We start from the raw sequence: 50,456 nt of genomic DNA, 5'->3' as shown, positions 1-50,456 counted from the left end.
GCCAGACCCGCCGAGCCATTGGCCTCCAGCGCCGAGCCCGCATTGAACCCGAACCAGCCGACCCACAGCAGGCCGGTGCCGACCCCGGTCAGCGTCAGCGAGTGCGGCGGCATCGGCGTGGTCGGATAGCCCATGCGCTTGCCCAGGATCAGGGCGGCGACCAGCGCCGAGACACCGGCGTTGATGTGCACCACGGTGCCGCCCGCAAAGTCGAGCGCGCCCGCCTTGAAGAACAGGCCCGACGACGCCCAGACCATGTGCGCGATCGGCAGATAGACGATGGTCAGCCAGACGGCGACGAACGCCATCACGGCCGAGAACTTCATCCGCTCGACGACCGAGCCCAGCACCAGCGCGGCGGTGATCGCGGCGAAGGTCATCTGGAAGCAGATGAAGACATATTCGGGGATTTCGACGCCCGCGGTGAAGGTCGCCGCCTGGCTGGCGGGCGTGACGCCCTTCAGGAACGCCTTGCCCAGCCCCGAGACGAAGTTGGAGGCGAAGCCGGGCACATCGGGGCCGAAGGCGACGCTATAGCCGTACATCACCCAGATCAGCATCGCGAGGCAGGCCGCCGCGCCGATCTGGGTCATGGTCGACAGCATGTTCTTGGCGCGGGTGAGGCCGCCATAGAACAGCGCCAGGCCCGGCAGGATCATCATCATGACCAGCACGGTCGAGGTGAGCATCCAGGCGGTGTCGCCCTTGTTCACGGTCGCGGCCGGGGCAGCGGTGGCCGGCGACTGGAGCGCGGCGGCATCCTGCGCCCAGGCGGGCAGCGCGACGAACAGCGACAGGCCCAGGCCCGCTGCGCCGGTCGCCAATTTGGTGACATGCTTCATCGAAATCCCCCTCTCAGAGCGCTGCGTCGTCGGTTTCGCCGGTGCGGATACGCACGGCCTGGCCGACATCGAGCATGAAGATCTTGCCGTCGCCGATCGCGCCCGTGTTGGCGGCGGCCTGGATCGATTCGACGACACGGTCGGCGATCTCGGACGCGCAGACGACCTCGATCTTGATCTTGGGCACCATGTTGGTGCTGTATTCGGCACCGCGATAGATTTCGGTCTGGCCCTTCTGCCGTCCGAACCCCTTCACTTCGGTCACCGTCATGCCCGCCACGCCCAAAGTGGTGAGCGCCTCGCGCACCTCGTCGAGCTTGAACGGCTTGATGATAGCAATGATCAGCTTCACCTACGCCCCCTTTGCATTACCCGAGGACAGGCATCGCAAGGGGTGTGCCAGTTTACGTTTTTGTGACTTTTCCAAGCGTAGGATGGTGCGGTGCAGTGCGAGTCACGCGGCACCGCGCATCAATTTTAGGCATTGAGCCCGATATGCCCGATTTTCGGGCAGCCCTCTTTCCTCCCCTGCAAGGGGAGGTGGCAGCACGCAGTGCTGACGGAGGGGTGTCACGGCCAGCGGGGACACCCCTCCACCAGCTTCGCTGGTCCCCCTCCCCTTACAGGGGAGGAATTTTTGGGATTACGCCGCCAGCGCCGTCCCGCCGACGGTCAGCCCTTCGACCAGCAGCGTCGGCTGACCCACACCGGCGGGCACGCTCTGCCCGCCCTTGCCGCAGACCCCGACGCCCTCGTCCAGCGCGAAGTCGTTGCCGATGCCCGTCACCTTGGTCAGCACGCTGGGCCCATCGCCGATCAGCGTCGCGCCCTTGATCGGCGCGCCCAGCTTGCCGTTCTCGATCCGGTACGCCTCGGTGCAGGAGAAGACGAACTTGCCCGACACGATATCGACCTGGCCGCCGCCGAACGACTTGGCGAAGATGCCGTTCTTCACCCGCGACAGCAGCTCGGCCGGATCGTCCTGCCCGCCCTTCATGAAGGTATTGGTCATGCGCCGATGCCCATCAGCCGCGCGTTGAGCCGGTCCTGCATATAGCCCTTCAGGATACCGTCCTCGATCAGCACCGTCTCGCGCGTCGGCGTGCCCTCGTCGTCGATCGAGAGCGAACCGCGGCGATCGTGGAGCGAGCCGTCGTCGACCACGGTCACGCCGGGCGCCGCGACGCGCTCGCCGATCCGGCCGGAAAAGGCGCTGGTGCCCTTGCGGTTGAAGTCGCCCTCCAGGCCATGCCCCACCGCCTCGTGGAGCAGCACGCCGGGCCAGCCGGGGCCGCACAGCACGGTCATGTCGCCGGCCGGCGCGGCGACCGCATCGAGATTGACCAGCGCCTGGGCGAGTGCCTCGTCGATCGCGCGGTTCCAGGTTTCGGGCTGGAACAGCCGGTCATAGACCACGCGCCCGCCGGTGCCGAAGCTGCCGGTCTCGCGGCGGCCGTTCTGCTCGACCACCACCGAGACGTTGAGCCGCACCAGCGGCCGCACATCGGTGGCGACGAAGCCATCGGCGCGCACCACCTCGACCACGCTCCACTGGCCGGTGAGGCTGACCGACACCTGCTTCACCCGCGGATCGCGGGCGCGGGCGGCCGCGTCGATCGTCTGGCACAGATTCACCTTGTCGGCGAAGGGTATCAGGTCGAGTGGATCGGCGTCGGTGTAGAGGTGGCGGTTGTTGCCCTGGGGCGGGGGCGCCTTGCCCTGCTTGGCCGGATCGATCAGCGCCATCGTCTCGGCGGCGCGGCGGATCGCGGCGGCGCTGATCTCGTTGGCATGGGCGAAGGCGGTCGTCTCGCCCGAGACCGCGCGCAGGCCGAAGCCCGACTGGGTGTCATAGGCGGCAGTCTTCAGACGGCCATCGTCGAAGCCGAACGCCTCGGACTTGCGATATTGCAGATAGAGCTCGCCATCCTCGGCCTGTCCCAGCGCATCGGCGGTCAGGCGAACGGCAGCGTCGGGATCGAGCCCGTCGCGATAGAGGAAGGCGCGGGGATCGGAAGGAATGGTCATCCAGGCGATATAGGAGGCGCGTGCGCAGAGTCACGCGCTCCCGCGACGATCAGATGCTGGCGCCTGCCGGGTGATCGGGCAGCTGGCTCTGGTCGGCGCCGTCGGCGGGGCCGCCGATCAGCACGAAGCGGCGGTCGCAATAGCCGCAATCGACATAACCGGTCTCGTCGATCTGGAGATACACGCGCGGATGGCCGAGCGCGGCGGGCAGACCTTCGCCGGTGCCGTCGCAGGCAACGCGGGCATGGGCGGTACGGATGACTTCGGGCGGGGCGATCATGCCCCGCGCCTTAGCAAAGCGCGCGGGGGCTCGCAATCGGATGCGCAGGGTCTTAAAGCTGCCGGCCATGACCCAGGCAGCGATCGCGATCGACACTCTTTGCAAGACCTATGCGGGCGGCAAGCGCGCGCTGGATGGGGTGAGCTTCGAGGTGCCGCGCGGGCAGATCTTCGGGCTGCTCGGCCCCAACGGCGCCGGCAAGTCGACGCTGATCAACATCCTCGCGGGGCTGGTCAACAAGACCGACGGCACGGTTTCGATCTGGGGCTTCGACATCGACGCTTCCCCGCGCAACGCCAAGGCGAGCATCGGCATCGTCAACCAGGAGATCCTGTTCGATCCCTTCTTCACGCCGAAGGAGACGCTGGAAATCCAGGCCGGGCTGTACGGCGTGGCGAAGGGCAAGTTCGATGCGATGGCGCTGCTCCGCGCGGTGCATCTGGAGGACAAGGCCAACGCCTATTCGCGCACGCTGTCGGGCGGCATGAAGCGGCGGCTGATGGTCGCCAAGGCGATGGTCCATTCGCCGCCGATCATCGTGCTCGACGAGCCGACCGCCGGCGTCGACGTGGAACTGCGCCAGCAGCTCTGGGCCTATGTGAAGCAGCTCAACCAGCGCGGCGTGACGGTGGTGCTGACGACGCACTATCTCGAAGAGGCCGAGGAGCTGTGCGACCGCATCGCGATCATCAACCACGGCCAGCTGATCGCCAACAAGCCCACGCGCGAGCTGGTCGGCATGGCGCAGGAAAAGGTGGTCGAGGTGACGGTGGACCGCGACATCGCCGCCGCACCGGACAATGCCTGCTTCCAGAAGGTGGAACTGAAGGGCGAGCGGGTGCTGGTGATCACCTACCGCAAGGACCAGGCCAATGCCGGCGAAGTGCTGGGCGCGGTGCAGGCGGCGGGTCTGGGGATCGTCGACGTGTCGACCCGCGAGGCGGACCTGGAGGATGTGTTCCTGAATTTGACGCGGGCGGCGTAGGCAAAGGCGGTACGCGCGCCTAGCGGATCAGCGTGTCGGAAAGCGCGCGGAGGCGGACGGCAGGGACCCGGAAGCAGAGCGGCGGCCCTTCGGCGCCAAGCGACCGCAACCATGGTCCCGCCTCGATGTGCGTTGCCTGCAGAGGTTCCACCGTTCGCAGGTCGATCGGCAGATCGATCCGGGAATGCGCTAATGCCGCTTCATCGGGGATTTGCGCGATCGCGGCATCCTGCAGTGCCAAGGACCGTACGGCCTCGTCCCAGGAGTCGAAGAGTGCCGCGAAGGCCTTGGGGAGAATGCGCGCTTCTTCGACGCGCGCTGCGAGGTGAAGGCCCAGCGTGCCTTCTGTATCGACGATCGTGGTTTCACAGTCGTTCGCCGAACAAGCATGCGTGAACGCGCGCGCCGTCTGAGAAGGCAGGACATCGCTCAACACCCGCGTCACGAGCGCATATAGCAGGCTGTCGAAAACGTTGCGGATGAACAGGACCAGGGACGAACGTCGTTGGCCGTCCACCGCATCGATATACAGTCGCCAGTTGCTCTGGAGCGGCGACGGAAACAGCGCCCGCAAGGGGCCCAGCAGGGCGGGGCCGAAATGGGTGTGCCGATAGGTGAGCACCGTGAGCACGGTCGTGCCGTCTCGCTCGACCAGCTGGATTCGGTCGGGCACAACCTGCCGTACCTTGCTGACGGGAACGACCCAATTTGCATAGACCACGTCCCGGACATCGCTGGTCAGCGTGACGAACGGCAGGCGCGACAACAGGCTCCGACGCAACCGGCGCAGGAGCGTGTTGTTCGCAAGCCATTCCTCCAGCCGTCCGCGCAAGCCGTGGTTCGGCGAATGAAATGCATTCTGCATGAAACGCGCCCCGCCCCGACGACCCTTTGCCTAGGTGTCGGCTATCTGCTCCCCTTCGACCTGTCCATGCGGATTGCGTCGCGCCGCCGATGTCGCGCAAAGAACGCCCACATCGCCTCGTTATCCGCCACCCAGACATGGCCGGCGCCATGCTTCACCCGACCGGCCACGTCTGCCCTGCCCGAGCAGCGGCTGAAGCGCTCCTCCTTCACCTCGGCCGAGACCTCGCGCTCCACCGGCCCCACCCGACACCCGTTCAGGTCCGCCCAGCGGACCAGCGCAGTGTGCATGGTGTACTGCCAATAGCCCGCGCCGCCGCCCTGGATCGGGTTGGTGGTGTCGGCATCGCCGGCGAAGGCAAGGACGGGCATCGGTCGCGATGGCGTGCAGGTCGCCGGATCGGGGACGCGGGGCGTTTCCTTCAACGGATTGCCCGCGCGCAGGCCCACCACCGGGGCGATCGCGGCGAAGCGGTCCGCCGCGACGCAGCCGAGCCACGAGGTCATCCGCCCGCCGCCCGAATAGCCGGTGGCGTAGACGCGCGACCGGTCCACGCAGCCCTTGGCCGCCAGCTGGTCGATCGCGCTCTGCACGAAGGCGACGTCGCCGGCATCCTCCGGGCCGGGGATCTTGCCGGTTACCGTCGGCACGCCGGGGATGTTCCACACAAAGCCCTTTTCCGCCGGAATGCCGCCATCGGGCGCGGCGAGCAGGAAGCCGTGGCGGTCCGCGGTCGCCTCCAGCTTGGACTGGGCGAGGATGTCGCGGCCCTTGCCGGTGCTGCCGTGGAACACGAACACCAAAGGCAGCCGCGCGGCGCTGCGACCGGCCGGCACATGCACCAGCATCGAGCGTCCGGTGCCTTCGATCGCCACCGGCACCGTCGTTCCCGCTGGCCCGAGCCGGCACGCCGCCGCCTGCGCCGAGCCGCTGCCGAACAGCGCCGCCACTCCGATCCACCAGCCCAGCCGCATGCATCTCTCCTCTTCGCTAACCCCTTATGCCCACGAGTAGGGATTGCGGAACCCCGCCCATGCGCGCTTTAAGCGCCGCAAAGGAGTGCCTCTTTGTCCGACACCAATCACCAAAGCGATGTCCTGGTCCTCGGTTCCGGCGCGGCGGGGCTCACCACCGCGCTCCATCTGGCCGACCGGTTCAAGGTGACGGTGCTGGCCAAGGGCGGCTTTGCCGAGGGCTCGACCGCCTGGGCGCAGGGCGGCATCGCCGCGGTGCTGGAAGACGGCGACACCTTCGAAAGCCATATCGAGGACACGATGGTCGCCGGCGCCGGCCTCAACGATCGCGCGACCGTGGAGATGGTGGTCGAAAACGCGCCCGCAGCGATCGAGCGGCTGGTCCAGCTCGGCGTGCCGTTCAATACCGAGGGCAATGCCCTGCACCTTACCCGTGAGGGCGGCCACAGCCACCGGCGCATCGCGCATGTCGACGACGCCACGGGCCTCGCCGTGCAGACCGCGCTGCTCCGCGCCGCGCAGGCGCATCCGAACATCACGCTGGTGCCCGACATGGTGGTGATCGACCTTGCCACCAGCCGGCACGAACTCCGCTATTCGGGCGCGGGCAATGTCTGGGGCGTCTATGCCTTCAACCGCGCGACCAACCGCGTCGAGCTGTTCACCGCCCGCGCCACCGTGCTCGCGACGGGCGGGGCGGGGCGCACCTATCTCTTCTCCACCGCCCCGCGCGGCGCGACCGGGGACGGCATCGCGATGGCGTGGCGCGCGGGCTGCCGCATCTCCAACATGGAGATGATGCAGTTCCACCCGACCTGCCTCTACAATCTCGACGTCAAGAACTTCCTGATCACCGAGGCGGTGCGCGGCGAGGGCGGGCATCTGCTGCTGCCCCCCGACGCCGGCGACGAGGCGGGCCACCGCTTCATGCCCGATTTCGATTCCCGGCTGGAGCTGGCGCCGCGCGACATCGTGGCGCGGGCGATCGACCACGAGATCAAGCGGCTCGGCCTCGACTATGTCCACCTGGACATCAGTCACATGGGGCCGGAGTTCGTCCAGCACCATTTCCCGACCATCTACCACCGGCTGCTCGATCTCGACATCGACATGACCAAGGCGCCGATCCCGGTGGTCCCCGCCCAGCATTATACCTGCGGCGGCGTGGTGATCGATCGCGACGGGCGTACCGACCTGCCGGGCCTCTATGCCGCAGGCGAGGTGAGCCAGTCGGGGCTGCATGGGGCCAATCGCCTCGCGTCCAACTCCCTGCTCGAATGCTTCGTGTTCGGCGAGGCGGTGGCGAATCACATCACGGCGCATTGGGGCGAACTCGCCCCGCCGCCGGCGATCCGGCCGTGGGACGAGAGCCGGGTGACCGATTCCGACGAGGAAGTCGTCATCAAGCAGAACTGGACCGAGATCCGCCGCTTCATGTGGAACTATGTCGGCATCGTCCGCACCACCAAGCGGCTGGAGCGCGCCGCGCACCGCATCAAGCTGCTGCGCGAGGAAGTCGCCGACTATTACGGCCATTTCCGCGTCACGCCCGACCTGATCGAGCTGCGCAACCTGCTGGAAAGCGCCGACCTGATCGTCCGCTCGGCGCTCCACCGCAAGGAGAGCCGGGGCCTGCACTACACGCTCGATTATCCGGAAACGTTGCCCGACGCAGTGGACACTATCCTGGTACCCTGATCCCGCGTCCCGGCGTTCAGGGCCGCGCCGGGCTCGCCCGCTCGGCGATCATGCGTTCGCCGTCGATGGTGATCGGGCTGGCGAGGCCGGGCAGCCCCTCGCGTACGATCGCCATCCCGCGCGCGATCACCTGCGGATCGGCGAACACTTCGTCGACGCGGTTGATCGGCCCGGCCGGCACGCCCTGCGCCTCCAGCGCCTCATACAAGTCCGCCTTGGCCCAATCGAGGATCGCGCGGGCGAGCTGCGGGATCAGCGCATCGCGATGGGTGACGCGCGCCGGGTTGGTGGCGAAGCGCGGATCGCCTGCCAGACCCAGCCCCAGGATTCCGCACAGCTTCGCGAACTGCGAATCATTGCCCACCGCGACGATCAGCTCGCCGTCGCGACAGGCAAAGGCCTGGTATGGCACCAGATTCGCATGTCCATTACCCATGCGGTGCGGCACCGTGCCGCTCGCCATCCAGTTGAGCGCCTGATTGGCGAGCACCGCCACCTGGGTGTCGAGCAGCGCCATGTCGATATGCGCGCCGATGCCTTCCACGTCGCGCCGGCGGAGCGCGGCGAGGATCGCGACCGCCGAATAGACGCCGGTGAAGATGTCGGCATAGGCGACCCCCGCTTTCTGGGGCGCGCCATCGGGCTCGCCGGTGAGGCTCATCGCCCCGCCCATGCCCTGGATGATGAAGTCATAGCCGGCACGCGGCGCATAGGGGCCGGTCTGGCCGAAGCCGGTGATCGAGCAGACGATCAGCCGCGGGTTCGCCGCCCGCAGGCTGGCGGCATCGAGCCCGTATTTCACCAGCCCGCCGACCTTGTAATTCTCGATCACGACGTCCGCCTCGGCGATCAGCGCCCTGGCGGCGGCCTGCCCCTCGGGCGTGGCGATGTCGATGCCGATGCTGGTCTTGCCGCGATTGCAGGCGTGGAAATAGGCGGCGTCGCGGTTCGCCCCTTCCGCATCGTGGAGGAAGGGCGGACCCCAGTGCCGGGTATCGTCGCCGGCGCCGGGGCGCTCCACCTTCACCACGTCGGCCCCCAGATCGGCGAGCAGCTGCCCGCACCAGGGCCCGGCGAGGATGCGGGCGAGCTCGACGACCTTGATGCCGGCCAGCGGCTTCACGGACGGCGGATCGCGTAGACGACGTGCGGCTTTACCTCGCCTGCCATCATGCGCGGCAGTGTGCCGGGGCGGAGCACGCCGCCGATCTTCTCCATCGCGCGGCGCGAACGGACATTATCCGCGCCGACCATGAAGGTCACCGTCGCGACCTCTCGGTGGATATGGGCGAGCATCAGCGTCTTGATCTCGCGATTGTAACGCCCGCCCCAATAGGCACGCGCGATATAGGTCCAGCCGATCTCGATCTCGTCGGCCTCGGGCACCCAATTGTCGTAGCGCGAGCCGCCGATCACCGCGCCGCTCGCACGATCGAGGATGGTCAGCCGGCCGCCGCTTGCCAGGCAGGCGTCGAAAAAGGCATCGAACACCGGCCGCTGCCAGCGATCATGCGCCGGGTGGACCTCCCAGACCAGCGGATCGCTTGCAACCGCGTAGAGCGGCTCCCGATCGGCCGCCGTCATCGGCCGGATGCGGACCAGCTCGCCTTCCAGTACCGGCTGCCGATCGGGCGCCATCAGAACGCCGCGATCCCGGTGATCGCCCGGCCGAGAATCAGCCCGTGGACATCGTGCGTGCCTTCGTACGTATTCACCGTCTCGAGGTTGATCGCATGGCGGATCACGTGGAATTCGGCCGAGATGCCGTTGCCGCCGTGCATGTCGCGCGCGACGCGGGCGATCTCCAGCGCCTTGCCGCAATTGTTGCGCTTGATGATGCTGATCGCCTCCGGGCTGAGCGTACCCACGTCGAACATCCGCCCGCAGCGCAGCGCCGCCTGCAGCCCCAGCGCAATCTCGGTCTCCATATTGGCGAGCTTGAGCTGCACCAGCTGGGTCGCGGCCAGCGGCCGGCCGAACTGGTGGCGGTCCAGCGTGTACTGGCGCGCGGCATGGAAGCAGGCCTCGGCCGCGCCCATCGTGCCCCAGGCGATGCCATAGCGCGCGCGGTTGAGGCAGCCGAACGGCCCCTTCAGCCCCTGGACGTTGGGAAGCAGCGCGTCTTCGCCCACTTCCACCCCGTCCATCACGATCTCGCCGGTCACCGAGGCGCGCAAGCTCAGCTTGCCCTCGATCTTCGGGCTGGTGAGCCCCTTCATGCCGCGTTCCAGCACGAAGCCGCGGATCGCCCCGTCATGCGCATCGCTCTTCGCCCAGACGACGAACACGTCGGCGATCGGGGAATTGGTGATCCACATCTTGGCGCCGGTGATCCGGTAGCCGCCGTCGATCTTCTCGGCCCGCGTGCGCATGCCGGCGGGATCGGAGCCGGCGTCGGGCTCGGTCAGGCCGAAACAGCCGACCCATTCGCCGCTCGCCAGCTTGGGCAGATACTTTCGCCGCTGCTCCTCGCTGCCATAGGCATGGATCGGGTGCATGACGAGCGAGCTCTGCACGCTCATTGCCGAACGGTAGCCCGAATCGACCCGCTCCACCTCGCGCGCGACCAGGCCATAGGCGACATAGCCGAGGCCGGCGCCGCCATAGGTTTCGGGGATCGTGGGCCCGAGCAGGCCCAGCGCGCCCATCTCGGACATGATCTCGCGGTCGAACCGCTCTTCCAGATAGGCGGAGGTGACGCGGGGGAGCAGCTCGCCCTGCGCATAGTCGCGCGCGGCATCGCGCACCATTCGCTCTTCGTCGGTCAGCTCGCCGTCGAGCCCGAACGGATCCTGCCAGTCAAACCGGCCCATTTCTGCCATTTCAGTCGTTCCTCGGTGTCTCCGGTGCCGGGGCGGGGGCGGGTGCCGGCGCCACGACCGGTGGTTTGGGCGGCGTTGCAGCGGCCGCCTTCTCTATCTCGTCCAGGGCCTTGCGGGCGCTGACATAGCGCGACGCGGCGCTGGTCCAGCCCTCCGCCACGGAGGCGCCGGGCATGTGTGCGACTTCGGCGATCGCGGTCTCGACATTGCCGGCGGCAAGCGCGCTGCGGGCGCGGCGCAGGCGCTCGGCGGGGCGCGGGCTCGGCATGCCGGCCTGGTGCAGCACGAACAGGTCGCCCACGAAGCTGCGGAAGCGCACCCAGAGGCTGTCGTCCGGCCCGGTGCCGAGCCGCGGAGCGATGGTATCCAGCGCGATGCGCAGATCCTCGAGCGTGAGCGGATCGGCGGCGGCCGCGACGATCGCTCCCACCGCCTGTGGATGGCGCTCGCCGAAGCGGGCGCGGAGCTGCTGCTCCAGGCTGCCGAGCGGCTGGCCGCGCTCGATCGCGCGGCGCACCGCGGCGGCGACCATCAGCCGTTCGGCCTGGGTAGAATATTGGGCGGCGTTGCGCGCGCTTTCATCGGCCTGGCGCAACTGCAGCTCCAGCGCATCGAGCCGGGCGGCGAGCGCGCTTTCCCGGGCATCCAGCGTCGCCACATCGGTGGCAGGCGCGAGCACCGGCGGCGGCATTTTCAGCGGCTGGGCGGCGGGTGAGGGCGCGGCGCTGGGGGCGGTCGTGCCGGCAGGGGCCGTGCCGAAATGCTGGCCGGCAAGCTGGATCGCACCTGCGGTCAAGGCAGTGCCGGCAAGGAAACCAAGCCCGGCGGGAATCATTCGGGGTCGGCGCGGACCAAGGGTTCGGACCGGCTCGGGCGCCAGGGGCTCGTCGCTCATGGCCGCCCTTTTCGCCGCGCGGGGGCCGCGGGTCAATCGGCGAGCGTGATGGCGAGGTCGATCAGGGCTTCGGTTTCCGGGTGCGCGGCAATGGCGGTGGCGCGCCAGCCCCTGCCGGCGCCGGCTGCCGCCGCGTCGCTGACCGCCACGAGGACGATGGTGCTGCGGTCGGGCGCGATCTCCGCCAGCCGCGCACCGGCTCGGGCCGACTGGACCAGCGCGACGCTGCCGGCCAGTGCGGCGGCGGCTTCGGGGGCGATCGGCAGTGCTTCGCTTGCATATACCGGCAATACCGCCGCGACGATGTCGCCTGCCTCCAATGTCCGTTCCTGGCCCGCGAGATGCAGGGCGCGGCGTACGCCCATTGCCCGAGCCTGCTCGACCAGTGCGGCGGCGCCCTTCTGCCCGACCGAAACGACGTCGAACCCGACCCGGCGGGCGGCCGATGCGGTCGCCTCGCCCACCGCATGTACCGGCAGGCCGCGCAGGGTCTCCAGCCCGTCGCCGGCCAGTCGCACGGCATTGGCGCTGGTGAGGATCAGGGCGTCGAACGCGGCCGCGTCGGGCACCGACCAGGCGAGCGGGCGCGTCGCGAACAGCGGCAGGCGGATCGCGGTGCGGCCGCGCCCTTCGATGGCGGCGGCGGTGATGCGGTTGCCGGGGTCCGGCCGCAGGACCGCGATCGGCCGGCTCATCCGGCGAACAGCGCGCGCACCGTATCGGGCGCGCGATCGAGCAGGTCGCGGGCGAGCGCGGCGGGCAGCATCGCGTCCTCCGGCGCGCCTTCGATCATGCCATGGACATGGGCGCTGCCGTCCCCGGCGAACAGCTCCGCCTCGATCGTCAGGATCGCGCCTTCGATCGTCGCCAAGGCCGCCACCGGCGAATGGCAGTCCGCCATCAGCGCGGCGAGCAGCGCGCGTTCGGCGAGCACGCAGGCGCGGGTCTTGGGGTGATCGATCGCCGCTAGCAGCGCAAGCGTGCGGCTATCGTCGGCGCGCGCTTCGATTCCTACCGCGCCCTGCGCCGGCGCCGGCAGCATCACGCTCGTGGGAATGACGTGGCCGACGTCGTGGCGGCCCAGCCGCTCGAGCCCCGCCGAGGCGAGCAGCGTCGCATCCGCCTCGCCTGCCGCCAGCTTGGCGAGACGCGTGTCGACATTGCCGCGGAACAGCACGGTGGAGATGTCCGGGCGGTGGCGCTTCACCTGCGCGGCGCGGCGCGGCGAGGCGGTGCCGATCACCGCCGCCGGCTTCAGCGCCGCGAGCGATTCCGCGCCCACCAGCCGGTCGCGCACATCGGCGCGCGGCAGCATCGCGGCGATGGCGATCGCTTCCGGGCGGATCGTCTCGACATCCTTCATCGAATGCACCGCGCAGTCGATGTCGCCTTCGAGCAGCGCGCGGTCCAGTTCCTTGGTCCACAGCGCCTTGCCGCCGATCTCGGCGAGCGGGCGGTCCTGCACCCTGTCGCCGGTGGTGCGGACGACGACGATCTCGCCCGCGATGCCGTGCGCCGCCTGCAGCGCGTCACGCACCATATGGGCCTGGGTAAGGGCGAGCGGCGAGCCGCGCGTGCCGATGCGAAATCCAGTCATGGCGCTGGTGCTAGGGTTGCGGTGAAGCGAGGGCAATGGGGGTCTTCGCGGATCCAAACGCCCTCCGCCTCTGGACCCTGCCGCCAAGCGGCTTAGATGGGAGCAATGGCACTGATCCTCGGACTTGAATCGAGCTGCGACGAAACGGCGGCGGCCCTGGTGACCAGCGATGGCACGATCCGCGCGCACAAGCTGGCGCGGCAGGAAGAGGCGCACCGGCCCTATGGCGGTGTCGTGCCCGAGATTGCGGCGCGCGCGCATGTCGAGATGCTGGGGCCGCTCGTCGAAGCGGCGCTCGAGGAGGCAGGGGTCACGCTCGACCAGGTCGACGCGATCGCCGCCACGGCGGGGCCCGGCCTGATCGGCGGCGTGATGGTGGGCCTCGTCACCGGCAAGGCACTGGCGCTGGCGGCGAACAAGCCGCTGGTGGCCGTGAATCATCTCGAGGGCCATGCGCTCTCGCCGCGACTCGGCGACCGGAGCCTGGAATTTCCGTACCTGCTGTTGCTCGTCTCGGGCGGGCATTGCCAGTTGCTGCTGGTCGAGGGCGTCAGCCGCTATCGCCGGCTCGCCACCACGATCGACGACGCGGCAGGCGAGGCGTTCGACAAGACGGCGAAGCTGCTCGGCCTCGGCTTTCCCGGCGGCCCGGCGGTGGAAAAGGCCGCCGAGCGCGGCAATCCCAGGGCGATGCCGCTGCCGCGCCCGCTGGTCGGATCGGGCGAGCCGCATTTCTCGTTCGCGGGGCTGAAGAGCGCGGTCGCACGCGCGGTGAACGACTATAGCGCCGAGGATCTCGCCGCCTCGTTCCAGCAGGCGGTGGTCGACTGCCTGGTCGATCGCACCCGTCGGGCGCTGGCGAGCGTGCAGCCGACGGCGCTTGTGGTCGCGGGCGGTGTCGCCGCCAACAGGGCGGTGCGCGGGGCGCTGGAAGCCTTGGCCGCGGACCACGGCCTGCGCTTCGTCGCGCCGCCGCTCTGGCTGTGCACCGATAACGCCGCGATGATCGCCTGGGCGGGCGCCGAGCGCTTCGCGCAAGGGCTTACCGATCCGCTCGAAACCCCGGCACGGGCGCGCTGGCCGCTCGATCCCGATGCGGAAAAGGTGCGCGGCGCAGGAGTGAAGGCATGAAGATCGGGGTGATCGGCGGCGGCGCCTGGGGCACCGCGCTCGCACAGGTCGCGGCGCGTGGGCATGACCCCGTCCTGCTCTGGGCGCGCGAGCCCGAGGTTGTGGAGAGCATCAACACCGCGCACGAGAATCGCCAGTTCCTCGCCGGGGTGCCGCTGTCCCCCAGCATCCGCGCGACCGGCAGTCTTGGCGACCTTGCCGGCTGCGACGCGCTGCTGGTGGTGGCGCCAGCGCAACATGTCCGCGCAGTCTTGGCGGAGACGGCGGTCGGCACCACCCCGCTCGTGCTCTGCGCCAAGGGGATCGAGGCGGGCACTCGGCTGCTCGTGGGCGAAGTGGCGCGCAGCGTCGCGCCCGATGCGCCGATCGCGGTGCTGTCCGGCCCCACCTTCGCGCACGAAGTGGCAGCGGGGAAGCCGACCGCGGTGACGCTTGCCTGCGAGGACGCCGCGCTGCGCACCCGCCTGACGGAACGACTCGGCGCGCCGGCCTTCCGCCCCTATGCCTCGGCCGACGTGATCGGCGCCGAAATCGGCGGCGCGGTGAAGAATGTGCTCGCCATCGCCTGCGGCGTGGTGGAAGGCGCCGGGCTCGGGCTCAACGCCCGCGCGGCGCTGATCGCGCGCGGCTTTGCCGAGATGACCCGCTTCGGCCTCGCCCGCGGTGCGCAGGCGGAGACGCTCACCGGCCTGTCTGGTTTGGGTGACCTGGTCCTCACCTGCTCGTCGACCAATTCCCGCAATTTCTCGCTGGGCGTCGGGCTGGGGCAAGGGCGCAGCGCCGCCGCATTGCTCTCGGATCGCAAAACCGTGGCCGAGGGCGCCTTCACCGCGCCGGTGCTCCGCGAGGCTGCCGCAGAGGCAGGCGTGGAGATGCCGGTGACGCTGGCCGTCAACGCGCTGCTCGAAGGCGCGCCGGTGGCCGAGGTGATCGATGCGCTGCTCAGCCGCCCGCTCAAGCCCGAGGCCGTTTAGCGAACGAGCAACGAAAAAGGGCCGGCGTTTCCGCCAGCCCTTTTGCAGTTCCAGTGCGGTAGAGAGTGATCAGCCCTCGTAATCGCCACCCAGATTCTGGTTGCGGGGCGGGGCCGCCGCGGTGAGGCGCAGTGCCTCGGCCTGGGCCTGGATCGAACCGACTTCATCCGGCGCATCCTCGTCGTCGATGCGGACGCGCTGCAGGCTCGACACCACGGCTTCCTGCAGGTGATCGGGACGCACGGTTTCTTCGGCGATCTCGCGCAGGGCGACGACCGGATTCTTGTCGCGATCGCGATCCAGGGTCAGATCGGCACCACCGGAGATCTGCCGCGCGCGCTGGGCGGCGAACAACACCAGGTCGAACCGGTTGGGAACCTTGTCGACGCAATCCTCGACTGTGACGCGCGCCATATACGCTTCCTTGGGATAGGGGTGTCCGGGAAAGACCGGCCAGTTAGAGGCCGGCTGCCGAAAAGTCAAGGAAAGCGGCCGGAGGGTGCGGGCGAACCCAATGCCCGCGTGCGCGTTGTCTGCGCAACCGAGCAGGAGAATCGATTCCCGATGGCGCCCTATGCCGATGCCGAGCCGCTTGCCGCAGGCGCCGATGTGCCCGATGACGCGGCCATGCCGCCGCTCGCCCAGCCCCGCTTTACCGTCGACGGCAATCGCCTGACGCTGCTGCCCGACGGACCCGAGCGGCTGCGCGCGCTGCTGGCGCTGATCGCGGGTGCGACACGGACGCTGCGGGTGCTCTACTATATCTATCTCGACGACGAGGCGGGCGCAGCGGTGCGCCAGGCGCTGCTCGACGCGGCGGCGCGGGGCGTCCGCGTATACCTCATCGTCGACGGGCTGGGCAGCGAGCATGCCCAGGGCAATGATTTCTTCGCGCCGCTCCATGCGGCGGGCGTCGAGGTCTGCCGCTTCGTGCCCCGCTGGGGGCGGCGCTATCTGCTGCGCAACCACCAGAAGCTGGCGCTGGCCGACGAGGCGCGGGTGATCGTCGGCGGGTTCAATATCGAATCGAGCTATTTCGGCACCGCCGCCGAGCAGGCGTGGCGCGACATGGGGCTGCTGGTCGAAGGGCCGGCGGCCGAGCGGTTGACCGGCTATTTCGACGCGCTCGCCGGCTGGGCGAAGCGTCCGCGCGCGACGCTGCGCTCGCTGGCGCGCACGCTCAAGACCTGGAGCGAGCCGGAGGGAAACACCCGCTGGCTGTTCGGCGGGCCGATGCGGCGCCTGTCCCCCTGGGCGCGGGTGGTGAAGCACGACATGGAGCGGGCGACCCGGCTCGACCTGATCGCCGCCTATTTCGCCCCGAGTCCGGCGATGCTGCGGCGGCTCGACAAGGCGGGGCGGCGGGGGCGGGTGCGGCTGGTGCTCCCCTCGAAGCTCGACCACGCCGCCGCGATCTGGGCGGCGCGGTTCACTTATGCCGGGCTGCTTCGCAAGGACGTGCAGATCTACGAATATCAGCCGACCAAGCTGCACACCAAGCTCTACGTGATCGACGACGTGGTGCACATCGGATCGGCCAATTTCGACATTCGCAGCATGTTCCTGAACCTGGAGCTGATGCTGCGCGTGGCGGACCCGGCCTTCGCCGCGCATGTCCGCAGCTATGTCGACGGCGAGGTGGCGCAGTCCGAGCGGATCACGCCGGAACTCTACAAGGCGCGCACCGGCTGGTGGACCCGGGTGAAGCAGTTCGGCGCCTATTTCGTGATGGCGGTGCTCGACTATAACGTCACGCGCCGGCTGAACTTCGGCAACAAGGGGCCGGTGGAATCATAAGCCGTACTCCACACATGGCGTAGGGCCGGGGCGGATGGAGGTGGGTCATGAGTCGGGTCCTTGATTTCCGCGGGCGGGTGGCGAACGCCGACACGATGATCCTTGATGTCGCTACGGCTGCCAGGTCATTCTTGCTCCCCCATTGGTCGCGATGGCATCAGCAATGGGGACCACCCGCGCCGTCCGTTGCGTCCCAGTGGACCTGTGTGCGATCGAGCATGTTTCTCGTGAGAGCATTTTGCCGTTGCGGCATCGACGCGAGACTGCAGAGCGGCCAGCCGCCGCGCGAAATGTCGGGTACCGTCGACGAGGAGTGTGGCGTGTTCAATGCCTATGGCTGGATGGGGCATGCCTGGGCCGAAGCGAACGGCTTCGTGATCGACATAACAGCAGACCAGTTCGGGCATGCGCCGGTGATCGTTCTACCGGCGACCAGCCCCGCCTATCGGCCGGCACGGGACGAAGCGTACACGCTCAAGGTTACCAAGAACGGCATGGCGGCGATCGATGAACTCTGGCCCTCATGGTGCCGTCACGTGGACCGAGAGGGTATGCTTGCGGAAGGAGACGCAGCTCTCTCCTAGGTGTCGAGTCGGTCGGGCGCCGACATAGTGTGGTCCGTGTTCAGGACAGGTGCGCCAAGGAGCGGCTCGACATCGACCGACACCTGCATGGCCTGCGCGCCGGAGCCGAGGACGACGCCGTCGATGGGCGCGATATCGGCATAGTCGCGGCCGATCGCCATGACGATGTGATCCTCGGCCATCCAGATGCCGTTGGTGGGATCGACCCCCACCCAGCCGAGATCCGGCCCGCACCAGAGCAGCACCCAGGCATGGGTCGCGTCGGCGCCGACCAGGCGGGGCTGGCCCGGTGGCGGCAGGGTACGGAGATAGCCCGAGACATAGGCGGCTGGCAGCCCCGCCGCGCGCAGGCCCGAGAGCATGATCTGCGCGAAATCCTGGCAGACGCCGCCCCGCTTCGCGAAGGCTTCATGCGGCGGTGTGTCGACCAGCGTGGCGGTGGGATCGAAGGCGAACTCGCGCTGGATGCGCCGGGCGAGCGCGATTCCGGCGTCGAGGATGCCGCGATCCTGCTGGAGCTCCTCGGCGCACCAGGCGGCGATGTCGCGGTCGAGCGGGATCAGCGGCGAGGGGAAGAGATAGGCCGCCGGACCGGCCGGGCTGGGATCGCGGCTCGCGCGTGCCCAGGCGGCGATCTGGGCGATCGTCGGATCGCCGGGCGCGGGAATCGGAATTTGCCGGTCGACGCGGACCTGCGCGGTGCTTTCGATCGTCAGGCTGTTCGATGCATGCTCCACCACCAGCCGCACGACATTGGCGAGGCCCGCCTCGGCGCGGGCGGGATAGGTGCGGCCGCCGGGCTGCACGCTCAGCGCATATTCCTCGATTTTCTGGCCGGACCACAGGATCGGCTTCAGCCGCAGGTTGCAACGCGCGAAGGCGACCGGCTGGGCATAGTCGAACCGCGTCACATGGCGGATGCGGTAGAGCATCATGCCAGCACGAGCCCCGCGGCGCGCAGCGGCTCGGCACCGTGCAGGAAATAGCGGCGGGCCACCGACTCGGAGAGGGTCCACAGCCGCGATTGGAGATCGGCGAGCCAGGCATCGTCGATCGCCGTCGCGCGGGCGGTGACCAGCGCGGCGGCAAGACCACGCGCCTGCTCCTGTTGCGGCTCGGCCAGCCCGTCGTCGGAGAGGACGGGGAGCGCGTTGAGATGCGCGGAGATCGCCGCCGCCTGGAAGGCGATGCCGCGCGGATTGCCGGGGTCGAGCGCGAGCAGGTCGAGCACCGGCACCCGGGCGATGCCGGTCAGGTAGCGCTGGCGATAGCTGATCTGGCTGTCGGCAAGGTCGAGCAGCGTCGAGAGATCGTCGGCAGTCGCCTGCGGGCCGCCCAAGGCGCGCAGGAAGCCGATCGTCGCCAGCGCGCGTTCGATGCGGCGGCCGAGGTCGTGGAAGCGCCACGCATCGGTGCGGCCCATATGCTCGCCCGCCTGTCCCGCCAGCGCCGAATAGCGCCGCTGCAGCGAGCCGGCGCGATCAAGCAGCACTCCGCGTTCGGGAAAGGGCGCGTCGAGCAGGCGGATCATGTCGGCCGATAGCCGATCGCGCGAGACCGCGCCGATCGAGCGCGCCTGCCGGTTGATCGCGCGGACGCTGGTGAAGCCCTCGGTCGATTCGAGTGCGGTGCGGGCGAGCTGGGTCAGGTCCTGGCGCTTCAGGCCGCGTGGGGCAGGCGCGGCGCCGCCTGCGACCACCAGCTGGGCGAGCCGGTCGACCGTCTCGGCCGAAAGGGCGGCACCGGTATCCGCGCTGATCGAATGGCCGAGGAGGACGCGCAGCACCGAGAGCAGCGCCTCGCCGCGCTCCAGATAGCGGCCGAGCCAGAACATGTTGTCGGCAACGCGGCTGGGCAGCGTGCCGGGATTGCGGCGCAGCTGGGTCGAGTCGCCCGAGGGCAGCAGCGACACCGGCGCGACCGGATCGGGCCCGTGGATGCAGACATCGGCCGACCAGCTGCCTTCGCCCATCACGGCCGCGCGGGCATCGGCATGCTCGCCGATCCGCGCGAAGCCGCCGGGGAGCACCGTCCAGGCGCCGGCCGCATCGCGCGCGGCGAAGACACGGAGGGTGAAGGGGCGGGGCGCGAGGCGATCTTCCGCCACGAACGGCATGGTCGACAGGCAGACGACTTCCTGCCCGACATAGTCCTGCGGCCGGCGGGTGAGGTCGTCGCGGAGGGCCGCACGGGCGGTCTCGTCCAGATGCGCGCCGAGCACCGCCTTGCCCTCCGGCAACCCCAGTGGCGGGGTGCCGAAGGCGGGGGCGACCAGCATGTGGTCGAGATTCGCCGTGACATGCGCGGCTTCCGCAGGCTGACCGCACCACCAGGTGGCGATGTTAGGCAGGCGCAGCGGCTCGCCGAGCAGGATCTCGCTGAGGCGCGGCAGGAAGGCGGCGAAGGCGGGTGCCTCCAGCAGCCCCGCGCCCGGCGCGTTGGCGATCACGACATTGCCGGCCACCGTCGCGTCGATCAGCCCGGCGACGCCGATCGTCGAATGCGAATCGAGCGCGAGCGGATCGAGATAGCGCGGGTCGAACCGGTGCCACAGCGCATCCACCCGCTTCAGCCCGGCGATGGTGCGCACATAGACGCGGTCGTCGAGCACGGCGAGATCGGCACCTTCGACCAGCAGGAATCCGAGATAGCGGGCGAGATGGGCCTGCTCGGCATAGCTGGCGTTGAACCGGCCGGGGGTGAGCAGTGCCATGCGCGGCTCGGCGCGGCGGCAGGCGGCGGCGATGCCGTCGCGGAAGGCGGCGAAGAAGGGGGCGTGGCGCTCGATGTTGAGCCGGCCCTGCAGGCCACCCAGCGTACGCGCCATCGCCAGCCGGTTTTCCAGCGCATAGCCGGCGCCGGCAGGCGCGCGCAGGTGATCGGCCAGCACCCGCCAATGGCCGTCCGGGCTGCGGCACAGATCGAAGGCGACGAAGTGGAGGTGGTGCTCGCCCGGCGGAGTCAGGTGGGTGAGGGGGCGAAGGAAGAAGGGGCTGCCGGTCAGCAGTGCGGCGGGGAGATGGCCGTCGGCGACCAGCCGGGCAGGGCCGTAGCAATCGCGGAGCAGCCGCTCCATCAGCTCGGCGCGCTGGGCGATCCCGGCCGCGATGCCGTGCCATTCCTGCTGGTCGATCAGCAACGGCACGGGGGAAAGCGGCCAGGGTCGCTCGTCGCCCTCCTCGCCGATCCGGTAGCCGGTGCCGATATCCTCGGCGTGGCGATGGGCGCGTTCGCGGGCGATGGTCAGCCCGTCACCGGAGAGGCCCGCAACCTCCTCGAACAGCGCCGACCAGGCCTCGCAGGCCCGCGCGCACAGCACGTCGCCGGCGGGCGCCTGGCCGCAATAGTCGGTGATCCACCGGTCGGCGATGGTGCCGGCGTCGAACAATCCCGCCTCGGCAAGGCTGGCCACAGCTGCGTCCCTTTCTCGGCCGTGGTGATGGGCGAAACCATGGTGCCATGCAACACGGGAGATGTGCGGGACCGTCAGCCGAGCCGGGCGAGCGCCTCCTCCAGGGTACACAACCCCGCCACGCCGCGCGCGTTGCATCCCGGCACGGGAAGAATGCGATCATAGGGCTGGCCGGCACCGAGCGGCGCTGCGCTGCGGAGCTGGAGCAGCGACTGCGCCCGATAGCGCAGGCGAACATAGCGCTTGCCGGCACGGTCGTGCAGCCGCTCCAGGATCAGCGCACCGCCGGGCACGGGGTCGTCCGCAGCGAAGCCGGGGGCTTGCCAGTGGATGTCGAACAATCCGCCGAGATTGGCGATATTGGTGTCGTGCCCCGAGATCATCGTCACGCGCGGTCCGCTGTCTGCCAGCCCGGCTTGGACGATCCCGGCCAGCCCGGCGAAGTTGGCCGCGGCGATTGCGCGCGGGCGGGCGAGGATGCGGAATTCGAGCGCGTGGAATTCGCCCAGGGCGGTGACGTCTGCCAGTGTCGCGCGACCCCAGCCGATCTGCGCCATCGGCATGCCCTCGGCCGCCTCCAGCAGCAGGATCTGCGCCGCGGTGGAGGCGCGGTCGAGCGCGCCGGTCAGCTTGGGCCGCTTGTCGGCGCGGGCGGGTGCGAGGCCGGTTGCCGTGCCGGAGACGCCGCAGCCGGCGCGCGGGTTGCCGCACAGGATCGCATCGATCCGCGCGAGCAGCGGGGCATAGCGCGCATCGAGCGCGGCGAATCCGCCGGGGCCGACTTCGGCCAGCACCGCCGCATCGGCCTTGGCCGGATCTAGCGCAGCCTTGCCCGATTCGATCGCGTTGAAGCGGGGATCGGATTCGTCCTGCGGGCGATGGTCGATCGCGATCCGGCAGCCCGGGGCAAGCGTCGCGACCCAGGTCTTGGCGGTTTCGATCGTGCGCTGGTCGCTGTCGGCGACGATGCGAATCGCCGCCGCGGTGGGGCAGCCCTTGGCAGGCAGCAAGCCGTAGCCGCGCCATGCCCGCGCATCGACGGGCCCGAGCCGCGACACGGCGAGCGCGCCGTGCGCGGTGAGCCAGCCCGGCTGGGTTGGCCAGTCGGGCCAGCGCTCCGGCGTCACCTGGGGGGGCATGGCTGGGGCCTTGGTGGGCGGCCGCACGCCGTGGCGCATCAGCATCACGACGCGGTCTACCACCAGCGGATCGGCCGGGCGCGTCCCCGCCAGCGCGGGCGTTGCGAGGGTGAGGGCCAGTCCCAGACCGATCCGAAGCTTCATTCGTTGTCCTTCCTCAGAAATGAATCTGCACGCCGCCGCGCAGCTGCGCGCCGTAGCGCTCGCGCTCGACGAGCTGGGCGCGGGTGCCGATATAGCGGCGCCAGGGGGCGTCGGTAACGTTGATCGCGTCGCCGAACAGCGTGAACTGCGGCGTCACCTGATAGCTCAGGTGCACGTCGAGCTGGCCGTTGCCATCGGTATATTGATCGGTCGCCGCACTGCCGCCGATCGTGTCCAGATAGGACGAGCGATAGTTGAACGCGACGCGCGCGCTGAGGCCGTATTTCTCGAAGAAGATCTGCGCGTTGCCGACATTCTTCGACTGAAAGGCGAGCGGCACGTCGCCCGCGCGGATGACGCTGGCACTGGCGTGGCCCCAGACATGGGTGAAGTTGGCCGAGACGCCGAAGCCGCTCAGCAGACCCGGCAGGAAGGTGAACTGCACCTGCACATTGCCCTCGACGCCGGTGACCGTTTCCGAATCGGCGTTGAGCAGCTGGGTGACGTTGGCCGCGGCATAGCTTACGCCCGCAGCGGTGAAGTTGGTCTGGCGGTTGGTGTTGCTGTAGATCGGGTTGTCGATCTGCTTGTGGAACGCGCCCGCCGAGAGGATCGCGCCGGGGGCCGGATAATATTCCAGCGCCGCGTCATAGTTTACCGCGCGATAGGGCTTGAGGTTGGCATTGCCGAGCGAGATCGCGGCGGTCGCGGGGTCGCTGGTGTCGACCACCACGAAGGGCGCAAGATTGGCGTAGTTGGGCCGCCCGATCGACGTCGTCACCGCGCCACGCAGCAGCAGGTTGCGGGCGAACTCGAACTTGGCGTTCACGCCGGGGAAGACGTCGGTATAGCTGGTCTTGCCGGAGCTGTTATAGCCATCGGTCAGCGTCGAGGCGGCGTTGACTACCTTCGCCTTCACCTCGTCCTCGGTATGCTCGACGCGGACGCCCGGCACCAGGGTGAGGCCGCCGAACTTCAGCGTCGCCATCACATAGCCGGCGGCGATCTTCTCCTGCACGTCGGAATCGTTGGCGAGCGTGTCGCTGAGCGTACCTGCCTTGTCGATCGCTGCGACGCCCGGGTTGGCGTCGAAATAGGCCTTAGCCGCGGCATAGTTGATGCGGTTCCCGAAGGCGAACATGCCGTCGTAGAAATCGGTCACGCCGGGAAATCCGACCGGATTGGCCAGCGTCCATGCGGTCTTGGTCGACTTGTAGTTGGTCTTGTTCTGATCGTTGAACTTGTCGCGGCTCAGATATTTGCCACCGAGCTTGAAGGTGGAGCCGTCGCCGAGGCCGATGTCGTGGGTATAGTCGATCCGGCCCTGCCACAGTTCCTCATAGGTGCTGCGCTGGTCGAAATTGACCTTGCTGAAGGTGAACAGCGACGGCGTATTGAACGCGGCCGTGGTCGGCGTCAGCGTGTAGGGATAGGTCGAGGGATCGTAGTTCAGCGTCACCGCACCCTTGGCGGTGGTGAAGGTGAACTCGCTGCGCAGCGGGTCCTTCTTCTCGGCGCGAGTCCAGTTGCCTGAAAGCTCGAGCGTACCGCCGGCGACCTCGCCGAACTCGCCGCCCAGCGTCACCGACTTGGTGTTGTCGTCCTCGTTGCGATTGCGCACCAGGATCGTCGCGGTCGCCTTGGGGGTGGCACCCGGCGTGGTGATGGCGAGGCGGTTCTGGTCCCGGGTTTCGTGATCCTGGAACTTCGAATAGCTGGTGCGCAGGTAGAGCTTGGCGGTTTCGCTCGCATGCCAGTCGAAATTGCCGACCACGCCGAGCCGGGTGCGGGTGAGGTTATAGTCGCGCAGGCCGTTGCCGTCCGGCACGCCGTTCACCCAGTTGGTCGAGCCCTGGTAATTCTGACTCTCGATCGGGCGCTCGGAATAATTGACCGAGACGACCGCGCCGAACTGCTGCTGCGCGCCGAAGCGGCCGCCCACCGTGCCGTCCAGCTCGTAGGGTACCTTGTGGTTGAGCGAATACCAGCCCTGCGCGGCGCGGGCGTCGAGGAAGAAGGGCTTCACGCTGTCGAAGCCGGTACGGGTGCGGATCGCCACTTCGCCGGCGATGGCGTTGGCGTCCTGGCTCGCCAGCACCGACTTGGTGACCGCGACCGACTGGATCATCGCCGAGGGCAGATCGTCGAGCTTCACCTGGCGGCTGCCCGGCTCGGGCGCGGGCAGCGTCTGGCCGTTGAGCGTGACGTTGAGCAGCGCCGGATCGATCCCGCGGACGATCGCATAGCGGCCCTCGCCCTGGTCGTTGGCGACCGACAGGCCGGGGAGGCGCTTGATCGCCTCGGCGACATTCTGGTCGGGCAGCTTGCCCACGTCGTTGGCGTGGAGCGTCTCGATCACGTTATCGGCGGCGCGCTTCTCGGCGACCGCTTCGCGCTGCGAGGCGCGGAAGCCGGTGACGACGATGTCGCCGGGAACCTCGACAACGGCCGGTTCGGCCTGGCTCGTCTGGCTAGGCCGCTCCTCGGCGACGATCACATAGCGGTTGGGGCCGGTGGCGCGCGCGGCGAGGCCGGTGCGCGCGAGCATCTGCTGGAGCGCCTCCGCAACCGGCAGCTTGCCGGAGACGGCGTTGGTGCGGTGGCCGGCGCCGACGCTGCCCGCGACGATGATCTGCACGCCGCCCTGGCGCGCGAACAGGCGCACCGCGCCGGTCACGTCCTGCGCCGGAATGTTGAAGCTCTGCACCTGCGCCAGCGCGGGCTGGGCGAGCGTGCTCATCGCCACGACCGCCGTCGCGCCGAGCCAGCGATTCTTCGAAATCATGGTTCCACCCCCCGGAGCCGGAATGGCTCGGTTCTCGGTTGCCCGACGATCGCGGCGACGATTTCCTTAACCGACCCGCTACTTTTTTTCGGGCGTGCCGATCAGGATCACATCCGGTCCGATGCGCGCGCGGGTACCAAGACCGATCGCCGCGCTCTGCGCGAAGCCGGCGGGATCGTCGATTCGGAAGGCGCCGTACAGCTTCTCGCCGGCCAGGGCGGGGCTGGCGAGGCGGATCTGCAGCGGGTTGTGGCGGTTGAGCTCGGCTACCGCCTCGCCGAGCGTTTCGCCGTCGAGATCGAGCCGGCCGCTGGTCCAGCCGAGCGCGCGTTCGATCCCGGCGGCGTCGACCCGCTCCACCGTTGCAACGGGAGCGGCCCCGCGGATTACAAACCGTGCGCGCTGGCCGGCGACGAGACGCACCGACTGCCCAGAGGAGGCCACCTGTACTTCGCCTTCGCTCACCAGCACCTCCACCATGCCGGTGTCGCGATCGGCCTCGACCTGGAAGACCGTGCCGATGTCGGTGATCGTCACCTTGCCTACCTGCACGCGGAATGGGGAATGGGCATCATGGCGCACCCGGAACAGTGCCTTGCCGTCTGCGAGGGTCACCAGACGCGCGGCGCCGGCGATGTGCGTGACGAGCTCGCTGCCGGCATCCACTGCGAGCGACGAGCCGTCGTTCAGCGCTACCGTGCGGACCTCGCCGATGCCGGTGCGGATCTGCTCGCCGCGGGCGGGCAGCAGCAGCAGCGCCGCGGTGATCGATGCGGCGAGCGCCGCACTGGCGCCGCCCAGCCACCAGATACGGCGGCCGCCGCCTGGCCGTTCGGCCACCAAAGTTTCGGGCACCGCGCCGCCCAGCAGCACCAAGGTCGCCTGCGCGCGGAGCAGCGCACCGGCATGCGCGGGATCGGCGCGCAGCCAGCGGTTCAGGCCGGCGGGCGCTGCGTCTGGAGATGCGTCGATGCGGGCCGCCCAATGGGCAGCCTCGTCTTCAAGCCGGGATGCGGTATCGCCGCGGTTCGCCAACGCCCCAATCTTCCTTCTCGAACCGCTCGGTCCGTATCGCGCGCTGGATGCTCCGCAGCGCCTTCTGCACATCGTTCTCGACGATGCTTTCACTTACCCCGAGCCGCCGCGCAATCTCTCTTTGCGGCAGCCCCTCGATCCGCTTCAGCGTGAAGATGGTGCGGCACCGCTCGGGCAGGTCGGCGAGCAGCCGCTCCACCATCCGCACCTGCTCGCGCGCCGCCACCGCCGCTTCCACGCCCAGTTCCTCTGCCTCGACGAGCCACTGGGCGATTTCCGTAACTTCCTCGAAGCGCACCACGCGGGCGCGGCGCAGCTGGTCGCGCCAGAGGTTCTTCACCATCTGCATGAAATAGCCGCCGGGGCGGTCGACATGGGCGATGCTGTCCATCGCGGCGAAGCGGCAATAGGCTTCCTGGATCAGGTCGTCGATATCCGTCTCGGCAACGCCGGCACGGCGCAGCGCACCGCGTACCTGCGGTTCTTGCGGCACCACATGCAATGCCACCCAGCGAATGATCTCGGACGAAGCTGCGCGCACGGACCTGCCTTCCCGTGCGCCGCGCTAGAGCCGATGTGCGAAACCCTCGTGACACTCGCGTTACAGATCGGGGAGCACCTGATCGGCGGTCCCCCAGCCGCGCAGCGCCCGGCTGGCGGCGCGTTCGAGCAGCGTCGGGGCGTCCGCGATCGTGAAGGCGTGCGCGCTGTCGATGTCGCGCAGCTCGGTCCAGGTGACGGGCGCGGCGACCGGCGCGTTTGCCCGCGCACGGGCGACATAGGGGAGCACCGCGGTCGCGCCGCGCTGGTTGCGCAGATAGTCGATGAAGATGCGGCCGACACGGTTCGCTTTCTTGAGATTGGCGGTAAAGCGCTCCGGCTCTGCCTGGGCAAGCGCGCGGGCGAAGCGTTCGCAGAAGCTCTTGGCGGCCGGCCATTCGGCCTGCGGGACCAGCGGCACCACCACGTGCACGCCCTTGCCGCCGGAGAGCATCGGCCAGCTGGTGAGGCCGATTTCGGCCAGCTGCGCCTTCAGATGCTCGGCGGCCTTCTTGACGACCTCGAAATCGAGCCCCTCGTCGGGGTCCAGGTCGAACACCAGCCTGTCCGGCTTCTCGACATCGGCGACGCGCGATCCCCAGCCATGGAACTCGATCGTGCCCATCTGGACGCAGGCGAGCATGCCGTCGGCATCCGAGACATAGAGATAGGGCTGGGTCGATCCGTCCTTCTCGCGAATGTCGACATGGTGGACCTGCTCGCCGAAGCTGCCGGCGTCGTGCTTCTGGAAAAAGCATTGCTTGGCGCGTCCCTGCGGGCAGCGGACCAGGCTGATCGGGCGCTCGGCCAGCCAGGGCAGCGCGATGGGGGCGACGGCGGCATAATAATCGGCGAGATCGCCCTTGGTGCGCTTCGATTCGGGGAAGATCACCCGGTCGCGGCTGCTGATCTTGATCGAGGACGGCGCGGTTTCAGGAAGCGCAGCCGGCTCCTCGGCGATGACCGTATCGGCCGCCTTGTCCTCGCGCAGGCCGAGAAAGCTGGCGTGGCGGACCACCTTCTCGGCGGTGAATTCCGCAAAGGCGATCTCAGCGACCAGCTCCGGCTTCACCCAATGCGCCCCGCGTGCTTCTGGGCGGGGCACCTTGGCCGCAGGGGTGTCGGTCGCCAGCGCGTCCAGTCGCTCGCGCACCGACAGCAGCGTCTCGGTGTTGAACCCGGTGCCGACCTTGCCGGCATAGACGAGCCCCTCCGGCCCGTTTACGCCGAGCAGCAGCGACTTGAAGCCGCGCCCCCGCGCGGTGGAGGCGATCCAGCCGAGGATCACGAACTCCTGGCGCTGCGTGCACTTGATCTTCAGCCACGCCTTGCTGCGCGTGCCGCGATAGGGCGCGTCGGCGCGCTTCGAGACGACGCCTTCGAAGCCCTCGCGGCACATGCTCGCAAACAGCTTTTCGCCCTGGCCGACGATATGTTCGGAGAAGCGGATGCGATCGTCGGCGCCGACGATCAGCGCGCGCAGCCGTTCCTTGCGGTCGATCTGGGGGAGGGCGGTCAGGTCATCGCCGGCTTCGACGAGCAGGTCGAAGGCGAAAAGCAGCAGCCCCCCGCCGCCGGCGGAGATCGCCTCCTGCAAGGCGGAGAAATCGGGCTTGCCGTCTTTCATCGCGACGATCTCGCCGTCGATGAGCGCGCCGGGCGGGAGCGTGGCGGCGGCTTCGGCGATGCCGGGGAACTTCGCGGTCCAGTCGAGGCCTGAGCGGGTGTAGATCTTCGGCCCCCCGGCGCCGGTGGCGATCAGCGTGCGATAGCCGTCATATTTGATCTCGTGGAGCCACTGGTTGCCGGTGGGCACGGTGTCGACCAGCGTGGCGAGCTGGGGCTGCTGGAAGGCGGGGGACTTCGACCGGGCAGCGCCCTTTCTGGAACGGCTTCCCTTGCCGCGCTCCCCCTCCACCAAGCCGCTTTGCGGCTTGGTCCCCCTCCCCGTTCTGGGGAGGATCTTGGGGCTCGCGCCCTCGGCGATCTCCTGCATGGTGCGGCCGGTGGTGACGCTGGTCAGCCCCGTCTCGACCAATTCGTCCGTCGCGCCCGCGAACGCATCGTCGATCTTGCGCAGCAGCCAGTTCTGGGCCTTTTCCTTGGCCCTCGGCTTGAGCCGGATCAGCAGCCACTCGCCGTTCATCCGCTCGCCGTGAAGCACGAAATGGAGATGGCCCTTCTCCAGATCCTTGGCGCTCTTGCCCGGCACCGGCGCCCAAGTGCCGCTGTCCCACAGCATCACCGTGCCGCCGCCATATTGGCCCTTGGGGATCGTGCCCTCGAAGTCCGCATAGGACAGCGGGTGGTCCTCGGTGCGCACCGCCAGCCGTTTCTCGTCGGGATCGAGGCTGGGGCCGCGCGTCACCGCCCAGCTCTTGAGCACGCCGCCCACCTCCAGCCGGAAGTCCCAGTGGAGCCGGGTCGCGTCGTGCTTCTGGACGAGGAAGCGGTTGCCGCCGGTCTTGGCGACCTTGCCGGCGGGCTCTGCTGTCTTGGCGAAGTCGCGCTTGGCGTTGTAGCGGGCGAGGCTGTCGGCGTCAGGCACGCTTTTTCGCCGCCGGCTTCTTGGCCGGTGCCTTCTTCGCGGGCGCCTTGGCTTTGGGGGCGGGCTTGGCATCGCCGGTATTGAGCGACTTCTTCAGCGCCGCCATCAGGTCCACGACATTCGATCCACGCTCGTCCGGCTTGTCCGGATCCTCCAGGATCTTGGCGCCCTTGGCCTTTTTCTTCTTCTCGATCAGCTCGCGGAGCGCATCGACATAGCGGTCGTGGAAGTCCTTGGGATCGAAGCTGCCCGATTTCTTCTCGATCAGCGTCTGGGCGAGATCGAGCAGCTCGGGATCGGGCTCGCTGTCGGGGATCTCGCGGAAATAGCCCTGCGCCTTCTGCACTTCGTCGGCATACCGCAGCGTTTCCAGGATCATGCCGCGCCCGCAGGGCTTGAGGCTCACCACATATTCCCGCCCGCGCATTGCGAGCTGGCCCAGGCCCACCTTGCGCGCCCGCCGCAGCGCCTCCCGCAGCACGATGAACGCTTCCTCGGCAAGGTCGTCCGCGGGCACGACGAAATAGGGGCGTTCGTAATAGAGCACGTCGATCTCGTCGGCGTCGACGAACTGGGTCAGCTCCAGCGTCTTGCGCGATTCGAGCTTCACCGCGTCGATCTCGTCCTGTTCGAGCAGGACATATTCGCCCTTCTCGACCTCATATCCTTTCACGATCTCGTCGGGCTCGACCGCGCCGATGCCGGGGGCGACCTTCTGGTACTGGATCCGCTGGCCGCTCGGCTCGTGGATCTGGTGGAACGCGATCTGCGCCCCGGATTTGGTGGCGGTGTAGATCTCGACGGGAATCGAAACGAGGGCCAGCCGTATCTGTCCCTGCCAATAGGCGCGCGCGGCCATGCGGAAGTCTCCTCGTTGCCGGGCCGATTCAATTCCCCAAAGGACGTCATGTTCCGCCCATCGCAACGGCGGCGTTTAGGCTGTAGAGGCAGACCCCATGAGCACCGACCCCTTCGCGCTTTTCCACAGCTGGTACACCGAGGCGCGTACCACCGAGATCAACGATTCCAACGCGATGGCGCTGGCGACCGCGGACGCGCAGGGCCGCCCCTCGGTCCGCATGGTGCTGCTCAAGGGCTATGACGAACGCGGCTTCGTCTTCTACACCAACCGCGAGAGCCGCAAGGCCGGCGACCTCGCCGCCAACCCGCATGTCGCTTTGCTCTTCCACTGGAAATCGCTGCGTCGCCAGATCCGCATCGAGGGGCCGATCGGCTTCGCCAGCGATGAAGAGTCCGACGCCTATTTCGCCAGCCGCAGCCGCGATTCGCAGCTCGGCGCCTGGGCCTCGGACCAGTCGCGACCGCTCGACGCCCGTGCGACCTTCGAGGCGCGCTTCGCCGATGTCCAGGCGCGCTTCGAGGGGCAGCCGGTGCCGCGCCCGCCGCATTGGGGCGGGTACCGGGTGACGCCCGAGCGGATCGAGTTCTGGCTCGACCGCGAGCATCGCCTGCACGAGCGCCGCGTCTTCACCCGCGCTGGCGACGGCTGGCAGGAAGGCATGTTGTTCCCGTGACCAACCTCGCTCGCCGCGCCGCGATCGCCAGCGTGTGCAGCGCGCTCTTCCTGGGGGCGCTCAAATCCTATGCGGCGGTGAAGACCGGGTCCGTCGCGGTGCTCGCCAGCCTTGCCGATTCGGGGCTCGATCTGGTCGCATCGCTGGTGACGCTGGGTGGCGTCCATTGGGCGTCGCAGCCCGCGGATGACGAGCACCGCTTCGGCCATGGCAAGGCGGAGGCGCTGGCGGCGCTGTTCCAGGTGGTGATCATCGCCATCTCGGGCTTTGCCATCCTGCTGCGCGCGGTGCAGCGGCTGGTGCAGAGCGAAACCAGCGCACATCCGGCGGACGGTATCGCGGTGTCGGTGGTCGCGATTTTGGTGACGCTGGCGCTCACCGAATATCAGCGCCGCGTGATCCGCCAGACCGGTTCGATCGCGATCACCACGGACAGCATCCACTATAGCTCGGACCTGTACCTAAACGCCGCGGTGATCGCCGCGCTGGTCTGCGAAAGCTATCTGGGGCTCACCGGCGCCGACCCCGTGTTCGGCATCGCCATCGCCTTCTGGCTGCTGTGGGGCGCCTGGCGCGCCTCGGTCGCCGCCATCGACCAGCTGATGGACCGCGAATGGCCCGAGGAGAAGCGTCGCCGTTTCGTCGAGATCGCGGCCGAACACCCCGAGCTGAAGAGCCTGCATGACCTGCGCACCCGCACCAGCGGCAACCGCGATTTCGTCCAGTTCCACGTCGCCATGCGCGCCTGCATGACGATCGCCGAAGCCCATGATGTGGTCGAACGGCTGGAGGGCGCGCTCGCCGAAGCGTTCCCGGACACCGAGATCCTGATCCACGTCGATCCGGACGGCCATGTCGACGAGCCCGACAATGCGATGGCCGAGACCAATCTGCTCGACGAAAGCGGGCCCCAAACCATCGGACAGTAACAACCGGGGCGGGGGCTTCCTATCTGTGCGACCCAACGCCCGAGGAGTCGCCGCTTTGCTTGCCCCCCAACCCACTGCCCGGCTCGGCCGCGGCCTGACCTTCGCCATGGCGGCGGCGGCGGGGATCGCGGTCGCCAATATCTATTACAACCAGCCGATGCTGGGCATCATCGAGCGCGACCTGCCCGGCCAGCCGGCGGGGCTGGTGCCGACGGCAACCCAGCTGGGCTATGCGGCGGGCCTGTTCCTGCTCGTGCCGCTGGGCGACCTGCACGAGCGCAAGCGGCTGATCGTGCTCCAGTTCCTGGTGCTGGCGGCGGCGCTGGTCGGCGCGGCACTGGCGCCCAATGCGTGGATGCTGATCGGCGCCTCGCTGCTGGTGGGAGCCGCCGCAAGCGTCGCGCAGCAGATCGTGCCCTTCGCTGCCCACCTCGCCGATCCGGCACGGCGCGGGCAGACGGTGGGGACGGTGATGGCGGGGTTGCTGTGCGGCATCCTGCTCAGCCGCACGCTGTCCGGCTTCGTCGGTACGCATGCCGGCTGGCGCGAGATGTTCTGGCTGGGCGTGCCGCTTGCGCTGGGTACCGCTGGCGTCATGGCGTGGCGTCTGCCGCGGAGCGCGCCCGAGGCGACGCTGGGCTATGCCGCGCTGCTCGGTTCGCTGGGGCAGCTATGGCGTGAATTTCCGGCGCTGCGGCTCGCGGCGATCACCCAGGCGCTGCTGTTCGCCGGCTTTACCGGCTTCTGGACGATTCTGGCGTTGTATCTGCAGACACCGCGCTTCAACTTGGGTGCCGACGTGGCGGGGCTGTTCGGTGTCGTCGGTGCGGCGGGCATTCTGGGTGCGCCGCTTGCGGGCAGGATCGCGGATAAAAGCGGTCCGCACCGCGTGGTGCTGATCGGCGCGCTGCTGGCGGTGGCGAGCTGGCTGCTGTTCGGCCTCTGGGCGAGCCTCGCTGCGCTCGTCATCGGCGTGGTCGTTCTCGATTTCGCGGTGCAGAGCGCGCTCGTCTCCAACCAGCACATCATCTTCGCGCTTCGGCCCGAGGCGCGGGCGCGGCTCAACACGGTGCTGATGGGGTCGATGTTCCTCGGCGCCTCGGCAGGCTCGGCAACGGCGACTCTCGCCTGGGGAATGGGCGGATGGACGGGGGTGGCGCTGCTCGGTGGGGGGCTGTCGCTGATCGCGGCGCTGCTCCAGCTGGTGAATCGCGCGAAAGGCTGACCTCCGGCGCCGATTTCCGGGAACGGGGGCGCGGCCGCGTCGTTGCCCCCCGCATCAGGAGGAGCGCCGCCCCATGAATCACCCCGCACCGCGCGACGCCGTGGCTGCACGCGCCGCGTTGGGTGCGGCCATCCTGCTTTCCTTGCCGATCGGCGGCTGCGGCGGGGCGAGCATCCTGCACCCTGCCGGACCGATCGGCGCGAACAACCGTATCATCCTGCTCGATTCGCTGGCGATTATGCTGGCGATCGTGGTGCCGACCATGGTTGCGATCCTCGCCTTCGCCTGGTGGTTCCGCGCCGGCAACGGCAAGGCCAGATACCGGCCGGGATTCGTCTATTCGGGGCGGATCGAGCTGATCGTGTGGTCGATCCCGCTGCTGACCATCCTGTTCCTCAGCGGGCTGATCTGGATCGGCAGCCACGATCTCGATCCTGCCAAGCCGCTCAACGACAGGACGCCGCCGCTCGAGGTGCAGGTGGTGTCGCTCGATTGGAAATGGCTGTTCGTCTATCCGGCGCAGGGCATCGCCACGCTCAACCAGCCGGTGGTGCCGGCGGGCGTGCCGATCCGCTTCCGGCTCACCTCGGCGAGCGTGATGAACAGCTTCTTCGTGCCGCGGCTGGGCAGCCAGATCTACACGATGAACGGCATGGCGACGACGCTGCACCTGCAGGCGGACAAGCCCGGCAGCTATTACGGCCAGAGCGCGCATTATAGCGGCGACGGCTTTTCGGACATGAACTTCCGGCTCCAGGCCGTTCCCGTGGCGGAGTTCACCCGCTGGGTGTCGCGCGTGAAGGCGGCAGGCGGGCTGCTCGACGCGCCCGCCTATCGCGTGCTCGCGCGCCAGAGCCAGCATGAACCGCCCAAGCACTGGGGTGCAGTGCAGCCGGGGCTGTTCGACATGGTGGTGGCGCAGCACCTTCCCCCCGCGCCCGGCCCCGAACAGGGCCGCGACGGCCAACCACAAGTTTCCCCCGGAACGGCGGAGTGACGATGCTCGGTAAGCTCACCTGGTCCGCGATTCCGTTCAGCCAGCCGATCCCGCTGATCGCCGCCGGTGGCGTAGGGCTGGCGCTGCTCGCCGTGCTCGGCTGGATTACCGTGAAGGGGCATTGGCCGTACCTCTGGAAGGAGTGGATCACCTCGGTCGATCACAAGCGGATCGGGGTAATGTACGTGCTGCTCGGGCTCGTCATGCTGCTGCGCGGTTTTGTCGACGCGATCATGATGCGCACCCAGCAGGCGAGCGCGATCGGCCATGCCCAGGGCTATCTGCCGCCCGAGCATTACGACCAGATCTTCTCCGCGCACGGCACGATCATGATCTTCTTCGGCGCGATGCCGGTGGTGATCGGGCTGATGAACTTCGTCGTGCCGCTCCAGCTCGGCGTGCGCGACGTCGCCTTCCCGACGCTTAACTCGACCAGCTTCTGGCTCACCGCCGCGGGCGCGCTGCTCGTCAATATGAGCCTGGTCATCGGCGAGTTCGCCCGCACCGGCTGGCTGCCCTACGCCCCCTTGAGCGAGACGACCTACTCACCCGGCGTCGGCGTCGATTACTATGTCTGGGCGATCCAGATTTCGGGTGTGGGCACCTTGATGTCCGGCATCAATCTTGTGACGACGATCCTCAAGCTGCGCGCGCCGGGCATGGGCTATCTCCGCATGCCGATGTTCTGCTGGACGGCGCTGGGCGCCAACATGCTGATCGTCGCGGCCTTCCCGATCCTCACCGCCACGCTCGCGATGCTGACGCTCGACCGCTATCTCGGCTTCCATTTCTTCACGAATGAAGCCGGCGGCAACATGATGATGTTCGTGAACCTCATCTGGGCCTGGGGGCATCCGGAGGTGTACATCCTCATCCTGCCGGCGTTCGGCATCTTCTCCGAGATCTTCTCCACCTTCTCGTCCAAGCCGCTGTTCGGCTATCGCTCGATGGTGGCGGCGACGCTGTTCATCGTCATCGTCTCCTTCACGGTATGGCTCCACCATTTCTTCACCATGGGGGCGGGCGGGGACGTCAACGCCGCCTTCGGCATCGCCACCAGCATCATCGCGGTCGGCACCGGCGTGAAGATGTACAACTGGCTGTTTACCATGTATGGCGGCCGCCTGCGCTTCCCCACGCCGATGCTCTGGTCGCTCGCCTTCATGATGACCTTCATCATTGGCGGGATGACCGGCGTGCTGCTCGCGGTGCCGCCCGCCGACTTCATGCTGCACAATTCGATGTTCCTGGTCGCGCACTTCCACAATGTGATCAACTCGGGCGTGATCTTCGGTGCGTTCGCGGGAATCACCTATTGGTTCCCCAAGGCGTTCGGCTTCCGGCTCGACGAGTATTGGGGGAAGATGGCCTTCTGGCTGACGCTCGCCGGCTTCCTGATCGTGTTCGGCGCGATGTACGTGCTGGGGCTGGAAGGCATGACCCGGCGGTTGCAGCATATCGACTTCACCGAATGGGCGCCGTGGCTCTACGTCTCGGTGGCCGGAATCGGGGTGATGATTCTCGGCGTCGCCTCGCAGATCCTCCAGATCGTCGTCAGCATCCGCAATCGCGAGGCGCTCCGCGACGAGACCGGCGATCCCTGGGACGGCCGCTCGCTCGAATGGGCGACCTCGTCCCCGCCGCCGGCGTTCAACTTCGCGGTGCTGCCGCGCGTGCACGGCGAGGAGCCCTATTGGACGATCAAGCGCCAGGCGATCGATAGCCAGGGCCTTGCCGACGAGCCTACGTACGAGGCGATCGAGATGCCGCGCAACACCGCGACCGGCGTCGTCACCGCCTTCTTCGCCACGCTGATCGGCTTTTCGATGATCTGGATGATCTGGTGGCTGGCGGCGCTCGGGTTCGTCGGGGCCTATGCGACCTTCGTCGTCTTCGCCTGGCGGGACGAGGAAGAGAAGGAGATTCCCGCCGATGAAGTCGCGCGGATCGATCGCGATCGTCGTGCTTCGCGGAGCAAGTGGCTCGAGGAAAACCGGGAGCAGCCGGCATGACCGCCAAGGTGCAGGACCCGTATCGCATCGGCCGCGGCGGCGGCGCGGACAGCACGACCGGGCGCGGCGAGGGCGGCCCGGCGGGCAAGCGGACCACCGTGGGCTATGGCTTCTGGATCTACCTCCTTAGCGACATCATCCTCTTTTCCGGCTTCTTCGCCGCCTATGCGGTGCTCGCCAAACAGACCGCCGGGGGCCCGTCGCCCCACGAGCTGTTCGGGCAGGGCCGTGTGGCGATCGAGACGGCGGCGCTGCTCATTTCCAGCTTCACCTCCGGCCTGGCGGGGGTCGCGGCCCAGAAGCACAAGCTGGTCCCCGCGCTGGCCTGGCTGCTCGCCACCGGCGTGCTCGGCGCGGTGTTCCTGGGCCTCGAGCTGATCGAGTTCGCCGAGATGATCGGCAAGGGGGCGGGGCCACAGCGGAGTGCCTTCCTCTCCGCCTTTTTCGGCCTGGTCGGCTTGCACGGCCTGCACATCGCGGTGGGGTTGCTCTGGCTCGGCACGATGATGGCGCAGCTCTGGGTGAAGGGCTTCCGGCCGCAAGTGCTGCGGCGTCTGATGTGCTTCACCCTGTTCTGGCACGCGCTCGACATCGTCTGGGTCGGCATCTTCACCATGGTCTATCTGATGGGAGTGGCGCCATGAGCGAGCGCGAAACCGATCCCGCCGACACCGCTCCTGGCGACGAGTCGGCCGAGGGCGAGGAATTCGCCGGCGGTACCGCCAGCTATGCGGTCGGGCTGGGCATCGCGGCGCTGCTCACGGTGGCCGCCTTTGCCGTCGTCAACCTGCCGATCGTCTGGCGACCGGCGATCCCGATGGCGCTGATCGTGTTCGCCATCGCGCAGATGGGCGTCCACCTCGTCTTCTTCCTCCATGTGTCGAGCGGGCCGGACAACACCAACAATGCGCTGGCGCTCGCCTTCGGCACGCTGGTGGTGCTGCTGCTGATCGGCGGGTCGGTGTGGATCCTCGGCCATCTCGACCATGCGATGATGCCTATGGGGCGGCAAATGCACGGTTTTCCTTGAGGGACTCTACGTGTTGACGGGTACGCAGCATCGCCGCAGCATCGGCGTGCTTGAGGAACCGCCCATGTCCGAAACGTCCCCGCGCCACGCCGACCGCGTGCTCGGCACCGTCCATTCGCCGAGCAGTGCCGCCGTCTCGCCGCTTGCGGCCTCCTGGTGCCGATCGGCGCTGCACCACAAGCTCGATCCCGAATCCGCCTCTCCCCGCGAGCGGATCGGCGATACGGCGCTGGCCGATCGGCGGAGTCTGCACCAGCCGCTGCTCGCGGTGGCGGTGCCGGTGCTCGACGAGATGTTCCGCACCGTCGGCCGCAGCGGCTGCGGCGTGGTGCTGAGCGATGCCGAAGGCGTAATCCTCGAAACGCGCGCCGGTGCGGGCGACCTCGATGCCTTTGCGCGGGTAGGGCTGGCCGACGGCGTGCGCTGGAGCGAATCGGAACAGGGTACCAACGGCATCGGTACCTGCCTGTTTGAAGACCAGCCGGTGATCATTCATCGCGACCAGCATTTCGCCAGCCGCAACATCGGCATCAGCTGCATGGACGCGCCGGTGCATGACCCCGAGGGGCGGCTGGTCGCCGCGCTCGACGTATCGAGCTGCCGGGCCGATCATGGGCCGGCGATGGCGGAGATGATCGCCTCGCTGGTGCGCGAGGCCGCGCGGCGGATCGAGCGCGACTATTTCTGCCGCCACTTCGCCGATCGCCGCATCCTGTTCCTCGCCGAGGAAGCGGCGACGGGAACGGCGCTGCTCGCGGTCGACCGCGACGATCTGGTGGTCGGCGCCAGCCGCGGCGCCCGGCTGCGGCTGGGGCTGGGTGCGCATGCGCCGATCGCGCCGCAGCCGCTTGAGACCCTGCTCGGCGGCGGTGCCGAACCCTCGTTCGATGATGCCGATCGCACGGTGCTGCGCCAGGCGCTGGCGCGCGCGGGCGGCAATGCCAGCGCCGCGGCGCGGCTGCTCGGCATCGGCCGCGCGACCTTCTACCGGCGGCTTGCCAAGGCCGGCATCCGCGCCTGAGCGCCCCCTGTCTCGCAAATGAGACAGGTTTGCCGCGCCTGTCGACGCTCCCTCTTCCGGGCTGCCTCCGCAAGGCGCATCCTCCGCCACGACGCCGAGAACGGCGCTGACATCTAGGCAAGAGGATCCGGGCATATGGACATGCTGGTTGAAGACCGTGCGACCGCGCTGAAGGCGCCCTTCGCTTCGCGCTACGACAATTTCATCGGCGGCCGCTTCGTCGCTCCCCGAGGGGGCCGCTATTTCCAGAACGTCTCCCCGGTGACCGGCCAGGTGGTGTGCGAGATCGCCCGCTCCGATGCCGACGACATCGAACTGGCGCTCGACGCCGCCCATGCCGCAGCGGACGCCTGGGGCCGCACGCCCGTCGCCGAGCGCGCGCGGATTCTCAACCGGATCGCCGATCGGATGGAGGCGAACCTGGAAAAGCTCGCCACCGCCGAGACCTGGGACAATGGCAAGCCGATCCGCGAGACCATGGCCGCCGACGTGCCGCTGGCGATCGACCATTTCCGCTATTTCGCCGGCGTGGTGCGCGGCCAGGAAGGCTCGATCGGCGAGATCGACCATGACACCATCGCCTATCATTTCCACGAGCCGCTGGGCGTGGTCGGCCAGATCATCCCGTGGAACTTCCCGCTGCTGATGGCCGCCTGGAAGCTCGCCCCCGCGCTCGCCGCCGGCAATTGCGTGGTGCTCAAGCCCGCCGAGCAGACGCCCGCCTCGATCCTCGTCTGGGCTGAGCTGATCGGCGACCTGCTGCCGCCGGGCGTGCTCAACATCGTCAACGGCTATGGGCTGGAGGCGGGCAAGCCGCTCGCCTCGTCGCGCCGCATCGCCAAGATCGCCTTCACCGGCGAGACCAGCACCGGCCGGCTGATCATGCAATATGCCAGCGAGAATTTGATTCCGGTGACGCTGGAGCTCGGCGGCAAGTCGCCCAACATCTTCTTCGAGGACGTGACGCGGGACGACGACGACTTCTTCGACAAGGCGGTCGAGGGCTTCGTGATGTTCGCGCTCAACCAGGGCGAGGTGTGCACCTGCCCCAGCCGGGCGCTGGTCCACGAGAAGATCTATGACCGCTTTATGGAGCGCGCGCTCGCCCGGGTGCAGGCGATCGTCCAGGGCAGCCCGCTCGATCCCGCGACGATGATCGGCGCGCAGGCCTCGTCCGAGCAGCAGCAGAAGATTCTGTCGTACATCGACATTGGCCGGCAGGAAGGCGCCGAGCTGCTGATCGGCGGCAGCGCGGCGGATCTGGGCGGCGATCTCTCGGGCGGCTTCTACGTCCAGCCGACGGTGTTCCGCGGGCACAACAAGATGCGGATCTTCCAGGAGGAGATCTTCGGGCCGGTGCTCTCGGTCACCACCTTCAAGGACGAGGCGGAAGCGCTGCATCTCGCCAACGACACGCTCTATGGCCTCGGCGCCGGCGTGTGGAGCCGCGATGCCAACACTTGCTACCGCTTCGGCCGCGCGATCAAGGCCGGGCGGGTATGGACCAACTGCTACCATGCCTATCCGGCGCACGCGGCGTTCGGCGGTTACAAGCAGTCGGGCATCGGCCGCGAGAACCACAAGATGATGCTCGACCATTATCAGCAGACCAAGAACCTGCTGGTCAGCTACAGCCCAAAGAAGCTGGGCTTCTTCTGATCGGCTCGGTGCCTGCGCCGGGCAACCGGCGCGGGGATCACCCCATGATGCCGAGCAGTGCGAGGATCAGCAGGAACAGCGTCGCGATGATGGTGATGAACCAGAGCAGCACGCCGGTGCGCAGGATCGCCGACCACCAGCGGATCTGATAGGCCTGCTTGAGCTGGCGGCACATGTGCACCGGCGGCACCGCCATCGCCAGCGTCCCCAGCATGCCGTCCGAGACGTGCACCGCATGCAGTAGCGTGATGACGATGAACAGGATCGACATGGCCGCGATCGAATAGGTGACGAACACGGCGTGGTCGTACAGCTTGTACTGCCGCTTCCAGAAGAACAACAGCCAGACAAAGGGTAGCGACAGCGGGATCAGCAGCCACGAGAATTTGTAGATGCTCGACTGCAGCTTGTAGAGCATCAGCGCCGGGTTCTTCTGCCACTTCTCGATGCCGTGATCGAGCGTGTGCCAGCCGGTATGCACTTCCTTGATCTCGTCGCCATCGTCGCGGGCCGTCGTCGGGAGATGGGCGAGGGCAGACTTGTAGTCGGCAATCTTGCGATCCGCCTGGGCAATATCGGCGGTCAGTTCGGCGCGATCCGGATCGTTCGCGTCCAGCTTGGCGAGCTTGGCTGCCTTGGTGGAACGCGTGGCTTCGGTCTTGCTGATCGAATGCTGAAGCACGACCGTCGGCTTCATGCTGTTGGTGTCCAGATCGGTCGGCGTCGATATGCCGAGGATCTGGAAGATCGCGAACATGGTGAAGATCGAGAACAGGAACATCGCCATCGGCGAGACGAAGCGCGCGCGCTCGCCGGCGATGTAGCGGCGGGTGAGGTCGCCCGGGCGCCAGGCGAGCAGCGGCAGGGTGCGCCACATCTTGCCTTCGAAATGCGCGACGCCGTGCAGCAGCTCGTGCCCGATCGCGCCCAGCGAGCGATGGACGTGCCCCGATTGCCCGCATTCGTGGCAATGCGCGCTGACCAGCGCGGTCCCGCAATTCAGGCAGATCGCGCCATGTCCATGCCCATGGCTTTCCCCGGCATGCGGCTCGACCGCACGGCCGAGCAGGCTCCCCATCACCAGTTCGCCGGCTGCGTCGAATTCCCCCATGGGCCCAAAGGCTACCAGCTTACGGCGCTTCGTGCTAGCGACTGCAACATGGCCGATATTGATACGCCCGACACCCAGATGCTGATCGCCGACATGGGCGCTCGCGCCCGTGCCGCCGCCACGGTGCTGGCGGCGATGCCAAGCCCGGCCAAGGCCGACGCGCTGCGCGCCGCCGCCGCCGCGATCCGCACGGCGGAAGGCGCGATCCTCGCTGCCAATGCCGAGGACATGGCAGCGGGCAAGGCCAACGGCCTGTCCGATGCGATGCTCGACCGGCTGCTGCTCGACGCCAAGCGGATCGACGGCATGGCGGCTGGGATCGAAGCCGTCGCCGGACTGGAAGATCCGGTCGGCGCCGTGATCGACGAACGCGCGCGCCCCAACGGCCTGGTCCTCAAGCGGGTGCGCGTGCCGATCGGCGTGATCGGTATCATCTACGAAAGCCGCCCCAACGTCACCGCCGATGCCGGCGCGCTGTGCCTGATGTCGGGGAACGCGGCGATCCTGCGCGGCGGTTCGGAAGCGATCCGCAGCAATCGCGCGATCCACGCCGCGCTGGTCGAGGGGCTGACCGCCGCCGGCGCTCCCGCCGATGCGATCCAGCTGGTGCCGATCACCGATCGCGCCGCCGTCGGCGCGATGCTCACCGCCGAGGGGCTGATCGACATGGTCGTGCCGCGCGGCGGCAAGGGGCTGGTCGCGCGGGTCCAGGCCGAGGCGCGGGTGCCGGTGCTCGCCCATCTCGACGGCATCAACCACAGCTATGTCGACGGCGCCGCCGATCCGGCGATGGCGCAGCGCCTCGCGGTCAACGCCAAGATGCGCCGCACCGGCATCTGCGGCTCGACCGAGACGCTGCTGATCGACCGCGCCTTCGCCGATCCCAGGCCGATCCTCGCCGCACTGGCCGAGGCCGGCTGCGAGCTGCGCGGCGACGCCGAGGTGCAGGCGCTCGACGCGCGGGTCCAGCCGGTGGCCGACGAAGACTGGGACACCGAGTATCTCGACGCGATCCTGTCGGTGAAGCTGGTCGACGGGGTGGACGCCGCCATGGCGCACATCGCCGCGCACAGCTCGCGCCATACCGATGCGATCCTCACCGAGGATGCGGACACCGCCGCCCGCTTCCTGAACGGCGTCGACAGCGCGATCGTGATGTGGAACGCCTCCACCCAGTTCGCCGATGGCGGCGAGTTCGGCCTGGGCGCCGAGATCGGTATCTCCACCGGCCGGCTGCACGCCCGCGGTCCGGTGGCGCTGGAGGGGCTTACCACCTACAAGTGGCTGGTCCTCGGCACCGGCCAGGCGCGCCCGTGAGCTTTCCGACCATCCATTGAAACGCATCGGTCTTCTCGGCGGCTCGTTCAATCCGGCGCATCGCGGGCATCGGCGGCTGTCGCTGCATGCCCTGCGCGCGCTCGACCTCGACGAAGTCTGGTGGATGGTCTCGCCCGGCAACCCGCTGAAGGACAAGGCGGGCATGGCGCCGTTCCAGGCACGGCTCGCCTCGGCGCGGGCGATGGCGCGGCATGCGCCGATCCGGCCGACGGCGATCGAGAAGCGGATGAAGACCCGCTATACGGCCGACACGCTCACCAAGCTGCCGCGGCTCTACCCCAATCACCGCTTCATCTGGCTGATGGGCGCGGACAATCTGGCCCAGTTCCATCGCTGGGAACGGTGGCGGCACATCGCCCGTCAGGTTCCGATTGCGGTGATCGCGCGTCCGGGCTATGATCGGGGTGCCCATGCAAGTCCTGCAATGGGTTGGCTGCGGCGCGCTGTGCGGCCCGCAGGCCAGGCGAAACATTGGACGCGATGGAGATTGCCGGCACTTGTGCTGTTGCGCTTCCGCCCCGATCCGACGTCGGCAACGCGCCTTCGGGCTGCCGATCCTGCCTGGCACCGGCGATTCCTCGGGTCTTCTCCGCAGTTGGAACAGGAGAGCCCGGCGCCGTCTCCACTCACTGTGCACAAACCGTCGATAGACTAGGAGCAACCTTGGCCACTTCCCCCAATATGCAGCGTTCGAACGACGCCGACAGCGTCGAAGCGCTGCATAGGCTCGTGCTCACCTCGCTGGAGGACGACCAGGCGGTGGAAACCGTCTCGATCCCGCTCGCCGGCAAGAGCAGCATCGCCGACTATATGGTGATCGCATCGGGCCGCTCGACCCGGCAGGTCGCCTCGATGGCGATGAAGCTGGCCGACAAGATCAAGGCCGAGCAGGGCCGCACGCCCCGCGTCGAAGGCCTGCCGGCCGCCGACTGGGTACTGATCGACGCGGGCGACGTGATCGTCCACCTGTTCCGCCCCGAAGTTCGCAGCTTCTACAATCTCGAGCGGATGTGGTCGTTCGAGGGCCAGGCCTGATCTGATCCCGAAGGTCCGCGCGCCATGCTGCTGCACATCGTCGCGCGCGGCCGGATCGGGCGCAGCCCCGAGGCCGAACTGGTCGACCGCTATCTGAAGCGAGTGACCTGGGGCACGCGCGTTACCGAACTGCCCGATACCGGCGGCAAGATGCCCGTGCTCGCCCCCGGCACCCGGGTGGTGATGCTCGACGAACTCGGCGAAAACCTCCCGTCGAAGACGCTCGCGACCAGGCTCGGTGCCTGGCGCGACGACGGGGTGCGCGAAACGCGCTTCCTGATCGGCGCCGCCGACGGCTTCGACGATGCCGCGCGGGCGGAGGCCGACATGCTGCTCAGCTTCGGCAAGGCGACCTGGCCGCACATGATGGCCCGCGCGATGCTCGCCGAGCAGCTCTGGCGCGCGGTCTCCATTCTCGCCAACCATCCCTATCACCGCGAAGGCTGATGGGCCCGGCGCGCAGCCTCGGCATTGCGACGACGCTCGTCGCGATCGCCGTGACGGGCGTGCTCGCCCAGCCCCGGCCTGACCCGATCCAGCAGACGGCGCGCACCGCTACCGAAGCGACGCAGGCAGCCAAGGCGGCCGAAGCGCGCGCCGCCGAACTCGATCGCGCCGCCGCCGCGGAGCGCGATGGCGAAGCCCGCGCCCGCGCCGAACAGGCCGCCGCCGACCAGCGGATCAAGGCGGCTGAAGCCGAGCAGGCGGGGGCGGAGGCACGGGTGGCATTGCTCGACCGGCTGCTCGCCCGCCAGCGCACCGCCTTTGCCGAGCGGCAGCGCCCGGCACTGGAGCTGGTCGCAGCGCTGCAGGCCATGGCGCGACGTCCGGCGGTGCTGGCGCTCGCCCAGCCGGGCTCGGCGCAGGATCTCGTGCGTGTCCGCGCGACGCTCGCCAGCCTGTTGCCGGCGATTCAGGCGCGCAGTGCTGGTGTGCGGGCGGATCTGGCGCGGTCGCGCGCCCTGCGCATCGCTACCGCCGGCGCCGCAGCCGACCTTCAGAAGCGCCGCGCCGATCTCGAATCGCGCAGGCTCGCTGCGCTGCAGCTCGAGTCCCAGCATCGCCTGCGTGCGATGACGCTCGGCCGCGACGCGCTGGTCGAATCCGATCGCGCGCTCGCGCTGGGCGAACAGGCGCGCGACCTTGCCGCCGCCGAAGACCGTACCGAGAGCGCGGCGCAGCTGCGCTCGGACCTGCTGGTCCTGAACGGCCCGCTGCCGCGTCCCGGTGCCGCCGCTGTGGCGGCACGCGGGGCGCCGCCCTATCGCCTTCCCGTCGCCGGCCGCCTGGCCATCGGCTTCGGCGAGCTGTCGCCGGCCGGCGTACGCGCCCGCGGCCCTACCTTCGAGGTTACGCCGGGCACCACGGTCGTTGCCCCGGCGGCGGGCACGATTGCCTATGCCGCACCGGTCGCCGGCTATGGGCAGGTGGTAATCGTCGACCATGGCAAGGGCTGGACCAGCCTGGTCTCGGGCCTCGCCACGGTCGCAGTGCGCCCCGGAACGCCGATCGGGCAAGGCGCCAAGCTCGGCACCGCCGGCCCGCGCGTCACGGTGGAGCTGCGCCGCCGCGGGCAGCCGCTGGACCTGACCCAATTGCTCGACTGACACGGCGTGCAAATCCCGTTATCCTCGCCTACATTAGCAAGGTCGCCCTTCCGGAAAGTCTCTTGATGCTGCGTTCGTTTCTTCAGGTTTCCGCCGCTGTCGGCGCTCTAGCGATCATTCCCATCACATCCGGCGCCATGGCGGGGGTCGATACCAGCAGCTATCGCGAGCTCGACACCTTCATGGAAATCTACAACACCGTGAAGGCCAACTACGTCGACAAGGTCGACGACAAGACGCTGGTGAAGGGCGCGATCGACGGCATGCTGGCGGCGCTTGATCCGCACAGCAGCTATGCCGACGGGCTCGATTTCGACAATCTGAAGATCCAGACCGAGGGCAATTATGGCGGCCTGGGGCTGACGGTCACCCAGCAGGACGGCGCGGTGAAGGTGATCGCACCGAATGACGACGGCCCCGCCGCGCGCGCGGGCATCAAGGCCGGCGACTATATCACGCATCTCGACGGCAAGTTCATCGTCGGTGGCAGCCTGGACGAGGCGATCACCCAGATGCGCGGCAAGCCGGGCACCAAGATCGCGCTCACCGTGGTGCGCCCGGGTGCCGACAAGCCGCTGCAATTCACCCTGACGCGCGAGATCATCACCCAGAAATCGGTGAAGACGGACGTGAAGGACGGCGTCGGCATCATCCGCATCAGCACCTTCACCGCGCACACCGGCGGCGATACCGCGCTGGCCATTCAGGAGATCGACAAGAAGCTCGGCCACAAGCCGCTCGGCTACATCATTGACCTGCGCAACAATGGCGGCGGGCTGCTGACCGAGGCGATCGGCGTCTCCGACGTGTTCCTCAACCATGGCGAGATCGTCTCGCAGCGGGGACGCGAGAAGACCGATATCGAGCGCTATTATGCCGAGAGCGTGTTCCCGGGCGACCTCGCCAAGGGGCTGCCGGTGATCGTGCTGACCGATGCCGGCACCGCCTCCGCGTCCGAAATCGTCGCGGGCGCCCTGCAGGACCACCACCGGGCGCTGGTGCTCGGCGTGCGCAGTTTCGGCAAGGGATCGGTGCAGACGATCCTGCCGATGGGGCAGCATGCCGCGCTGCGCCTCACCACCGCCCGCTATTATACGCCGTCGGGCCATTCGGTGCAGGAAGGCGGCATCAAGCCCGACATCGTCGTGCCGCAGCTCAGCGATCCCGACTACAAGTCGCGGCCCGAGCTGCGCGAGGCCGATCTGCGCCGCCACCTCATCAACATGGAGAAGGTGGACGACAGCGTGCTCGAGTCCGACAGCACCAGCGATCCGCGCTTCACCGCCACCGCGGAGGAGCTGAAGAAGAAGGGTGTGGACGACTTCCAGCTCGCCTATGCGGTGCAGACGCTCGCCCGGCTGGGCAAGACGGCAGCCGGGAGCATGGCCAAGTGAGCCGCATGCCGCGCAACGTCCCCGTGCTGGCGCGCTGGCTGGCGCTGCTGTTGCCGCTCGCGCTGCTCGGCGGTGCGCTGGGATCGCAGTTCATCGGCGGGCTCGTGCCGTGCGAGATGTGCATGTGGCAGCGCTGGCCGCATCTGGCGGCGATCGTCGTGGCGCTGCTCGCCTTCTTCGTGCGCGGACGGCGGCAGGTGGCGGCACTGGTGCTGCTGGCCGCGCTGCTGATCGCGGTGAGCGGCGCGATCGGCGTCTATCATGCCGGCACCGAATATCATTGGTGGCCAGGCATCACCTCGTGCACCGCCGCGCCGACGCATGGCTCGCCGATGGAGATGCTGACCGAGGCGCTGCGTCGCCCGATCGTGCGCTGCGACGTGCCCCAATGGACGATGTTCGGCATCAGCCTTGCCGGCTATAACGCCATCCTGTCGCTGGGCGGCGCGGTGCTGATCGCGCTGCTGGCCACGCGGAGGTCGGTACGATGAGCTGGAAGCCGGGAGATCGGCGCGAGAGTCACGACGCCATGGTCCGGGTGGACCAGGCGGGCGAATATGGCGCGACCCGCATCTATGCGGGGCAGCTGGCGGTGATGGGCGATCGCACCCCCACTGCGCGCACCATCGCCGGGATGGCGAACCAGGAAGAGCATCACCGCGCCTTTTTCGACGCGCTGATCGCCAAGCGCGGCGTGCGGCCGACGGTGCTCCAGCCTTTCTGGGATGTGGCGGGCTTCGGGCTCGGCGTGGTCACCGCGGCATTGGGTCCGCAGGCGGCGATGGCGTGTACGGCGGCGATCGAAACCGAGATCGACCTGCACTATCAGGCGCAGCTCGCCCAGCTGGGCGATACCGATCCGGAACTGCGCGATGCCGTCGCGCGCTTTCGCGACGAGGAAATCGAGCATCGCGACACCGCGATTGCCTCGGGGGCGGAAAGCACGCCGGGCTATCCGGTGCTCTCGGCGCTGATCCGTGCCGGATGCCGGTTTGCGATCGGCGTCTCGAAGCGGATCTGACATCGAATATTCAGCCACGCGCATGCAGGGTGCGGCGCCAGGAACAGGAGAATCAGGGTGCTCAAGAGGATCGCCATCATCACCGCGGCCGCTGCGGCCCCGCTCTTCGCCGCCGCGCCGGCGCACGCCCAGAACGCCGTGCAGAACGGCGTGCTGATCATCTACGGCAACGACAAGTGCCCGACGAACAAGAATGGCGAGGAAATCGTCGTCTGCCAGCGCCTCGACGAAGGCGAGCGCTTCCGCATCCCGAAGAACATTCGCGATACCACGCCGACGAACCCGCAAAAGGGCGAGGCATGGGCCGTGCGCTCGCAGGACGCGTTGGCCGCGGGTGCGTTCGGCACCGGCAGCTGCTCGACCGTGGGCGCCGGCGGCGGCACCGGCTGCTTCGTCAAGCAGGCGACGGCCGCACGCGCCGAACGCCGCGCGATGAAGAAGGCCGAGACCGAACTGCCGCTGCCCTGACCGGGCTCAAGCCGGTGTCCGCCCGATCCAGGCGGGCGCCGGCAGCCGCACGGCATCGGCGATCAGCCACAGCATCGCCACGCCGCGCACGCTGGCGGCCAGCATGATGTCGTGCTGCGTGGCATAGGGCCAGGCGTTGGCCATACCCGCAAACCACCAGAACTCCGCGAAATAGGCGGCGATGTCGCCGATCACGAACAGCGCCAGCGGCTTGAGGCGCGGGCTGGTCATCACCAGCAGCGGGTAGAGCCACAGGTCGAACTGCGGCGACCAGACCTTGTTGGTCAGCAGGAACCAGGCGAGTACGGGCGTCGACAGCACCCAGAGATGCGCCCGGTGCTGCCGCCAGCCGAGTCCCAGGATCACGGCGGCACCGCTCAGAAAGGCGAGCGACGCGTAGAGGTTGCGCTGGGCGACATCGGTCACCCAGAAGCCCTGGTTCGACAGGATTTCCCAGGTCGATCCCGCGGTGCCTGATCGTGCTTCGGAAAATCGGTAGAATTCGGACCAGTTGTCCGGCGCGGCAATGGCCACCGGCAGGTTCACTGCCGCCCAGCTGCCGATCGCGATCAGCGTGCAACTGACTGCCGTCTTGATCCGGGCGGGCCAGAACTCGCCGGGTGCGAACAGCGCCGAAAGGCCGATCAGCGGCAGCAGTAGAGCCGGGAACAGCTTGGCGGCGGCCCCCAGTGCGGCGAGCGCGGCGGCCAGCACCAGCCTTTGTCGCTGTGCCGCCAGCATCGCCGCCACCGCGAAAGTCGCGGCGCCCAGATCCCAGTTATGGCCGAGATAGAGGATCAGCGGCGGTGCTGCCGCCCAGAGCCAGAGCCGCGTGCGCTCCATCCCGCTGCGTGCGAACATCCACAGGATCAGCCCGGCGAGCAGCCCGTTCGCGACCGTGACGGTGCCGAGGAACGCGACGTCGTTTGCGGAAAGCCCGAACAGCCCCCTGGTCGTCGCGCCCTCGATCCAGATCTGCAGTCCGGTGAGCACCGGATATTCCATCGGCGCCTGGAAATAGGGGACCAACCCCGCATCGACATGGCGTCCCGCCCAGAAGGGCATGGCATCGCTGTAGCAGCCGCTCGTGTACTGAATCGCGCCCACCCAGCCATGCACGGTGCAGTGCGCCTTGAACAGCCAGCCGAGCAGGCAGGTGGCGAGCATCGCCGCCGCCAGTGCGGCCCCTCGTTTGTCGATCGTCCGCGCCATGTCCCGAAACCCTCCGCGGGCCGCTGGTACAGGGCCGATGGCCGAGCGTCCATCTGGACAGCAAGCGTCTGAGAACATAGACGGAACGCATGGCGCAACTCGATACCCGTGCGAAGCTGGCGATCCTTGCCGATGCCGCGAAATATGATGCGTCCTGCGCGTCGTCGGGGACGACCAAGCGCACCTCGAAGGGCGGCAAGGGGCTGGGCTCCACCACCGGCATGGGCATCTGCCACGCCTATGCGCCGGACGGCCGCTGCATCAGCCTGCTCAAGATTTTGCTGACCAACAGCTGCATCTTCGACTGCCATTACTGCATCAACCGCAAGAGCTCGAACGTGCGGCGTGCACGGTTCACGCCGGCGGAGGTGGTGGACCTGACGCTGAACTTCTATCGGCGGAACTATATCGAAGGGCTGTTCCTCTCCTCGGGCATCATCCGCTCGTCCAACTACACGATGGAGCAGATGGTCGAGGTCGCCCGGTCCTTGCGCGAGGACCATCATTTCCGCGGCTATATCCACCTCAAGACGATTCCCGATGCGGACCCCGAGCTGATCCACCAGGCCGGGCTCCATGCCGACCGCGTCTCGATCAATGTCGAGCTGCCGACCGTGGCGGGCCTCAAGCGCCTCGCACCGGAAAAGTCCGCGCCGCGTATCGAAGGCGCGATGCTGGGCATGCGCACCGCGATCGAGGATGGGGCCGATGCACGGAAACGCTATCGCTCGGCGCCGAAGTTTGCGCCTGCGGGCCAGTCGACCCAGATGATCGTCGGGGCGGATGCGGCGACCGACCGCGATATCGTGGGGCGGGCGGCGACCTTGTACGACCGCTTCCGCTTGCGCCGCGTCTATTATTCGGCGTTCAGCCCGATTCCCGAAGCGTCGTCGGTCCTGCCCTTGAAGCGCCCGCCGCTGATGCGCGAGCACCGGCTGTATCAGTCCGACTGGCTGATGCGCTTCTACGATTATACGCCGGGCGAGGTGCAGGCGGCGGTCGATCCGGCGACCGGCATGTTGCCGCTCGACATCGACCCCAAGCTCGCCTGGGCACTGAAATTCCGCGAGCGATTTCCGGTCGACGTCAACCGCGCGCCCAAGGAGATGCTGCTGCGCGTGCCGGGGCTCGGAACGAAGGCGGTCGGAGCGATCCTGTCGTCGCGGCGCTGGCGGCGGCTGCGGCTCGACGACGTCGCACGTCTCACCGTGTCGATCGCCAAGATCCGCCCGTTCATCGTGACCGAGGACTGGCGCCCGACGCTGATCGACGGCCGCGCCGACCTGCGTCCGCTGGTCGCGCCGAAACGCGAGCAGATGGAGCTGTTCGCCTGAGAATGACTCGCGGGTGAAACACGGCGCGCGCTCGCCGGTTGGCGCCAGCGAAGGAGACATTCCATGGCAGAAGCTCAAATCTATCTCGACCTGAAGGCCGATCACGACAAGCACCGCGCGATGCTGAAGGAACTGGGCGAGCTGAGCGGCGACACCGCCAAGCGCAAGAAGCTGTTCGAGAATGTCCGCATCGAAATTGCCGCCCACGCCGCGGCCGAGGAAGAGTCGCTCTACGCAACGATGCTCGGCAACCCCGACCTGCGCGACGACGCGCGCCATTCGGTCAGCGAGCACAAGGAAGTCGACGACCTGATCGGCGAGATGATGGACCTGGATTTCGGCAGCGACGAATGGGAGTCGAAGTTCCTCCACATGCGTCACCGCTACCTCCACCACATCGAGGAGGAAGAGGAGGAGATGTTCCCGGCCGCGTCCAAGGAGCTGGACAAGGCG

Annotated in this window: 46 protein-coding genes and 3 pseudogenes; 26 read left to right on the top strand and 23 right to left on the bottom strand. The window is 68.3% G+C overall.

Features of this window, described 5'->3' with window-relative positions:
- From QZ814_RS17200 to QZ814_RS17185, 4 genes and pseudogenes are all read right to left on the bottom strand, one after another.
- A pseudogene (locus tag QZ814_RS17200) lies at window positions 1-842 on the bottom strand (ammonia channel protein); the annotation flags it as partial.
- Between the two features lie 13 nt (window positions 843-855).
- Window positions 856-1,194: a P-II family nitrogen regulator gene (locus QZ814_RS17195; protein WP_058717839.1), complete on the bottom strand. Its 339-nt coding sequence runs from the start codon at window positions 1,192-1,194 to the stop codon at window positions 856-858.
- A 291-nt stretch (window positions 1,195-1,485) separates the two neighbouring features.
- A pseudogene (locus QZ814_RS17190) lies at window positions 1,486-2,870 on the bottom strand (metallopeptidase TldD-related protein).
- A gap of 49 nt (window positions 2,871-2,919) precedes the next feature.
- Window positions 2,920-3,150 carry a zinc-finger domain-containing protein gene (locus QZ814_RS17185; RefSeq protein WP_294334548.1) on the bottom strand — a complete coding sequence of 77 codons (231 nt, stop codon included), beginning with the start codon at window positions 3,148-3,150 and terminating at the stop codon, window positions 2,920-2,922.
- Between the two features lie 67 nt (window positions 3,151-3,217).
- Here QZ814_RS17185 and QZ814_RS17180 point away from each other — a divergent pair, with 67 nt between their 5' ends.
- Window positions 3,218-4,135 carry an ABC transporter ATP-binding protein gene (locus tag QZ814_RS17180; protein WP_294334546.1) on the top strand — a complete coding sequence of 306 codons (918 nt, stop codon included), beginning with the start codon at window positions 3,218-3,220 and terminating at the stop codon, window positions 4,133-4,135.
- Window positions 4,136-4,154: 19 nt separating this feature from the next.
- Here the strand turns inward: QZ814_RS17180 and QZ814_RS17175 are convergent, their stop codons facing one another.
- Complete coding sequence (locus QZ814_RS17175; RefSeq protein ID WP_294334544.1) at window positions 4,155-5,000, bottom strand: DUF2071 domain-containing protein; 846 nt, start codon at window positions 4,998-5,000, stop codon at window positions 4,155-4,157.
- A 41-nt stretch (window positions 5,001-5,041) separates the two neighbouring features.
- Window positions 5,042-5,974 (bottom strand): PHB depolymerase family esterase, encoded by a 933-nt coding sequence (locus QZ814_RS17170; RefSeq protein ID WP_294334542.1) that lies wholly within the window; start codon window positions 5,972-5,974, stop codon window positions 5,042-5,044.
- Between the two features lie 93 nt (window positions 5,975-6,067).
- Between QZ814_RS17170 and nadB the strand changes: the two genes are divergently transcribed.
- On the top strand, window positions 6,068-7,672 hold the full coding sequence (gene nadB, locus QZ814_RS17165) for an L-aspartate oxidase (RefSeq protein ID WP_294334541.1): 1,605 nt from the start codon (window positions 6,068-6,070) through the stop codon (window positions 7,670-7,672).
- A 16-nt stretch (window positions 7,673-7,688) separates the two neighbouring features.
- On the opposite strand, the gene QZ814_RS17160 is transcribed toward nadB, so the two are convergent.
- From QZ814_RS17160 to hemC, 6 genes are all read right to left on the bottom strand, one after another.
- Window positions 7,689-8,795 (bottom strand): CaiB/BaiF CoA-transferase family protein, encoded by a 1,107-nt coding sequence (locus QZ814_RS17160; RefSeq protein WP_294334540.1) that lies wholly within the window; start codon window positions 8,793-8,795, stop codon window positions 7,689-7,691.
- On the bottom strand, window positions 8,792-9,310 hold the full coding sequence (locus QZ814_RS17155; protein WP_294334539.1) for a GNAT family N-acetyltransferase: 519 nt from the start codon (window positions 9,308-9,310) through the stop codon (window positions 8,792-8,794). The genes QZ814_RS17160 and QZ814_RS17155 overlap by 4 nt, the downstream gene beginning before the upstream one ends.
- Window positions 9,310-10,494 (bottom strand): acyl-CoA dehydrogenase, encoded by a 1,185-nt coding sequence (locus QZ814_RS17150; protein ID WP_294334538.1) that lies wholly within the window; start codon window positions 10,492-10,494, stop codon window positions 9,310-9,312. Before QZ814_RS17150 ends, QZ814_RS17155 begins: the two co-directional genes overlap by 1 nt.
- 1 nt (window position 10,495) lies before the next feature.
- Complete coding sequence (locus tag QZ814_RS17145) at window positions 10,496-11,290, bottom strand: hypothetical protein (RefSeq protein WP_294334537.1); 795 nt, start codon at window positions 11,288-11,290, stop codon at window positions 10,496-10,498.
- Window positions 11,291-11,421: 131 nt separating this feature from the next.
- A complete protein-coding gene (locus QZ814_RS17140) occupies window positions 11,422-12,084 on the bottom strand; it encodes a uroporphyrinogen-III synthase (protein WP_294334536.1) in 663 nt (220 codons plus the stop codon).
- Entirely contained in the window at window positions 12,081-12,986 is a 906-nt protein-coding gene (gene hemC, locus QZ814_RS17135) for a hydroxymethylbilane synthase (protein WP_294334535.1), read from the bottom strand. The genes QZ814_RS17140 and hemC overlap by 4 nt, the downstream gene beginning before the upstream one ends.
- 105 nt (window positions 12,987-13,091) lie before the next feature.
- Here hemC and tsaD point away from each other — a divergent pair, with 105 nt between their 5' ends.
- Together tsaD and QZ814_RS17125 are read left to right on the top strand one after the other, a co-directional pair.
- Window positions 13,092-14,117: a tRNA (adenosine(37)-N6)-threonylcarbamoyltransferase complex transferase subunit TsaD gene (gene tsaD, locus QZ814_RS17130; protein WP_294334534.1), complete on the top strand. Its 1,026-nt coding sequence runs from the start codon at window positions 13,092-13,094 to the stop codon at window positions 14,115-14,117.
- Complete coding sequence (locus tag QZ814_RS17125) at window positions 14,114-15,091, top strand: NAD(P)H-dependent glycerol-3-phosphate dehydrogenase (RefSeq protein WP_294334532.1); 978 nt, start codon at window positions 14,114-14,116, stop codon at window positions 15,089-15,091. Before tsaD ends, QZ814_RS17125 begins: the two co-directional genes overlap by 4 nt.
- A 69-nt stretch (window positions 15,092-15,160) precedes the next feature.
- Here QZ814_RS17125 and rpoZ read toward each other — a convergent pair whose 3' ends face one another.
- Window positions 15,161-15,505, bottom strand: coding sequence for a DNA-directed RNA polymerase subunit omega (gene rpoZ / locus QZ814_RS17120; RefSeq protein ID WP_294334530.1), 345 nt, complete (start codon window positions 15,503-15,505; stop codon window positions 15,161-15,163).
- A 150-nt stretch (window positions 15,506-15,655) separates the two neighbouring features.
- On the opposite strand from rpoZ, the gene QZ814_RS17115 reads away from it, so the two are divergent.
- The gene (locus tag QZ814_RS17115; RefSeq protein WP_294334529.1) at window positions 15,656-16,888 is read left to right on the top strand and encodes a phosphatidylserine/phosphatidylglycerophosphate/cardiolipin synthase family protein; all 1,233 of its coding nucleotides are present in this window, start codon (window positions 15,656-15,658) and stop codon (window positions 16,886-16,888) included.
- Between the two features lie 290 nt (window positions 16,889-17,178).
- A complete protein-coding gene (locus QZ814_RS17110) occupies window positions 17,179-17,472 on the top strand; it encodes a hypothetical protein (protein ID WP_294334527.1) in 294 nt (97 codons plus the stop codon).
- Here the strand turns inward: QZ814_RS17110 and QZ814_RS17105 are convergent.
- From QZ814_RS17105 to QZ814_RS17070, 8 genes are all read right to left on the bottom strand, one after another.
- Entirely contained in the window at window positions 17,469-18,404 is a 936-nt protein-coding gene (locus tag QZ814_RS17105; RefSeq protein WP_294334553.1) for a transglutaminase family protein, read from the bottom strand. The genes QZ814_RS17110 and QZ814_RS17105 overlap by 4 nt on opposite strands.
- Complete coding sequence (locus QZ814_RS17100; protein WP_294334525.1) at window positions 18,404-20,884, bottom strand: circularly permuted type 2 ATP-grasp protein; 2,481 nt, start codon at window positions 20,882-20,884, stop codon at window positions 18,404-18,406. Before QZ814_RS17100 ends, QZ814_RS17105 begins: the two co-directional genes overlap by 1 nt.
- A 74-nt stretch (window positions 20,885-20,958) precedes the next feature.
- Window positions 20,959-22,167 (bottom strand): histidine-type phosphatase, encoded by a 1,209-nt coding sequence (locus tag QZ814_RS17095; RefSeq protein WP_294334520.1) that lies wholly within the window; start codon window positions 22,165-22,167, stop codon window positions 20,959-20,961.
- 13 nt (window positions 22,168-22,180) lie between these two features.
- Window positions 22,181-24,952, bottom strand: a complete 2,772-nt coding sequence (locus tag QZ814_RS17090; RefSeq protein WP_294334518.1) for a TonB-dependent receptor — start codon at window positions 24,950-24,952, stop codon at window positions 22,181-22,183.
- Window positions 24,953-25,030: 78 nt separating this feature from the next.
- Window positions 25,031-25,987, bottom strand: a complete 957-nt coding sequence (locus QZ814_RS17085) for a FecR domain-containing protein (protein WP_294334516.1) — start codon at window positions 25,985-25,987, stop codon at window positions 25,031-25,033.
- A complete protein-coding gene (locus QZ814_RS17080; RefSeq protein ID WP_294334515.1) occupies window positions 25,953-26,528 on the bottom strand; it encodes a sigma-70 family RNA polymerase sigma factor in 576 nt (191 codons plus the stop codon). The genes QZ814_RS17085 and QZ814_RS17080 overlap by 35 nt, the downstream gene beginning before the upstream one ends.
- A gap of 60 nt (window positions 26,529-26,588) precedes the next feature.
- Entirely contained in the window at window positions 26,589-29,075 is a 2,487-nt protein-coding gene (gene ligD / locus QZ814_RS17075) for a DNA ligase D (protein WP_294334513.1), read from the bottom strand.
- A complete protein-coding gene (locus QZ814_RS17070) occupies window positions 29,068-29,934 on the bottom strand; it encodes a Ku protein (protein WP_294334512.1) in 867 nt (288 codons plus the stop codon). The genes ligD and QZ814_RS17070 overlap by 8 nt, the downstream gene beginning before the upstream one ends.
- Before the next feature lie 97 nt (window positions 29,935-30,031).
- Between QZ814_RS17070 and pdxH the strand changes: the two genes are divergently transcribed.
- From pdxH to adh, 9 genes are all read left to right on the top strand, one after another.
- The gene (gene pdxH, locus QZ814_RS17065; protein WP_294334511.1) at window positions 30,032-30,610 is read left to right on the top strand and encodes a pyridoxamine 5'-phosphate oxidase; all 579 of its coding nucleotides are present in this window, start codon (window positions 30,032-30,034) and stop codon (window positions 30,608-30,610) included.
- The gene (locus QZ814_RS17060) at window positions 30,607-31,539 is read left to right on the top strand and encodes a cation diffusion facilitator family transporter (protein WP_294334510.1); all 933 of its coding nucleotides are present in this window, start codon (window positions 30,607-30,609) and stop codon (window positions 31,537-31,539) included. The genes pdxH and QZ814_RS17060 overlap by 4 nt, the downstream gene beginning before the upstream one ends.
- A gap of 106 nt (window positions 31,540-31,645) precedes the next feature.
- Window positions 31,646-32,764 (top strand): MFS transporter, encoded by a 1,119-nt coding sequence (locus QZ814_RS17055; protein WP_294334551.1) that lies wholly within the window; start codon window positions 31,646-31,648, stop codon window positions 32,762-32,764.
- Window positions 32,765-32,837: 73 nt separating this feature from the next.
- On the top strand, window positions 32,838-33,761 hold the full coding sequence (gene cyoA, locus QZ814_RS17050) for a ubiquinol oxidase subunit II (RefSeq protein ID WP_294334507.1): 924 nt from the start codon (window positions 32,838-32,840) through the stop codon (window positions 33,759-33,761).
- Window positions 33,762-33,763: 2 nt separating this feature from the next.
- Window positions 33,764-35,773 carry a cbb3-type cytochrome c oxidase subunit I gene (locus tag QZ814_RS17045; RefSeq protein WP_294334549.1) on the top strand — a complete coding sequence of 670 codons (2,010 nt, stop codon included), beginning with the start codon at window positions 33,764-33,766 and terminating at the stop codon, window positions 35,771-35,773.
- Window positions 35,770-36,417, top strand: a complete 648-nt coding sequence (gene cyoC, locus QZ814_RS17040) for a cytochrome o ubiquinol oxidase subunit III (RefSeq protein WP_294334505.1) — start codon at window positions 35,770-35,772, stop codon at window positions 36,415-36,417. Before QZ814_RS17045 ends, cyoC begins: the two co-directional genes overlap by 4 nt.
- Window positions 36,414-36,803 carry a cytochrome o ubiquinol oxidase subunit IV gene (gene cyoD, locus QZ814_RS17035; protein WP_294334502.1) on the top strand — a complete coding sequence of 130 codons (390 nt, stop codon included), beginning with the start codon at window positions 36,414-36,416 and terminating at the stop codon, window positions 36,801-36,803. The genes cyoC and cyoD overlap by 4 nt, the downstream gene beginning before the upstream one ends.
- A gap of 64 nt (window positions 36,804-36,867) precedes the next feature.
- On the top strand, window positions 36,868-37,824 hold the full coding sequence (locus tag QZ814_RS17030) for a GAF domain-containing protein (RefSeq protein WP_294334500.1): 957 nt from the start codon (window positions 36,868-36,870) through the stop codon (window positions 37,822-37,824).
- Window positions 37,825-37,959: 135 nt separating this feature from the next.
- The gene (adh, locus tag QZ814_RS17025) at window positions 37,960-39,483 is read left to right on the top strand and encodes an aldehyde dehydrogenase (protein WP_294334497.1); all 1,524 of its coding nucleotides are present in this window, start codon (window positions 37,960-37,962) and stop codon (window positions 39,481-39,483) included.
- A gap of 37 nt (window positions 39,484-39,520) precedes the next feature.
- Here adh and QZ814_RS17020 read toward each other — a convergent pair whose 3' ends face one another.
- Window positions 39,521-40,594 (bottom strand): DUF3667 domain-containing protein, encoded by a 1,074-nt coding sequence (locus QZ814_RS17020; protein ID WP_294334495.1) that lies wholly within the window; start codon window positions 40,592-40,594, stop codon window positions 39,521-39,523.
- Window positions 40,595-40,642: 48 nt separating this feature from the next.
- On the opposite strand from QZ814_RS17020, the gene QZ814_RS17015 reads away from it, so the two are divergent.
- The 9 genes and pseudogenes from QZ814_RS17015 (at window position 40,643) to QZ814_RS16975 (ending at window position 47,457) form a co-directional block, all read left to right on the top strand.
- Window positions 40,643-41,911, top strand: coding sequence for a glutamate-5-semialdehyde dehydrogenase (locus QZ814_RS17015; RefSeq protein ID WP_294334491.1), 1,269 nt, complete (start codon window positions 40,643-40,645; stop codon window positions 41,909-41,911).
- A gap of 13 nt (window positions 41,912-41,924) precedes the next feature.
- A pseudogene (locus QZ814_RS17010) lies at window positions 41,925-42,587 on the top strand (nicotinate-nucleotide adenylyltransferase); the annotation flags it as partial.
- Window positions 42,588-42,613: 26 nt separating this feature from the next.
- Window positions 42,614-42,967 carry a ribosome silencing factor gene (rsfS, locus tag QZ814_RS17005; RefSeq protein WP_093296138.1) on the top strand — a complete coding sequence of 118 codons (354 nt, stop codon included), beginning with the start codon at window positions 42,614-42,616 and terminating at the stop codon, window positions 42,965-42,967.
- A gap of 24 nt (window positions 42,968-42,991) precedes the next feature.
- On the top strand, window positions 42,992-43,414 hold the full coding sequence (locus QZ814_RS17000; RefSeq protein ID WP_294334489.1) for a 23S rRNA (pseudouridine(1915)-N(3))-methyltransferase RlmH: 423 nt from the start codon (window positions 42,992-42,994) through the stop codon (window positions 43,412-43,414).
- Window positions 43,414-44,574 carry a peptidoglycan DD-metalloendopeptidase family protein gene (locus QZ814_RS16995; protein WP_294334488.1) on the top strand — a complete coding sequence of 387 codons (1,161 nt, stop codon included), beginning with the start codon at window positions 43,414-43,416 and terminating at the stop codon, window positions 44,572-44,574. The genes QZ814_RS17000 and QZ814_RS16995 overlap by 1 nt, the downstream gene beginning before the upstream one ends.
- Window positions 44,575-44,639: 65 nt before the next feature.
- Window positions 44,640-45,968 carry a S41 family peptidase gene (locus QZ814_RS16990; RefSeq protein WP_294334487.1) on the top strand — a complete coding sequence of 443 codons (1,329 nt, stop codon included), beginning with the start codon at window positions 44,640-44,642 and terminating at the stop codon, window positions 45,966-45,968.
- Entirely contained in the window at window positions 45,965-46,459 is a 495-nt protein-coding gene (locus QZ814_RS16985) for a disulfide bond formation protein B (protein WP_294334486.1), read from the top strand. Before QZ814_RS16990 ends, QZ814_RS16985 begins: the two co-directional genes overlap by 4 nt.
- Complete coding sequence (locus QZ814_RS16980; RefSeq protein WP_294334485.1) at window positions 46,456-46,989, top strand: demethoxyubiquinone hydroxylase family protein; 534 nt, start codon at window positions 46,456-46,458, stop codon at window positions 46,987-46,989. Before QZ814_RS16985 ends, QZ814_RS16980 begins: the two co-directional genes overlap by 4 nt.
- A 57-nt stretch (window positions 46,990-47,046) precedes the next feature.
- Complete coding sequence (locus QZ814_RS16975; RefSeq protein ID WP_294334484.1) at window positions 47,047-47,457, top strand: hypothetical protein; 411 nt, start codon at window positions 47,047-47,049, stop codon at window positions 47,455-47,457.
- Window positions 47,458-47,463: 6 nt separating this feature from the next.
- On the opposite strand, the gene QZ814_RS16970 is transcribed toward QZ814_RS16975, so the two are convergent.
- A complete protein-coding gene (locus QZ814_RS16970) occupies window positions 47,464-48,669 on the bottom strand; it encodes a hypothetical protein (RefSeq protein WP_294334483.1) in 1,206 nt (401 codons plus the stop codon).
- Between the two features lie 89 nt (window positions 48,670-48,758).
- Here QZ814_RS16970 and QZ814_RS16965 point away from each other — a divergent pair, with 89 nt between their 5' ends.
- Complete coding sequence (locus tag QZ814_RS16965; protein WP_294334482.1) at window positions 48,759-50,003, top strand: putative DNA modification/repair radical SAM protein; 1,245 nt, start codon at window positions 48,759-48,761, stop codon at window positions 50,001-50,003.
- 63 nt (window positions 50,004-50,066) lie between these two features.
- The coding region (locus QZ814_RS16960; protein ID WP_294334480.1) for a hemerythrin domain-containing protein at window positions 50,067-50,456 on the top strand (390 nt) is incomplete at its 3' end.

The sequence above is a fragment of the uncultured Sphingomonas sp. genome (assembly GCF_913777625.1).
Taxonomy (GTDB): Bacteria; Pseudomonadota; Alphaproteobacteria; order Sphingomonadales; family Sphingomonadaceae; genus Sphingomonas.
Note: the sequence above shows the minus strand (reverse complement) of the source record. Positions and strands in the feature narration are given on the sequence as shown.

Coding starts and splice junctions, on each gene's coding strand:
- QZ814_RS17185 (WP_294334548.1), bottom strand. CDS start 3,150: ATGATCGCCCCGCCCGAAGTCATCCGTACCGCCCATGCCCGCGTTGCC.
- QZ814_RS17095 (WP_294334520.1), bottom strand. CDS start 22,167: ATGAAGCTTCGGATCGGTCTGGGACTGGCCCTCACCCTCGCAACGCCC.
- QZ814_RS17155 (WP_294334539.1), bottom strand. CDS start 9,310: ATGGCGCCCGATCGGCAGCCGGTACTGGAAGGCGAGCTGGTCCGCATC.
- QZ814_RS16980 (WP_294334485.1), top strand. CDS start 46,456: ATGAGCTGGAAGCCGGGAGATCGGCGCGAGAGTCACGACGCCATGGTC.
- QZ814_RS17000 (WP_294334489.1), top strand. CDS start 42,992: ATGCTGCTGCACATCGTCGCGCGCGGCCGGATCGGGCGCAGCCCCGAG.
- QZ814_RS17090 (WP_294334518.1), bottom strand. CDS start 24,952: ATGATTTCGAAGAATCGCTGGCTCGGCGCGACGGCGGTCGTGGCGATG.
- QZ814_RS17045 (WP_294334549.1), top strand. CDS start 33,764: ATGCTCGGTAAGCTCACCTGGTCCGCGATTCCGTTCAGCCAGCCGATC.
- QZ814_RS17170 (WP_294334542.1), bottom strand. CDS start 5,974: ATGCGGCTGGGCTGGTGGATCGGAGTGGCGGCGCTGTTCGGCAGCGGC.
- hemC (WP_294334535.1), bottom strand. CDS start 12,986: ATGACTGGATTTCGCATCGGCACGCGCGGCTCGCCGCTCGCCCTTACC.
- tsaD (WP_294334534.1), top strand. CDS start 13,092: ATGGCACTGATCCTCGGACTTGAATCGAGCTGCGACGAAACGGCGGCG.
- QZ814_RS16965 (WP_294334482.1), top strand. CDS start 48,759: ATGGCGCAACTCGATACCCGTGCGAAGCTGGCGATCCTTGCCGATGCC.
- QZ814_RS17125 (WP_294334532.1), top strand. CDS start 14,114: ATGAAGATCGGGGTGATCGGCGGCGGCGCCTGGGGCACCGCGCTCGCA.
- QZ814_RS17115 (WP_294334529.1), top strand. CDS start 15,656: ATGGCGCCCTATGCCGATGCCGAGCCGCTTGCCGCAGGCGCCGATGTG.
- QZ814_RS17030 (WP_294334500.1), top strand. CDS start 36,868: ATGTCCGAAACGTCCCCGCGCCACGCCGACCGCGTGCTCGGCACCGTC.
- QZ814_RS17175 (WP_294334544.1), bottom strand. CDS start 5,000: ATGCAGAATGCATTTCATTCGCCGAACCACGGCTTGCGCGGACGGCTG.
- QZ814_RS17105 (WP_294334553.1), bottom strand. CDS start 18,404: ATGCTCTACCGCATCCGCCATGTGACGCGGTTCGACTATGCCCAGCCG.
- QZ814_RS17110 (WP_294334527.1), top strand. CDS start 17,179: ATGTCGGGTACCGTCGACGAGGAGTGTGGCGTGTTCAATGCCTATGGC.
- QZ814_RS17055 (WP_294334551.1), top strand. CDS start 31,646: ATGGCGGCGGCGGCGGGGATCGCGGTCGCCAATATCTATTACAACCAG.
- QZ814_RS17015 (WP_294334491.1), top strand. CDS start 40,643: ATGGCCGATATTGATACGCCCGACACCCAGATGCTGATCGCCGACATG.
- QZ814_RS16990 (WP_294334487.1), top strand. CDS start 44,640: ATGCTGCGTTCGTTTCTTCAGGTTTCCGCCGCTGTCGGCGCTCTAGCG.
- rsfS (WP_093296138.1), top strand. CDS start 42,614: ATGCAGCGTTCGAACGACGCCGACAGCGTCGAAGCGCTGCATAGGCTC.
- cyoC (WP_294334505.1), top strand. CDS start 35,770: ATGACCGCCAAGGTGCAGGACCCGTATCGCATCGGCCGCGGCGGCGGC.
- cyoA (WP_294334507.1), top strand. CDS start 32,838: ATGAATCACCCCGCACCGCGCGACGCCGTGGCTGCACGCGCCGCGTTG.
- QZ814_RS17140 (WP_294334536.1), bottom strand. CDS start 12,084: ATGAGCCGGCCGATCGCGGTCCTGCGGCCGGACCCCGGCAACCGCATC.
- QZ814_RS17150 (WP_294334538.1), bottom strand. CDS start 10,494: ATGGCAGAAATGGGCCGGTTTGACTGGCAGGATCCGTTCGGGCTCGAC.
- QZ814_RS17180 (WP_294334546.1), top strand. CDS start 3,218: ATGACCCAGGCAGCGATCGCGATCGACACTCTTTGCAAGACCTATGCG.
- pdxH (WP_294334511.1), top strand. CDS start 30,032: ATGAGCACCGACCCCTTCGCGCTTTTCCACAGCTGGTACACCGAGGCG.
- QZ814_RS17070 (WP_294334512.1), bottom strand. CDS start 29,934: ATGGCCGCGCGCGCCTATTGGCAGGGACAGATACGGCTGGCCCTCGTT.
- QZ814_RS16995 (WP_294334488.1), top strand. CDS start 43,414: ATGGGCCCGGCGCGCAGCCTCGGCATTGCGACGACGCTCGTCGCGATC.
- QZ814_RS17020 (WP_294334495.1), bottom strand. CDS start 40,594: ATGGGGGAATTCGACGCAGCCGGCGAACTGGTGATGGGGAGCCTGCTC.
- cyoD (WP_294334502.1), top strand. CDS start 36,414: ATGAGCGAGCGCGAAACCGATCCCGCCGACACCGCTCCTGGCGACGAG.
- QZ814_RS16970 (WP_294334483.1), bottom strand. CDS start 48,669: ATGGCGCGGACGATCGACAAACGAGGGGCCGCACTGGCGGCGGCGATG.
- rpoZ (WP_294334530.1), bottom strand. CDS start 15,505: ATGGCGCGCGTCACAGTCGAGGATTGCGTCGACAAGGTTCCCAACCGG.
- adh (WP_294334497.1), top strand. CDS start 37,960: ATGGACATGCTGGTTGAAGACCGTGCGACCGCGCTGAAGGCGCCCTTC.